This is a genomic window from Streptosporangium sp. NPDC051022 (assembly GCF_040683035.1).
Taxonomy (GTDB): domain Bacteria; phylum Actinomycetota; class Actinomycetes; order Streptosporangiales; family Streptosporangiaceae; genus Streptosporangium.
Map to the genome: position 1 here is coordinate 280,922 of NZ_JBFBCF010000004.1, position 56,221 is coordinate 337,142.

A 56,221-nucleotide genomic window follows, 5' to 3' on the forward strand; every position below is an offset into this window, starting at 1 on the left:
CGCGGACCACGGCGGCGGGCATTCCGCCCGTCTCGAACCTGAGCACCTTGAGGTTGTCGTGCCGGACCGCCTGGAACTCCAGGGCGGTCCCGCCGCGCACCTCGAACCGCTCCAGCAGCGGGAAGGCGGCCAGCAGCGGTGTGACGTCGCTCTGCTGGATCCAGGAGATCTCGCTCTCCTCGCTCGGGATGGCGCCGAAGAACAGCGAGCGGAGGGCGGGGAGGCGGTCGGCGTGCTCTATCAGGAGCTCCACCACCGTGCGGGAGCTGCTCTCGTAGGAGTCGCCCCAGTTGCCGATGATGAGCGCGGTGACCTTCGTGGTGTCGACCGTGCCGAAGAAGTTCCGGAAGATGGCCTCGAACCCCTCGTCGTCCCCCCAGTCGAGGCCGATCCGCCAGGCCGCCGCCTCCGGGGCGGGCAGATCCCGTGGGGAGTCCCCGTCGGGCTCGGGGGCGTGCACGATGGGCAGGCCGGCGTAGAGGCCGTCCCGGTGCGCGTCGACGGCTTCGTCGAACTCGGCGTAGTCCATTCCAGGGGCTCCTGTCAGGCGAAACATGGCAGACCATTTCCTACCAGAGATCGCCGACACTTCTCGGATCATCTTCCCAAAACCGGATAAAAACAAAGCGGCCGGTCATGATGGGAGTTATGGACAACGGCCTCCTCCGGCTCAGCTCGGCCCCCGGCCGCTGGGTCCTGCTCACCACCGTGCTCGGCTCCGGAATGGCCATGCTGGACGGCACGGTCGTCAACGTGGCACTGCCCGCGCTCGGCTCCGCACTCAAGGCCGACATGGCGGGCCTGCAGTGGACGGTCAACGCCTACACCCTCACCCTGGCGGGGCTGATCCTGCTGGGCGGCTCGCTCGGCGACCGCTACGGCAGGCGCAGGATCTTCCTGGTCGGCGTGGTGTGGTTCGCGGCCGCCTCGGCCCTGTGCGGGGCGGCGCCCAACGTGGAGACGCTCATCGCGGCCCGCGCCCTGCAGGGCGTCGGCGGGGCGCTGCTCACCCCGGGATCGCTGGCCATCATCCAGGCGTCCTTCGCCCGCGAGGACCGGCCCAAGGCGATCGGGGCCTGGTCCGGGCTGGGCGGGGTCACCGCGGCCATCGGGCCGCTGCTCGGCGGCTGGCTGGTCGAGACGGCCGGCTGGCGGTGGGTGTTCCTGATCAACCTGCCGATGGCCGCGCTCGTGGTCGCGGTGGCCGTACGGCACGTGCCGGAGAGCAGGGACACCGAGGCGACCGGCCGCTTCGACGTGCTCGGCGCGGCACTGGCCGCGCTGGCGCTGGCCGGGATCACCTACGGCCTGATCGGCCTGAACGCGGTGCCCCTGCTGGCCGGGGTGCTGCTGGGGGCGGCGTTCGTCTGGCTGGAGATCAAGCGCTCCCCCGGCGCGCTCGTCCCGGTCGGGATCTTCTCCTCGAAGGTGTTCACCGCGGTGAACGTCGTCACCTTCGTCATGTACGCCGCGATGGGCGTGGTGTTCTTCCTGCTGGTCGTCCAGTTGCAGGTCTCGGCGCGCTTCTCCCCGGTGCTGGCGGGCTCCGCGATGATCCCGGTGACGATCCTGATGCTGCTGCTGTCGGCCCCGGCGGGCGAGCTGGCCAAGCGGATCGGGCCCAGGATTCCGATGACGGCGGGCATCCTGGTGTGCTCGGGCGCGCTGCTGCTGATGTCGAGGATCGGCGCGGGCTCGGCCTACGTGACCGACGTGCTGCTGCCGTCCGCCCTGTTCGGCCTGGGCCTGTCCGGGGCGGTCGCGCCGCTCACCGCGACCGTGCTGGCCAGCGCGGACGAGCGCTACGCGGGGGTGGCCAGCGGCGTCAACAACGCCGTCGCCCGGACCGGCGGGCTGCTCGCGGTGGCCGCGATCCCGCCGCTGGCCGGCCTGACCGGCGACGCCTTCGGGTCCCCCTCGGTTTTCACCGCCGGATTCCACACCACGATGCTGGTCGCCGCGGCGATGATGGGCGTCGCGGCGTTGATCAGCTTCCTCACCCTCCGCGAGAACGTCCTGGCCGACTCCCACCCGCAGCCGAGCTGCCCGGTGGGCGCCCCGCAGCTCGGCAGGAGGTGACGGCGACTCCGAGGGGGGAACACGTCCCGCTTGAGCTGTGCTGGAGGGTTCGCGCTGCGGGGGGTGCGGGCCGTAGTGGCTCCCTTCCGGCCGCCCAGCGTGCCCTGGGCGGCTGAAGCGATCCGTTCAGGTCAGCGTGAAGTTGATCACCGTAGCTGAAGCTCCCGTGCGGGAAGGAGCGCAGGGCTGAGCTGGAAAGCTGCGCACACTAAAGAAGCCTCACCCACCCGTGGGGCACCAGCTTCGGTGGGCCACGCGATGCCCACCCACCGATCGTTGTCCAGGGCGCCCCGTCTCCCCCTTGGTCGGGACACTCCGCCCGAGCTGGGGCAGGCCGCGTCCGTCAACGGCCAGGTGGATCTTGAACGGCGTCTTTCGGATCGGTCATCTCCGCATGAAGGGGACCACATAGGAGGGTGGCCGGCCGTTCATCGCGGCCGCCAGGTCGTCCTCGGTCAGGCGGAGAGTGAAGGCGTTGCCTGTTTGGTACGGATCCCAGCCGCAGTGGAGAGCTCTGCGGATGGTCGCCGACACGAGTGCGGGTCGTACGGTCGTCGCTCGTTCTCCGAGCCACGCGTCCGGCCGGGAGCAGGGAAGTGACACCAGGAGAACACGTCCCGGCCCGTCGGCCGGCTCCACCGCGAAGGTCAGCGGTCCCCAACTGTTCGCCTGGCAGTACGTGAGCTTGCGGCGGACCCGCCAGCGGTAGGTGCCGCCGTCGACCGTGATGAGCCGTGAGCCCTTCCTGGGGATCGACATGGAGACGGCCTCCTGCTGTTGTTCCGTCGCCGTTCCGGGGGAGAGCCGAGACCAGTGGCAGATGACGCGAGATGTCCACAAGCGTAATTCCTGCTCAGCGTCATGACCGTGTGATTTCGGAGATCACCCAGATCTGCGGGGGCATCGACCGGATCCAGCGCCCGGTCATGGCCGCCAGCCCCTGAAGTGGACCTCTGAGCAGGGGAAAGCCTGTTTCCGGCGAGATCGTCCCGTATTCTCTCCGGAACAGGGACGTTCTTCTGAACGTCCCTGCCGGAGTGCGGGATCGCTTCGTCCCGGCAGGCCCGATGGCCGGCGTGCGGCATTACACCGTCTGGGGCGGCCAGAGCTGCATCCGGTAGAGGTCGACCTCGACGATGTCGGCCGGGAAGTCGGGCTCCTCGGTATTGGACAGGAATCTGGTCAGCACCCGAGCCGACCAGGTGCTGTCCCGCCTGCCCGTGTCGAACTCCAGGTACTCCTCTCCCTCCTCCTCCAGGTCCTCAACGATGCCGATCCGGCCGGTGCGCAGGTAGGGGCGGCTGAAGAAGATCCGCCGCCGCACCGGCGGTGACCGGTGTCCGCTCGGCGCACGGGATGCCGTTCGCCCCTGCGACGGACCGGCTCCCAGGCCATGGCACAAGGGATCGTCACGCAATGGGTGGGCATCGCGTGGCCCACCGAAGCTGGTGCCCCACGGGTGGGGAGGCCCTTCCCCAGTAGGTGTGGCTTTCCAGCTCAGCCCTGCGCTCCTTCCCGCACGGGAGCTTCAGCAACGGCGAGTTGCCCTGGACCAGCCCGCACGGATCGCTTCAGCCGCCCAGGGCACGCTGGGCGGCCGGAAGGGAGCCACTACGGCCCGCACCCCCTACGGCGGAGCCAGGCGTGCGCGGAGGGGGGTGGGTGTTCCGGCCGGCGTACAAAAGGACGGAAACCACCACGCCCGCCAGGCCGAAGGCCTGAACACACCAGACCGAAACCAACAACGGCCGGCCGGAACACCCACCCCCCGCAGCGCGAACCCACAGCAGCGGCCAGAGCCCAGCCCATCACAAGCCCAGCGTCACAAGCCCGGCGTCACAAGCCCAGCCCACCGAAACGCAAGCCCACCCACGAAGAACGTCAGAAGGTGAAAGCCTGGCTGCGGACGCTGTTGTCGAAGTTGGAGACCAGCAGCTCGGGCTCGCCGACCGAGCGGATCTCCGGCAGGCGGGTGAACAGCTCGCGGAACATGCTCCTGATCTCCTGGCGGGCCAGGTTGGCGCCCAGGCAGAAGTGCGGCCCCGGACCGCCGAAGCCCACGTGCCCCTTGGTGTCGCGGGTGATGTCGAAGCGGTCGGGGTCGGGGAAGACCTCCTCGTCGCGGTTGGCCGAGCCGTAGAAGAGCACGACCTTGTCGCCCGCCTTCAGCTGCAGGCCGCGCAGGTCGTAGTCCTGGGTGACGGTGCGGCGGAACTGCATGATGGGCGAGACGTAGCGGACCATCTCCTCGATCGCCCCTCCGATGTGGGCGTCGAAGTCCTCGGTCAGCAGGCGGCGCTGCTCGGGGTTGTCGGTGAGCAGCTTGATGCCGTGGGCCATGGTGTTGCGGGCCGTCTCGTTGCCCGCCACCAGCAGCAGCGCGAAGAACGACCCCAGCTCGCGGTCGGTCAGCCGCTCGCCGTCGACGTTGGCGGTGACCAGGGCGGAGACCAGGTCGCCCTGCGGCGCCGTGGCACGTTCCCTGCCCAGCTGGATCACCATGCGCTGCAGGGCGAGCAGCGCCAGCATGTTCTGCCCCGCCATCCTGACCGTCTGCGCCAGGCTGGGCCGTACACCGGTGTAGGCCGTCGAGACGTCGACGTGCTGGTGCACCTTGTCACGTATCCCGTCGGGGATGCCCATCATGTCGCAGATGACGTGGATGGGAAGCCGGGCGGCGACCTGGCCGACGAAGTCGCCCGGCCCGGCGGTCACCACGTCGTCGACGATCCTCGCGCACGCCTTGTCGATGTCGTCCTGCAGCCCGGCGAGCATCTTGGGACTGAAGGCGCGCGAGACGATGCGGCGCAGGCGGGCGTGCCGGGGGTCGTCCATGTTCACCATGGACTCGCCGAACACGTGCTTGACCCAGCCGGGCGGCTCGGGGTTGGTCACCGCGGGCTCGCTGGAGAACACCTTGGCGTTGCGGCTGGCCTCGACCACGTCCGCGTGCCGGACCAGCGCGTAGAACCCGCTGCCCGAGCGGAGCAGCGGCACCCGCCGTTCCTGGAAGAACACCGGCCGGTCCAGCTCCCGCAACCGTGCGAACGCCTCGTGGCGCTCCTTGAGCGGGCGGCGCCAGAATCCCAGATCGGCCAGATCGGCCAGATCGATTTCCATCCCTCAATCCTGGCATGTTCTTTACCCGCGCTGGTCACGTGAATTTCATGTCCCGGTGGGCCGGGTGTCCGAATCCATGGCGACCATTCCTCATATGAGAGCCTCGCTCCTCGCCTCCGCGGTCCTCGCCTCCCTCTCCACCTCCCTCGTGCTCGTCGGCACGGCGCTCCCGGCCGCCGCCTCCGTGCGGGCGTGCTCCGGCGTCCCCTCCGACTTCGACGGCGACGGGCGGGCCGATCTCGCGGTCGCCGCGCCCTACACCACCGTCGGCGGGCACACCCGCGCGGGATCCGTCACCGTCCTGTACGGCATGCGCACCGAGAAACGGCTCACCCAGGACAGCCCCGGCGTGCCGGGCGAGGCGGAGACCGGCGACTCCTTCGGTTCGGCGCTGGCGACCGGGGACTTCGACGGCGACGGCTGTGCCGACCTGGCCGTCGGCGTCTCCGAGGAGGACCGCTCCCGGCCGGGGGCCGACGGCGACGGCGTGGTGCAGTTGTTCCGCGGCTCGCCGGACGGCCTGCGCCCCGGCGAGACGATCGACGCCGGGGATCTGGGCCGCGGGCGGGGGCCCGACCGGTTCGGGGCGGCGCTCGCCGCCGGGGACCTGGACGGCGACGGGGACGACGAGCTGGTGATCGGTGTTCCCGGGCTGGACGGGGGCGGTGTCGGGGTGTACGGCCTCAAGGGGCGCAAGCCGTACGTGATCACGCAGCGGACCGGCTGGGTCGGGCAGGGCGTGAAGGAGACCGACCAGTTCGGCGCGGTGCTCGCGACCGGGGACTTCGACGGCGACGGCCGCGCCGAGATCGCGGCAGGGGCTCCGGCGGACACGATCACCAAGAACGGTCAGGGGTCGGTCACCGTACTCGACGTGAACCGCCGCAGGGCCCTTCTGCTCACCCAGAACAGCCCGGGGATCGCGGGCGTGGCCGAGGCGTGGGACTCCTTCGGCGCCGCGCTGGCCGTCGGCGACTTCGACGCCGACGGCCACGACGACCTGGCGATCGGCGTGCCGGGTGAGGGCCTGACCGACAACCAGCGGGCGATGGACTACGGCGACGGCACCGTGGACGTGGTCTACGGTTCGCGCGCCGGGTTGCGGACGGCGCGCACCGAGGCCTGGTCGCAGCGCGCGCTCAAGGGCGAGCCCCGTTACTTCGACCGGTTCGGCGCCGCGCTCGCCGCCGGGGACCTCAACGGCGACGGGGACGACGAGCTGGCCGTGGGGGTGCCCGGCGAGAACGCCGTCCAGGTGCTCGCGGGCACCCGCTCGGGCGGCCTGACGAAGAACAACAACGTCCTGCTGCCCGGGGGTGGCGGCGAGTTCGGCGCCGCCCTGGCCATCGTCCCGGAGCGGGGCCTGGTCGTCGCCGCGCCGGGCGAGGGCAGGCTCACCCTGCTGCGCGGAAGCGTGCGCAAGGGTTCCTACCCGGGCGTGCGCCCGGCGGGAGGCGGGGGGACGACCCTCGCCACCGCCACCGGGAACGCGCTTTTCGGCTACGCGCTCAGCGGATCCTCGACTTCGCGCTGAGGTGGTGGCGGATCGCCTTGACGAGCTTCTTCATCGGGACGCCGGGCTCGTCGGTGACGACCGCGCCGAACCTCGCCGTCGCGACGCCCCGGCGTGAGCCGACCCATCCCCGCAGCCGGAAGGCCGTCGTGTCGCCCTTGTCGAGGGAGGAGACCAGGCAGGCCACGGTCCGCCCCTTCACGGAGCACTTGACGCTGCGCGGCTTCTCGATCGCCTTGATCTTGCGGAAGTGCCGGGAGAACTCCCCGACGATCGCCACGTAGTGCTGACCCTTGACCTTGTTGTTGCGCACCTTGATGGTGTAGGTGAGGTATCCGCCCCGGTAGGTGTACTTGGGGAAGTAGACGTCGTAGCGGAAATCGGCGGCGGCCGTGGTGGCGCCGGACGCGCTGGTGGACACGCTGGTGGACACGGCGGCAGATGCGGTGGCAGACGCGGTGGCGGCTGCGGCGGGGGGTTGGACGAGGAGGGCGCCGCCCAGCGTGGCGGCGAGGGCTGCGGCGGCGAGCCTCCTGGCTAGATCACTCATATGCCGCATCATCTAACAACTCAGGCGAGATTCCCGGCGATTGATCAAGAAGGACCACCCCTCCGGAGAACCCGGCGCTAGGTCAGGGCCGAGCGCCCCGCCGGGACGGTGAAGCGGGCACCGGTCTTGGCCGGGGCGCCGCGGCGGCTGATGTACTCCAGCGTGCGGAAGTCCGCGTGCAGTTCCTCGGGGGTGACGCGGCAGACGATGTAACCACGCCGCTGGTCGATGTAGGAGATGTGCGGGTTCTCCGCGATCGCCTCGGTCATCCGGGCCTCGTCCCGGTAGCCGTCGCCGTCGCTGGCGATCGAGGAGGTGACGAGTTCGACCGCCACCCTGGGCGAGTCGGGGTCGTCGAAGTCGAGCCTGAGGTCGGCCGCGTGGTGCATGTGCATGTCGCCGGTCAGCACCACCGGGTTGGCGGCGCCCGAGTCGCGGAAGCCGGTCAGCAGGCGGGTGCGCTCGGCGGCGTAGCCGTCCCAGGAGTCCATGTTGACCTCGGTGCCCGGACCGACCTTGTAGTCGCGCTGGGCCATCAGGACCTGCTGGGCGACCAGGTTCCACCGGGCACCGGAGGCGGCCAGCCCGTCGAGGAGCCAGCGCCGCTGGTCCTCCCCCAGCAGGGTGCGCCGGGTGGCGAGCCGCTCGTCGCATCCGGACCTGAGCCCGTCCTCGCACGCCTGGTCGTCACGGAACTGCCGGGTGTCGAGCAGGTGGAAGCGGGCCAGCGGCCCCCAGTCGACCCGCCGGTGGATGCGCATCGAGGCCCCGTTCGGGACGCTCGCCCGGCGCAGCGGCATGTTCTCGTAGTAGGCCTGGAACGCGTTGGCCCTGCGCCGGGTGAATCCCGGCTCGTCGGTGCTGGAGACGTCCCCGGCCCAGTTGTTCTCGATCTCGTGGTCGTCGAAGGCGACCAGCCACGGCGCCACCGCGTGCGCGGCCTGCAGGTCGGCGTCGCTCTTGTACTGCGCGTGCCGCGCCCGGTAGTCGGCCAGCGTGGCGCACTTGCCCTCGGTGTGCCTGCGGACGCTGCCGCCGAGCGCGGTGTAGCCCTTCGGCGCGTACTCGTACATGTAGTCGCCCAGGTGGACGACCAGATCCGGGTCCTGTTCCGTCAGTCTCCGGTAGGCCGTGTAGTAGCCGTGCTCGTAGTGGGCGCAGGCGGCCACGGCCAGGGTCAGCGGGGAGCCCGCGGAGGGCAGCGTGACCGGGGCGGTGCGGGTACGGCCCGCCGGGGACAGATGGCCCTCGGCGCGGAAGCGGTAGAAGTACTCCCGCCCCGGCTCCAGCCCGTCCAGCTCGACGTGGACGCTGTGCGCCCGCTCCCACCGCGCGGTCTCGGTGCCGGTGCGCACCACCTTCGAGAAGCGCTCGTCGGTCGCGAGCTGCCATTCGACGTCCACGTCCCGGTCCGGCATGCCGCCCCGCCCCTGCGAGCCGAGCGGATCGGGGGCCAGCCTGGTCCACAGCACGAACCCGTCCCGGGACGGATCCCCCGAGGCGATCCCCAGAGCGAACGGATCGCGGCGCAGGGCCCTGGCGGGCGCGAGACCGGCCCCGGTGAGCAACAGGCCGCCCGCACCCGCGGCGGCGACGGAAAGGAACACTCTGCGTGACGGCTTCTGCTCCACACCGTCAGTGCACTCCTCACAGCTTTCCCCGCTGTGGCCTGCGCATCAAGACGGGGTGAACAGCCGTTGCACAGGCGAGCGCCTTACCCACCGTCATTGAACGCCGTCCGACCGGCAGGCGACGGCCCGGCGAAGAACTCCCCTCACGGGCCGTCCGCGGGGCACCGGGCCATCTTCAGGACATCCAATCCTTCTCTGGACATCAGGCCGTTCTCCGGACACCGGGTCACCCTCGGGCGCCGGACCGTCCCGGGGAGCGGCGCCCCGTCCTCCGCGGGCGGCTCAGCCCAGATACGGCTGCAGGTGCGGGGCGAGCGCGCCGCATCCCAGGTACTTCTCCACGGTGTGGAAGTCGAGCCAGTCCAGGTTCACCGGAGCGTCCTGGTCGACACCGCTGAAGCAGCCCCGCAGATCCGCGGGGATGGCGGCGATGTCGTCCTTGTCGGCGATGTTGACCCAGCGCCCGACGCCCGGGGGCCTCTTGCCCTTGCCGTTGGCCGGGGCGGGCAGCAGCCGTTCGAAGACCACGTTACGCATGCCGAGCGGGCTGCCGAGGGTGATCAGCAGATCCACCTTCAGGTCGGGGTTGGCCCAGAGCGTCTCGTAGGTCACCACGCTGCCGAGCGAGTGCGCAATGACCACCTTCGGCTGGTTGCGCCTGATCGTCTCCGCCACGGCGCCCCGCACCTTCGCCCGCGTCCCCCCGTTCCCCGTCATGTAGGCGGCGACCTCGGGACAGAAGAACTTGGCGAAGTCGGCGGCGTTGGACTGCATGCGGTCCAGCAGCCAGCCGGTCATCAGGTGCAGCGCGCCGGTCAGCCCCTCCCCCAGCGCGGGCAGCTGCCTGGCCCAGGCGACGAAGACCTCCTGGGCCGAGGTGTCCATGCTCTGCACGGCGCGCGGGGAGTCGTCCTTGTGCTCGCCCAGCAGGTGCGCGTAGTAGGCGATGTCGACGATGTAGCGCTCCTGGGCGTACGGCTTGCCGCAGGTCAGCCCCTTGTGCAGGTAACGGTCCCATTTGTCGCGCACCGCCGCGGCCGCGCCGGAAACCGAGTTACCGGCGTCGCGGTAGTAGTGGTACTTGCCTATCCCGTGCACGCCGACGATCTTGTCCACGCGCCCCCGCCTCTCAACGTACGGATCTCCACGACGGCCCCCTGAGCCACTGTGACGGAAGGCGCCCGGCCCCACAAGGCCGTATCCGGCGCTCCCCCGACGCCATACGGGGATAAATCGCTTGATCGAGGCGTTTACTCTCTGGATATTCTGGAATCACACCCTGTACGGCCCCCCATGACCCGTACGGCCCCACCCCCACGACAAGGAGTCGATCCGCCATGCCCGGCCCGCTTCAGATCAGCGGTTCGGTCTCCGTTCCCGAGGCCGAACTTCAATGGCGGTTCTCCCGTTCCTCGGGTCCCGGCGGACAGGGGGTCAACACCACCGACAGCCGGGTCGAGCTCAGCTTCGACCTGGCCGCGACCGAGGCGCTCGGCCCGCCGCTCAAGTCCCGCGCACTGGAGCGTCTCGGCCCCCGCCTGGTGAACGGCGTCATCACCATCGCCGCCTCCGAGTTCCGCTCCCAGTTGCGCAACCGCGAGGCCGCCGGGATGCGCCTGGCCCAGCTGCTGCGGGAGGCCATCGCCCCGCCCCCCAAGAAGCGCCGCCCGACCAAGCCCAGCAGGGGCGCCGTCGAACGGCGGATCGCCGCCAAGAGACACCGCTCCGACCTCAAGCGCCTGCGCCGGGGCGACCACTAGGCCGCGTGCCCGGTCGCCTCGCTCCCGCCTCCCCGGCTCGGACACCGGCGTACCCAGGCCGCAGGCGGTCCGATCACCGGGTTCCCTGCCGGTTCCGGCTCACGGGGAACGGTCGGCGATCCGGGAAACACACCTGCCCCCTCCCCGGGACGCCCCCTTCGGGGTAACGGGAACCTTACGTCGACGACATGGTGACTTTCGGTGAGCGACTTGGAACACTCTGTCACTGCGAGCCGGCCCCCGGCCGCGCACAAGGATCGCCCGCCCCAGCCTCACCATCCAGACAGGAGCACCCCTCATGTTCACCATTGGCAGGATCTCCGCGCTCGCCGCCGTCTCGGCGGGTCTGCTCTCCCTCGCCGTGGTCGCCGGAGCGAGCCCGGCGTCGGCCGCCTCCCCCCAGGGCGAGGTCTTCATCCTCAACGAGGGCAACGACCAGGTCCTCGACGTGGCCGAGGGGCACGTCAGGCCCAACGCCGCCGTGATCACCTACGCCCGTCACGGGGGTGAGAACCAGAAGTGGTTCGTGGAGCGGCAGGAGGACGGCACCTTCCACATCGTCAGCTCCGAGAACCCCTCCCTCTGCGTCGGCGCGGACTCCCCGCACGTCGGCGCGGGACAGGTCAGGCTGCACGGCTGCGACCAGCAGGACGCCCAGAGGTGGCGCTTCTCGCCCGCGGGCGGCGGCGCCGGCGTCTTCGAGAGCGCCGAATACCCGGGGCTGTCGCTGGCCGCCGTCGACGAGGACTCCGGCACCGTCCTCGACCGGACCGACTTCAACGACGCCTCCCAGCGCTGGTCCTTCCCCAGCGCGTCCTGACCCGCCGGGCCCCCTCCCCCTTCGCCTCGTGACCGCACCGTGGACGGGCCACACCGTACGACGCGGTGAACCCTCACCGCCCCGGAACCGCCCGTCGTCCCTCCCACGGTGACCGACGACGCGTCCACCGCCCCGGCCCGGCGAAATCCGGGCGCCGGGGCCTGGTGACACAATGGGCAGATGCCTCTGATCCCCAGCGTCCGAGCGGTTCTCCTCGACGAGGATCAGCTTGTCCTGTTCCGGCGCACGGTCCCCGGCGAGGAGCTCTACTGGTCGGTTCCGGGCGGCCACGTCGAGCCGGAGGACGTCTCCCTCGAGCACACCCTCCACCGCGAGGTCCTGGAGGAGCTGGGCGCCGTCGTCTCCGGCGTCACGCCGCTGACCACCCTGGAGTGCGTCCGCGACGAGGGCGTCAAGACCCAGCACGTCTACGGCTGCCGCCTGGTCTCCATGGATCCCGCCCTGCGCTGCGGCCCGGAGTTCTCCGATCCCGCCCGGGGTGTCTACGAGGTGGTACGGCTGCCGCTCGACCCCGCCGAGATCACCGCCATCAACCTGGTCCCCCCGGAGCTCGGCGTCTACCTGGCCGACAACATCAGCAGGCTGCCCGAGCTGATCTCCTGACCCGGCCCCGGCGACGGAGGGGCTGGACGGATGGTCGCCGTCCAGCCCCTCACACGTGCTCCGCCGCCGGCCGTCAGCAGCCGTTCATGCAGGCGGTGAAGTCGGTGGAGCAGTCGGCGTAGACCCAGTAGCGCTTGTACCAGTTCTTGTCGCACAGGACGCAGTAGGTCTGCGGGATGCAGAACGCCCCCGCGGTGACCTCGGGCAGCAGCCGGGTCAGGAGACGCTCTCCGGCCCTCTGGGCAATCTTGATCACTGTCGTTCTTCCTTTCTTCACCGGCCGGCGGGTTGCCGGCTCGGAGACCTGGGCAGGTGGCGGACGACCACGCCGAGCAGTTGCCGGGCGTGCACGTAGCCGAACCCGCGTGAGTCGAGGCTGAGGGGAAGGTTGTCGCCGACGACGACGAGGCGGCCGTCGGGCACCAGGCGGTCGCGGGTGCGGGCCAGGGCCGGGATCTCGTCGTGCGGGACCGGATCTCCGGGGACGGCGACCACCCGTTTGACCATCCAGTCCCGGCCCATGCCGGCGGGCGCGGCCATCACCGCGAGCTCGCCCGCGCGCACGGCGGCGATGCCCGCCCTGCGCACCAGGACCCGGTCGCCGTGGCGCAGCGTGGGCTCCATACTCCGGCCGCTGACGGTGACCGCCACGAAGCGCCGCCGCAGCACCGCGAGAGCGGACAGGAGAGCGAGCGCGACGGCCCCGCAGGCGACCGGCACGAGCGCGCTCACGGGGTGCCCGCCGCGGTGTATCCCCGGGCCTGCGTCTCGAACAGCTCCGCGTAACGGCCGCCCTCGCGCACCAGCTCGCCGTGGCCGCCGAGCTCCGTGATCCGCCCTCCGTCGAGCACGGCGATGGCGTCCGCGTCGCGGACGGCGCTCAGCCGGTGCGAGATCAGCAACGTGGTACGGCCCGCCCGGTGCCCGCGCAGGACGGTGTGCACCTCGTGTTCGGCCCGCGGGTCGAGACCGGAGCCGGGCTCGTCGAGGATCACCAGGTCGCACCGGTCCCGCAGGAGGCCGCGGGCCAGGGCCACCCGCTGCCACTGCCCGCCCGACAGCGTCACGCCGACCTGGTCCTCGTCGTCGGCCGTCCCCCGGAAGAACACCTTGGTCAGCAGCGTGTCGTAGCCGCGCGGCAGCCCGCGGATCATCTCGTCCGCGCCCGCGCGCCGGGCCGCCGCCTCGACGCGCCCGCGGTCGCCGAGCGCGGACAGGTCGCCGACGGCGATGTTCTCCTCGGCGCTCAGGTCGTAGGCGCCGAAGTCCTGGAAGACCGCGCCGATGCGCTCGCGCAGCGCCGCCGGTTCGAACTCCCGCAGATCGGTCCCGTCCCAGCGGACGGATCCCCGTTCCGGGTCGTGGAAGCGGCACAGCAGCTTGACCAGGGTGCTCTTGCCCGCGCCGTTGAGGCCGACGATCGCGAGCGACCGCCCGAACGGGATGAACAGGTCGACTCCCCGCAGGATCCACGGCTGTTCCGGGCCGTAGCGGAACCAGACGTCCCGCAGTTCGATGCCCCGGCTGAGCGGGGGCACCGCCACCGGGCGGGACGGCGGCGGCAGGTCGGGTTCCGCCGCGCGCACCGCCTGGTAGTGGTCGAACAGCAGCAGGGCCTGGTGTCCCGTGGCGAAACGCTGCACCGCACCGGCCAGGGCCGCCTGGGTTCCGGCGACGGCCGCGACGAACATCGACAGGTCGCCCACCGTGGCCCTGCCCGCCACCGCCTCCCCGATGATCCAGACCAGTCCTGCGCCCGCGATCGCCGCCGCCATCAGGGCGAGCGCGCCCTGACCGCGCAGCCGGCGCAGCCCGGCCCGGTGCTGTTCGGCGTTGACCGCGCGCAGCTCGTCCAGCATGCGGTCGCGGAAGAAGTCGCCGAGGCCGAACAGGCGTACCTCCTTGGCCATGTGCGGCATGCTCAGCAGGCGGGCGTAGAACAGCTCGCGGCGCTGGCCGTGCCCGGTGTTCCAGAGCACCGCGGCCTGCTCGCGGCTGAGCCGCAGGTGCACGCGGACGAGCGGCACCACCGCCAGCAGGACCGCTCCGGCCGCGACGGGGCTCACGCTCGTCAGGGTGAGCAGGAAACCGCCGATCACGATGGCCGCCTGCGCCAGGCCGAGGGCGCTCGTCACCAGCAGGCCGGGGCCCGAGCGGCTCGCCTGCTCCGCGAGGTGCAGCCGGTCCTGGAAGGCCGGGTCCTCCAGGCGGGCCAGCCCCGGCAGCCGGTTCACGGCCGTGTAGAGCCGGTCCCTGGCCAGCAGCCCCACCCCGCGCTCCAGCTCCGCCTCGGCGTACGCCGACAGGTGCGGGAGGGTCCCGGCCAGCGCCCCCAGCACCAGCAGGCCCATCGCGTACGGCAGCAGCGCGGGCACGGTGGCTCCCGGCCCCGTCAGCCGGTCCAGGACGACCTTGGTGAGCCAGGCCGTCAGCACGGGCACCAGGCCCGCGGCGCAGGCGAGCACGGCCTGCGCCAGCAGGTGCCCGGGGCCGCCGCGCCAGGCCAGCTCCGCCGCCGCGCGGGCGTGTCCGAGACGGGCGCGCGCGTCCGGGCTCCCGTTCATCACGCCGCCGCGACGACCGGGAAGCCGGTCAGGTCGGTGCCGGAGGCGCGGACCACGCCCCGGCCGTCCAGCAGGTACATCGCCGGCAGTCCCCGTACCGCGAACGCCCGGTAGACCGGCCCGTCGGCCTCCTCGACGACGACGCGCGCCACCGGGCGGAGCTCGGCCACGAGCCCGGCGACCTCGTCCCGTTCGCCGATCAGCACCGCCAGCACGTCCTCGCGGCGCATCCCGCCGCGTTCGGCGTACTCCAGGAACCCCGGCATCCGTTCGTGGCACAGCGAGCAGTGGGGTGTGAAGAAGCCGACCAGGCGGACGTCCCGCGCGCCGACGGGCTCGCCGTCGAGGCCGGTCGCCGTGAACTCCTCCGGCGCCGCTCCGGGCGGCAGCACGGGCAGGGGCACCTCGTGCCCGCCCCCGCCCTGGGGCCGCGCGGCGGTGAGCCCGCGTAAGCGGGCGACGACCCCCAGCAGCACGACGAGGTTCAGCACCGTCAGCGTCAGGCTGAGCACGGTTGCGGCGACGAGGTAGGTCATCGGGGCACGCTCCTGTCGGAAGAGTCGACCGGCTGGAAGAGGTACGCGAGGTCGTCGAAGCGGATGATCGTCAGCGCCCCGGCCGCCCCGGCGAGGACGGCGACCAGGAGGCCCTCCGCGCGGACCGGGGGCGGGGCCGGGCCGGCGGTCACGGCGGCGAGACCGAGTCCGCAGACGGCCGTCAGGATCGCGTTGCGGACCACGTGGGCCCACCCCAGCCGGCTCGGCCGCGCGCCGAAGCACAGGCACGAGGCGCCCGTCCGCCGCAGCACGGTCAGCGCGACCGCGCCGGTGAGGAGCGCGCACAGCGCGGTGGCGACCGCGAAGCCGAGCGCCGCCGCGCCGGGTACGGCGAGCAGCAGCACCGCCGCCGTCTCCGCGACGACCATGCCGATGGCGGCGCCCGTACGCCACCGGCGGTTCACCAGACGCGTCTCGGCCAGGGAGCGCGCGAACGCGCGGAAGGCCTCGGCACCGCGTGCCTTGCCCGCCACGGCGACGGCGAACACGGCGGCCTGCGTGACCCCGCACCCGATCGCGACGTACTCCACGGTTTCTCCCGTCTTCGCGGGCCGGTGTTTTCGGTCACGAAGTTAAAGAGGGGCACCGTGTGCTTTACTGAAAAGCTTCTTAACAGATCGACGGCCCGGTGGAGCCGCCGCCCGGCGCCCCGGGCAGGCCGGACGCCGCCGCCAGGCCGCCGGGACGCACGGGCGGGCGGCAGAACCGGCAGAAATTCCGGCAGCAGTACACGTGATCGGCAGATGTGCGACGGGAGATGCGTGGAGTCATGCGGGAGCGGTCGGCACAGGTTTCGGCGGGTGAGGCACTTCGGCGCGGGCGGATGGCCGCCGGATGGAGCCAGCACGAGCTCGCCACCCGGGCGGGCCTGAGCGTCCGCGCGATCCGCGACATCGAGCAGGGGAGGGTGAACCGCCCGCACCGGGCCTCACTGGAACGGCTGCTGTCGGCCCTGCCGATCCAGGAGGCCGAACGGCTCGAACTGCTGGCGGCCTTCGAGCCGTCGCCGGGCCGTACGGCCGGCACGGAACCGCCGGGCGCCGGCCCGGCCGGGGCGGGCCTGTGGATCGGCGTGCTGGGCGCACTGTCGGTACGGCGCGGCGGCGCCGCCCTGGAGATCGGCCCCGCCATGCCCCGGACCCTGCTCGGGCTGCTGACGCTGCGGCTGCGGTGCCCCGTCCCGATCGAGGAGATCGTCGACGTGCTCTGGGAGCACAACCCGCCGCGGACGTGCGTCAACCTGGTCCAGGTCTACGTCGGCAGGCTGCGCGCCCGCCTGGAGCCCGCGCGGGAGGCCGGGGAGGGGCCGCTGACGATCCGCCGCACCCCGCAGGGATACGTTCTCGACCTGGCCGACGAGCAGGTCGACCTCGGCCGCTTCGACGCGCTGTGCGCCCGCGCCGAACGGGCGAGAGCGGCGGGAGACCCGGACGGGGCCCGGGAGTCGCTGGCCGAGGCGCTGCGCTGCTGGCGGGGCCCGGTGCTGGCCGGGGCACCGGGGACCCTGCGCGGTCACCCGGCCGCGGTCGCGGCCTCCCGCCGCCGCGTGGAGGCGGCACTCGGCTACGCCGACGCGGACGGCACCGCTCATCGCCACGTCGCCGAGGCGCTGTGGCCGCTGGTGAACGACGACCCCCTGCACGAGGGGCTGACCGCCCGGCTCATGACGGCGCTCGCCGGCTGCGGCGAGCAGGCGGTGGCGCTGCGCCTGTTCACCGGCATCCAGGCCAGGCTGGCCGACGAACTGGGCGTCGAACCGGACGCCGAGCTGCGGGCGGCGCACCTGCGTATCCTCCGCGGACGGCCGGAGGAGGGCGGGCCGGAACGGGAAGGACGGCAGACCCGGGAGGCACGGGAGACACGGCGGGGACGGGACCCCGGCGCGGCGGCCTCTCCCCAGGCCTCTCCCCGTTCACCTGGCCAGGCCTCTCCCCCGCCGCCGGCCGAGCCCCTCGCCCGGATCCCCGCCCAGCTGCCCGCCGGGGTGGCCGCGTTCACCGGGCGCACGGCGGCGCTGCGGTACCTGGACAGGCTGTCGGCCGAGCACGAGCGGGCTCTGACGATCGCGGTGATCACGGGAACCGCGGGGGTCGGCAAGACCGCTCTCGCGGTGCACTGGGCGCACCGGGTGCGCGACCGGTTCCCCGACGGGCAGCTGCACGTGAACCTCAGGGGGTACGCCGCCGACGGCCCGCTGCGCCCGATCGACGCGCTGTCGCGGTTCCTGCACGCGATGGGTGTGCCGCCCGAGCAGGTGCCCTCCGACCAGGAGGAGGCGGCCGCGCTGTACCGGACGCTGCTGGCGGGCAGGCGCGTGCTCGTCCTGCTGGACAACGCCGCCGACCCCGGCCAGGTCCGGCCGCTGCTGCCGGGAGGCGCCGGATCGGCCGCCGTGATCACCAGCCGCGACGCGCTGGCCGGGCTCGTCGCCCGCGACGGGGCGCGCAGGGTGGAGCTGGCGGTGCTGACCGCCCGGGAGTCGTGCACCCTGCTGAGCCGCCTGCTCGGCTCGGCGCGGACACGGGCCGACCCCGCCGCCACGCTCGACCTCGCCACGCTCTGCGGCCATCTGCCGCTCGCGCTGCGCATCGCCGCCGCCAACCTCCTCGGCAGCCGGCACCGGACACCGGCGGAGTACACCCGCGAACTGCGCGCGGGCAACCGGCTCAGCGCGCTCGAGGTGCCCGGGGACCCGGAATCCGCCGTCAGGGCTGCCTTCCGGCTCTCCTACACCGCGCTGTCCCTCCCCGCCCGGCGGCTCTTCCGGCTGCTCGGGCTCGTCACCGGGCCGGACGTCACCGTCGCCGCGGCCGCGGCGCTCATGGACGTCACGCACGCGGAGGCCGCCGAGCTGACGGTCGTCCTGACGTCGGCGCACCTGGTCGACGAACCGGCCCCGGGGCGGTTCGCCCAGCACGACCTGCTGCGCCTGTGCGCGGCGGAGTACGCGCTGGCCGAGGAGACCGAGCCGGAACGCCTGGCCGCGCTCACCCGCCTGCACCGGCACTACCTGTACACGGCGGACGCCGCCGCCCGCCTGCTGTACCCGCAGTTCCTGCGCCTTGAGCCGCCCCCGGCCGGCCCCTCACCCGCGTCCCTCACCTTCGACGGCCACGAGGCGGCCTCCGCCTGGCTCGACGCCGAGGCGCCGAACCTGGTGGCCGCCGTGACGTCCAGCGCGACGACCACTGCCGCGGACGGGTCGCGCGAGTCGGCCTGGCTCATCGCGGACACGCTGCGGGGATACTTCTTCATGCGCCACAGCGCCGTCGACTGGGCGACGGTGGCCGAGGCGGGGCTCGCCGCGGCGCGGGCCGAGGGGAACAGCGCGGCGCAGGCCGTGCTCCAGCTCAGCCTGGCGGGCCTGCACGGTTTCCAGGGGCGGCCGGGTCAGGCCATCGGGCACTACACCCTCGCCCTGGAGCTGGCCGAGCGCACCGGCTGGCGCGAGGCCCAGAGCGCCATCCTCAGCAACCTGGGCGTCACCCACGCCGATCTCGGCATGCTGACGGAGGCGAGCGAGCATCTCCGGCGGGCCCTCGACCTCAACCGCGAGCTCGGCAGCCGGGAGCGGCAGGCCGTCAACCTCGGCAACCTGGGCTGCGTCTACCTCGAGATGGGGCGCCTGCGCCAGTCCGCCGGCTGCCTGGAGGAGGCACTGGCCGTGTGCCGCCACCTCGGGAACCGCGGCGGGGAGGCCAACAACCTCGCCGTGCTGGGCGAGGTGAAGCACTTCCTGGGCCTGCTGGACGCCGCGCACGACGACCTCGCCGCGGCGCTCGCGCTGCACCGGCAGGTCGGCAACCGCGGCAACGAGGCCGACACCATGCGCAACCTCGCCGCGGTGCACCGCGACGCCGGACGGCTCGGGGAGGCGTTCGACCTGGCCCAGGCGGCGCTGGAGGTGTCGTGGCAGACCGGGCACCGGCGCCTGGTCGCCGACGCGCTCAACACCCTCGGCACCGTCTACCGGCACCTCGGCGACCTTCCCGCCGCCAGGGAGCACCAGCGGGAGGCGCTGCGGACGGCCCGTGAGGCGGGCACCCGCTATCCCGAGATGAAGGCGCTGCTGGAGCTGGCGGCGTGCTCGAACGTGTCCGGCGAGTACGGCCCGGCCGGTGAGCACGCCGATCTGGCCCTGGCCATCGCCCGCGGCGCCGGGTACCGGACGCACGAGGGACAGGCCCTGACCGCGCGGTCCCGGGCCCGCTACGGACGGCGGGACCTGGAAGGGGCCGGGCGCGACGCCGAGCTGGCACTGGCGGCGCACCGGGAGACCGGTCACGCGCCGGGCGAGGCCCGCACCCGTGAGCTGCTGGCGCGCATCACGGCGAGCGCCGCCGACCTTCCCGCCTCCCGGGAACCGCGGTCGCCGTGACCTCCGCGAAGGCCCGGCACCGGGCCCGGCACCGGGCCGGGCTCCGGGCCGGGCGGAGGTCAGGTGCGGCGGTCAGGTGCGGCGGTCCTCCATCTCCCACAGGTGGTCGATCACGTGCCAGGCGATACGGCGGGCCGCGTAACGGGCGGGCCAGCCGCCCGCGACCACGGGGGCACCGCCGGAGGGCCGGGCCAGCACTCCGGCGATCTCCTCGCGCATGGCCGCCAGCCCCGCGGCGTCGCCGAACGGCCGGTGCCGGACGCCGATCTTGCGGGCGTAGGCGCGCTCCGCCTCGATCACGTGGGCGGTCATCTTGTCGCGGTCCCTGCCGCCGCCGCGCGGGCCCTTGCGCAGTTCCTCCGGTGAGCCCGCCACGGTCTCGTCGAACAGCCGCCACGCCGCCCCGATCAGCGCGACGGCCCGCTCCGCCTCCGCCGCCGGTACGGGCTCCCCGTCCAGTTCGGGGATCGCCTCGATCGCCCCGAAGTCGGTGGTCGTGCCCCCCTTGGCGCGCTCCACAACCACCGGGTCGCCGGGCTCGAACAGCAGCCCGGCCCGCTCGGCGACCACCCGGTAGCGCGGCGCGTAGCCGACGAGCGCGTCCAGCGCCTCCTCCTCCGACCTGCCGATACGGCACCAGCCCGGCCACTCCGCGGAGCAGGCGAAGACCTTCTTGGGGCCGATCTCCAGATAAACGCGTGTCATGCCCTGCACTCTCGCAGCGGCGGGTGACAGCCCCTGTCAGGTACCGTCGTCGATCAGATCGATCAGGTCGGCGACCGAGTCGGCCACCTGGGACGGGCGGAAGGGGTAGCGGTCGACCTGCTCCTTGGTCGTGACGCCGCTGAGCACCAGGATCGTGTGCAGCCCCGCCTCCATGCCGGAGACGATGTCGGTGTCCATCCGGTCGCCGATCATGGCGGTGGTCTCGCTGTGGCCCTCGATGGCCCGCAGCGCGCTGCGCATCATCATCGGGTTGGGCTTGCCGACGAAGTAGGGCTCCACACCGGTCGCCTTGGTGATCATCGCCGCGACCGCGCCGCAGGCGGGCAGCGAGCCCTCACCGGAGGGGCCGACCGGGTCGGGGTTGGTCGCGATGAAGCGGGCGCCCGCCTCGATCAGCCGGATGGCCCGGGTGATCTGGGTGAAGCTGTAGGTGCGCGTCTCGCCGAGCACCACGTAGTCGGGGTCGATGTCGGTCAGGACGTAACCGGCCTCGTGCAGTGCGGTGGTCAGCCCCGCCTCGCCGACCACGTACGCCGAGCCGCCGGGGCGCTGGCCGTCCAGGAACTTCGCCGTGGCCAGGGCCGAGGTCCAGATCGCCTCGGCGGGGATCTCGAGGCCGGCGGCGCGCAGCCGTACGGACAGGTCGCGCGGGGTGTAGATGGAGTTGTTGGTCAGGACGAGGAACCGTTTACCGGACTCGCGCAGGCGGCGGACGAACTCATCGGCACCGGGAACGGGATGTCCCTCGTGGACGAGGACCCCGTCCATGTCCGACAGCCAGCACTCGATCGGCTTGCGCTCTTTCACCGTTCCCCCGTGTTCCGGTCCGGCATATACGACAGACACGACAACAAGGATGACAGGTTCGGCAGCGGCCACATGCCGTCAGGCCCGCCCGGAGGCCTGGCCTGGCCCCGCCCGCCTGCGGGACCGGGGGACGCGCGCACGGTGAAGGCGGGCGGTCAGCGCGCCCGGTGCCCGGCCTGCCAGGCCCGCTCCTCGACGAGTTCTTCGCTGCGCCAGCCGTACGGCGTGCGGACCATGCGGTGGTGGTGCCACCCGCCGTACTGGACGAACCCGGCCGCACCGGCGGGAAGCGCGTCCCTGGACGGCGCGAGCGTGGCGGTGAACGAGGCCGTGACCACGGCCTCGTCCCCCACGAACCTGACGACCGTCGCGCCGATCAGGTGCTGCCGCCCCGGCCAGTGCGGCAGCGTCTCGGCCAGCCAGCGCCGCACCTCGTCGCGGGTGCCCCTGACGCCGCCCCCCGCGGTGTAGTCGATCATCGCGTCCGGGGTGAACACGAGGTCGAGTCGTGCCCAGTCTCCGGTGTCGACGGCGTAGGCGTACTTGGCGAGCAGGTCACCGATCTCCAACCGGTCCGCGATCTCTCGTTCCCTCATACCCCTATCCAACTAAACGCTTGGTCAAGGCGCGAGGGTGAACTCCAGGTCAAGGTGCGAGAGCCTCAAGCGCGGCCTCCGCCCTGCGCATCGACTCCCCGGGGTCGGCGTCCGGCGAACCGATCTGCGGATCGAAGTTGAGGTCGTGGAAGACGTCGGTGACGCCCTTGGCCTCCAGCCCGGCCACGTCCTGCCGGATCTCCTCGAACGAGCCGGTCAGCGGGACGCGCCCGGCCGCCCCCGCCGGGCGGATCTGGGTGACCCCGCGGGTGACGAAGCGCAGCGCCTCGGGATCGCGGCCCGCGGCCCGGGCCGCCTCCTTTACAATGTAGATTCTTTCGTCGACGCGGTCGAGGTCCTCTCGGCTGGAGCTGATCCAGCCGTCGGCCAGCCGCCCGGCGCGCCGCAGCGCCACCTCGGCGCTCCCGCCGAGCAGGATGGGCGGCTGCGTCGGCGGCTTGGGATCCTGGTGCACGGGCGGCAGCTCGTAGAACTCGCCCTTGTGCTCGACCGTCTCCTCCGACCAGAGCCGCCGCAGCACGTGGATGAACTCCTCGCCGCGCCGCCCCCGCCGTTCGAAGGACACCCCGGAGGCGGCGAACTCCTCCGGCATCCAGCCCAGCCCGAGCCCGACGTCGAGGCGGCCGCCGGAGACCGCCTGCAGGCTGGTCAGCTGCTTGGCCAGCATCGCCGGCGAGGCGAAGGGCATGTTGAGCACCGCGACGCCGAGCCGGACGCGGTCGGTCACCCCGGCCAGATAGGCGAGCGTCACCACCGGATCGTGCACGCTGCGGTAGACCGGCCCCATCGAGTGCCCCTGCGGGTACAGCAGGCGCTGGAACGTCCACACCTCGTGATAGCCGAGCTCCTCGGCCCTGCGGGCCACCCGCACCATGTTGCCCGGGGTCGCCCAGGAGCCTGAGACGGGCACCGCGAATCCGATCCTCATGACATGCACTTTATGTGCCCGCGCGACAGGGCCGCGATCAGTGGTTCACTTGCCGGATGAGCGACAGCGACGACCTGATCGACGAGCTCCGCCGCATCGCCGCCGGCTACGGCGCGGCCCCGGCGGAGGTGGTGCCCACCCGCCCCGACGTGGTCATCGTGCGGGCCGGGGAGGTCGTGGTCAAGGCACACGCCCCCGGCTCGGAGAAGGCGCCGCTGGCCGGGCGGATGCGGGCCGTCGGGCATCCGGCGCTGCGCGGGATCATGCTCGAACCCGTGACCGAGGAGGTCCGGGTCGTCGGCGACCGGCTGGTCACCGTGTGGCCCGCGGGGACCCCGGTGGACCACACCGCCCCGGACGCGGCTCCCTGGGAGGCCGCGGCGCGGTTGCTGGCCGGGCTGCACGCCGTGCCGGCGCGGACGCTGCCGCCGCTGCCCGAGGCCGGCGGGCCCGCGCGGGTGACGGCGATGGTCGCCCGCCTGAGGAGCGGCTCCGCCGCCGAGCGCGTCGTGCGCCGGGCCCTGGCCTGCCTGCCCATGCCCGTCCCGGGGGCGGGGGCGGGGGCGGACACCGGCCGCGGCTCCACGACCCACGGCGACTGGCACATGGGCCAGCTGGTCAGGATCCGGGGCGAGTGGATCCTCATCGACGTCGACGACCTGGGGATCGGCGATCCCGCCTGGGACCTGGCCAGGCCCGCCGCCTGGTTCGCGGCCGGGCTGCTGGCCCCCGACGTCTGGCACCGTTTCCTGGGGGCCTACCGCGCCGCGGGCGGATTCGCCGCCGGCGCGAACGGCGACCCGTGGGAGCGGCTGGACCTCCCCGCCCAGGCGATGACCGTGCAGCTCACCGCGGCGGCGGTGGCGAACGCCGAGCGGGAGGAACGGCCGCTGGATGACGTCGAACAGGTGCTTGTCGACACCTGTCAAAGGATTGTCCAGTTCCGAAGCGCCTGCCATAGTGTGCCCACGCAGTAGGTTGTGGTTACCTCAAACGCAACCCAGGACAAGGAGATCGGCCAGATGCAGTGCCCGAAGTGTCGGGGCAACATGCGCACCTATGAGCGCAACGGTGTCCACATCGACCAGTGCGACGGCTGTCGCGGCATCTTCCTGGACTACGGCGAGCTGGAGACGCTGACCCGGATGGAGAGCCAGTGGTCCCAGCAGCACCACGCCGCTCCCCCGCCGCCGCCTCCGCCGCCGCCGCCGATGCACCACGGGGCTCCCGCCTGGGGCGCGCCGCACCACGGCCACTACGGCCACCACCGCCGCAGCTGGGTCGGCATGCTGTTCTCCAGCTGATCCCTCTCGCCCGGCCCGATCGGGCCGGGGGACACCGGGACCGCGATCTCGCGACGGGGTCGCGGTCTTCGCGTTCCCGGCCTCCCCGGCGGGACCCGCCCGCGCTCCGCCCCCGGAGGGGGGCTCAGCGGGGGAAGTCGTTCGGCTTGAGGTGCTTGGGCCGTACGGTGCCGCCCGCGACCGCGTTGAGGGTGAGGGTCCAGTCGTTCCAGCGGATCTGCCTCGCGGTGTGGATCGTCTTGAACCGGATGGACTTGCCGAACTGCTCGAAGGAGCACGAGCGGGTGAAGCTGCGGTTCCTGGAGTCCCAGTCGACGCCGAGGGTGTAGAAGATCTCGTACTTCCCGTCCCGCACCCCGTGGATCTTGAACTTGGACTTCTTGCGGACGTAGACGGTGATCGCCTTCTTCTTGCCGCGCACCAGCACGACGACCGCGTCCCGGTTGTTGCCGTTCCTCAGTTCCAGGTAGGCCCGCCCCGGACGGCCCTCCGACTTGATGAAGGCGCCGTTGCGCAGGCGGCGGGACTTCTCCCCGCCGACCTTGACGGGGACGACGTCGGTCGGATAGTCGCCCTGCTCGGCCAGTGCGCCCGCGCTGTCACGCAGGGGGGTGATCTTCCCGATCTCCTCGACCCCCGTCAGGACGGCGGGGCCGGTGCACAGGTCCTGCACCCGCACGTCCTCCCGGGCGTCGGCCAGCGCGTCGGTGAGCCCCCTCAGGGTGCCGACGTAGTTTCCGTGCTGGGCCTTGACCGCGGTCGGCGGAACCAGGATCTCCAGCCCGGACAGCGCGTTCCTCATCGTGGCGACCGTCTGTTCGAGCCGTTCGTCGAGTCCCTTGCCGCCGGTCGCGTCCAGCTTCTTGAGCGCGTCCCGGATGGGGCCGCGCGCCCTGTCGAGCTCGGCCCGGTATGCCTCGGCCGTGAGCTCCATCGCGGTCGGGACACCGTTCGGGGTCGTGGCTCCGGGCGGCGCGCCCGTTCCCGTGCCGGCCCCCACCACGCCGCCCGCGGTGGGGCCGCCGACCACGGGGTCGCCGGAGCCGATGGAGGTGCAGGCGCTCAAGGCCATCATGGTGACCACGGCGCATGAGATCAGTCGGGGGGCAGTCACCTGCCCCACTATCGCCGCGTGATCACAGCCCGTCAAACATGAAAAAACCGATCAGTCCTCCCGTGGCGGGGTTCCGCCCTGTTCGAGACCAGGCCACAGCCGCCGGGTCAGCAGCCCGGTCGCCACGCCGATCCCGGCTCCCGCGAGCACGTCGCCCGGATAGTGAACACCGGTGTAGACGCGGGAGAAGCAGACCCCCGCCGCGAGCAGCCCGACGGGGAGGGTGACGACGAGGGGCGCCTCCATCGCCACCGCGGTGGCGAAGGCGGCCGCCGAGGCCGAGTGCCCGGACGGGAACGAGGTGGACGCGGGCGTCTTGATCAGCCTGACCAGCGGCAACCCCTCCGGAGACGGTCTCGACCGGCCGAAGATCTGCTTGCCGACCAGGTTCACCAGCGGGCTGACCAGGCCGATCGCCAGCAGCCCGCGGGTGGCCGCGCGGCGCAGCGGCCCGCGCCCGCTGACCGCGCACCCTCCGGCGATGCCGGCCCACAGCAGCGAGTTGTCCGCCACGCGCGACAGGGCGGGCAGGAACCGCTCAAGGCCCGGCAATCTCGCGTCCGCGACCGCCGCGAACACCCGCCGGTCCAGCGCGCTCAGCCAGGACCTCAGCCGCATGCGCCCCCCTCAAATGACGAACACGTGAACATGATCTTAATTTTGCCGTCTACTCCGACATCCGGCGCGCGTCCGTTTCACACCCTCCCAATAATTCCAACAAGAGGGGCTATCCATAGAAATGGGGTGGAATGAAACGGTCGATCGGCATCGTTCTCGCGCTGCTGCTCGGCGCCGCAGTCGTGGTGGCGGTCGTCCTGGGCAACCGGGGCGACGGCGGCGGAGGCGGCGGAGGCGGCGGAGGCGCACTGACCACGGTACGGGGCGTGATCGGCTCGGAGAAGAAACCCTTCTTCGACGATCCCCGGGTGCGCGCGGTGTTCGCGAAGCACGGACTGCGGGTCGAGGTGGACACCGCCGGATCCCGGCAGATCGCGACCGAGGTGAAACTCGACGACTACGCGTTCGCCTTTCCCTCCAGCCTTCCCGCCGCCGAAAAAATCAAGAAAGATCGGAAGGTCGCCACGACCTTCTCCCCCTTCTACTCCCCCATGGCGATCGCGACCTTCCAGCCGATCGCCGATCTGCTGACCAAGGCGGGCCTGGTGCGCGACTCGGGCCAGGGTCACCAGGTGTTCGACGTCGCCAAGTACCTGGACCTGGTCGCCAAGGGCACCCGCTGGGACAAGCTTCCCGGCAACACCGCCTATCCGGCGCGCAAGCGGGTGCTGCTGACCACCACCGACGTCAGGACCTCCAACTCCGCGGCCATGTACCTGGCGATCACCAGCTACGTCGCCAACGGCGACGACGTGGTCAAGACCTCGGCCCAGGTCTCCAAGGCCGCCGGGGCGGTGGCGCCGATCTTCCTCGACCAGGGTTACTCGCAGTCGTCCTCCGAGGCCCCCTTCGACGACTACCTGGTCATGGGGTCGGGCAAGACGCCGATGGTCATGATCTACGAGGCCCAGTACCTGTCCCACGTCTTCGCGGGCGACGGCTCGATCCGGCCCGAGATGCGACTGCTCTACCCCTCGCCGACCGTGCTGAGCAGCCACACCCTGGTGCCCTTCACGCCGAAGGCCGCCGAGGTCGGGCGCCTGCTGACCGAGGACCCCGAGCTCAGGGGCCTCGCCGCGCGGTACGGCTTCCGCACCGCCGATCCCAAGGCCTTCGCCGACCTGGTCGCCCGGTACAAGGCCCCGGCGGCGCGCGACCTGGTGGACGTGGTCGAGCCCCCGACGTACGAGCACCTGGAGGGGCTCATCACGAACATCGATCGGCTGTACGCGAGCGGCGCCGTGCCGCAGACCGAAGGAGGGCCCTGACGTGGCCGAGAGCGAACTGACCCTCACCCCGCCCGCACCGGTGGCGGCCGTGCCGGCCGAGAAGGCGGCCACCATGCTGCCGCTGCCGGACGGGCGCGAGAGCGAACTCTCCGCCAAGGCCCAGCAGTTCGCCGCCGAACTGGCCACGCTGGACCACCGGGCGCCGGACTTCACGCGCAAGGTGCACGACATCTCCTCGATGGGCGACACCGAGATCCGCTCCGCCTCCCAGGTGGCCAACCGGATGCTCAAGCGCCCGGTGGCCGCCCTCGCCGCGGCCAAGGGCGAGGGGGCCGACGCCCAGGTGCGGGTGGCCGGCCAACTGGTCGCGCTGCGCCGTACGGTGGTCGACCTCGACCCCAAGCAGGCGGCGAGCGGCACGCGCAAACTGCTCGGGCTCATCCCGTTCGGAGACCGGCTCCGCGACTACTTCGCCAAGTACCAGTCCGCCCAGAAGCACCTCGACGACATCATCAAGGCGCTGAAGTCGGGCCAGGACGAGCTGATGAAGGACAACGCCGCGATCGAGGGCGAGAAGGCCAACCTGTGGGAGGCGATGCTCCGCCTGCAGGAGTACGCCGTGATGGCCGCGGCGCTCGACGCCGCGATCGAGGACCGCATCCTCGCCCTCGACGCCGCCGATCCCGACAGGGCCACCGCGCTGCGCTCCGACGCCCTGTTCGCCGTACGGCAGAAGCACCAGGACATCCTCACCCAGCTCGCGGTCTCCGTGCAGGGCTACCTGGCCCTCGACCTGGTCCGCAAGAACAACCAGGAGCTGATCAAGGGCGTGGACCGCGCCACGACCACGACGATCGCCGCGCTGCGCACCGCGGTGACGGTGGCCCAGGCGCTGGCCAACCAGAAGCTGGTGCTCGACCAGATCACCGCGCTCAACGCGACGACCAGCGACCTGATCCTGGCCACCAGCGAGATGCTGCGCACCCAGGCCGGGGCGATCCAGAACCAGGCGGCCTCGACCACCGTCGACATGGACGTACTGCGCAAGGCCTTCGACAACGTCTACTCCACCATGGACATGATCGACAGCTTCAGGTCGCAGGCCGTGGAGAGCATGGCCGTCACCGTGGAGAGCCTGAGCACGGAGCTGACGCACGCCAAGACCTACCTGGAGCGCGCGGAGGCCGGTTCGTGAGCGGATCCCGGCCCTTCTCCCTCCTCTCCCGCCTCCTGCCGCCGTCGCCGCGCCGGGCGGGCGGCCCGGCCGTACGGCGGACGGCGGTGGCGCTGGCACTGCTCGCGCTGCCCGCCCTGACCGCGCTGACGGCCTGTTCCTCCGACGACGTCCCTGCCGACGGCCCCGACGTGCTGCGGGTGCTGGCCGGAAGCGAGGTCAAGGACATGGAGCCGATGCTCCGGGAGTCCGGGGTGAAGGTGAAGATCTCCTACACCGGCACCCTGGACGGCGCCGAGCAGGTGGCCTCCGGCCGCGCGGCCGCCTCCTACGACGCGATCTGGTTCTCCTCCAACCGCTACCTGGCGCTGATCGACGGCGCGACGGCCCGGCTGTCCACCGAGACCAAGATCATGTCTTCCCCCGTACTGCTCGGCCTCAAGACCGCCAAGGCGAGAGAGCTCGGCTGGGAGGGCCGGCCGGTCACCTGGGAGCAGATCGCGACCGCCGCCCGCGAGGGCCGTTTCACCTTCGGCATGACCAACCCCGCCTCCTCGAACTCGGGCTTCTCCGCGCTGGTCGGGGTGGCCGCCGCGCTGTCGGACGCCGACGGGGCGCTGAGCGCCCAGCAGGTCACCGCGGTCACGCCCAAGCTGAAGGAGTTCTTCTCCGCCCAGCGGCTGACCTCGGGCTCCTCGGGCTGGCTGGCCGACGCCTACACCCGGGAGGGGAAGGTGGACGGCATCGTGAACTACGAGTCGGTGCTGCTCGGCCTGAAGGGGATGTCCCTGATCTATCCCGGCGACGGCGTGGTCACCGCCGACTACCCGCTGACCCTGCTCGCCTCGGCCACGCCGGAGAAGAAGGAGCTGTACGCCAAGCTGACCGCCTGGCTGCGGACCCCCGAGAGACAGCGCGAGATCATGTCCGTCACCCACCGGCGGCCGATCGTCCCCGGGGTGAGGCCGGGTCCGGAGTTCGGCACGGCCCCGCTGCTGGAGCTGCCCTTCCCCAACCGCAGGAGCGTCGCCGACGGGCTGATCACCGCCTACCTCGACGAGGTGCGCGTCCCCTCGCAGGCGCTGTTCGTGCTGGACACCTCGGGATCGATGGGCGGCGACAGGATCGAGTCGCTGCGCCAGGCGCTGACCGCCCTCACCGGCGCCGACACCTCCGCCTCCGGCACGTTCTCCCGGTTCCGCAACAGGGAGAACGTGGTCATGATCCCGTTCAACGACACGGCCGGCTCGCCCCGCTCGTTCACGCTTCCCGAGCGGGATCCGCAGCCGGTCCTGACGGAGATCAAGTCCTACGCGGACGGCCTCCAGGCGAGCGGCGGAACGGCGATCTTCGACGGGCTGCGCACCGCCTACGAGCAGGCCGCGACGTCCGGGCAGGGCCACTACACCTCGGTCGTGCTGATGACCGACGGCGAGAACACCAACGGCAGCTCCTACTCCGACTTCGAGACGTTCTACGGGGCGCTGCCCGAGGCGCAGCGGCAGATCAGGACGTTCGTCGTGCTGTTCGGCGACAGCGACGTCGACGAGATGAAGAGGATAGCCACGCTGACCGGGGGCGCCGTCTTCGACGCCCGCAGCGGGTCGCTGGCCTCGGCGTTCAAGGAGATCCGTGGCTACCAGTGAGCACCGCGCGTCCCGTCCCGCGCGCCCCGCGCGCGCCGGGACGCGGCCCGGCGGCGGACACCGCGGCGAGCACTGCGGCGGACACCGCGGCGGACACTGCGGCGGACACCGCGACGAGCACTGCGGCTTGTTCGGCGACGGGCGCGGTCATGTCGGCTGAGCGGGTGCTGAGATATCTCGGCTCCACCAGGAACATCGTCGGCTGCGTCCTGGCCCTGGCCGGCTTCGGGGCGCACTTCCTCGGCCTGGCGGGCATGTTCTGGCCGGTGGTCGTCGTCGGCCTGTACGGCGTCGGCGCGCTGCTGACCCCGCCCGACCGGGTCCGGCTGGCCGTCTCCCACGCCGAGGTCGAGACCGCCCGGCTGCGGACGGACCTCGAGGCGCTGCTGCGGAAGGTGGACGGCTCGCAGCGCTTCCCCGAGGACGTGCGGGCCAAGGTGGGCGGCCTGGCCGACGTCCTCGACGGTGTCCTGGACCGGGCGGAGGTGCTGACCACCTCCCCCGACCACCTGTACATCGTCTCCCAGACGATCCGCGACTACCTTCCCTCCAGCCTGGAGGCCTACGCCAACCTGCCCCGCTCCTACGCCCTCAACCGCCGTTCCGAGCGCGAACGCAGCGCCCACGACGAGTTGCTGGCCCAGCTCGACCTGCTGGACGCCAAGCTGCGCGAGGTGGCCGAGGCCGTGCACAGGGGCGACGAACAGGCCCTGCGCGACCAGGGCCGCTTCCTCAGGGACCGCTTCGGCGGCTCCGGCCTGGACCTGTGAACCCGGCCCCCCGGCCTCCCGGCCCGGTGAACGCGCTCAGTGGGAGGCCAGGGCCGGGTCGGGCCCGAGGCCGCTCAGGTCGTGTCCCTGGGCGAGCAGCCCCGCCTCCACCGCGGCGCACACCGTCTCCACGACCGTGACGCGGGCGGAGCGCTTGTCGTCTCCCGCGACGATGTGCCAGGGCGCGCCCGGCCGGTCGGTGCGGGCGAGCATCTCCTCGACGGCGGCCTCGTACTGCGGGCGCTTGTCGCGGTTGCGCCAGTCCTCGTCGGTGAGCTTCCAGCCCCGCAGCGGGTCACCCGCCCGGTCCTCGAAGCGCCGCAGCTGCTCCCCCTCGGAGACGTGCATCCAGAACTTGACCATGATCATGCCCTCGGCGACCAGGGTCCGTTCGAACTCCACGATCTCCTCGTAGGCCCGGGACCACTGCTCCTCGGTGGCGAACCCCTCGACGCGCTCGACCAGCACCCGTCCGTACCAGGAACGGTCGAGGACGGTCATCCCGCCCCAGCCCGGCAGTACCGGCCAGAAGCGCCACAGGAAGTGGTGCCGTTTCTCGTCGTAGGTCGGCGCGGCGAACTGGGCGACCCGCACGTGCCTGGGGTCGAGCGGGCGCACCAGCCTCTTGATGGCCCCTCCCTTTCCGGAGGCGTCCCATCCCTCGAACACCACGCACAGCGGCGGCCCTATGCGCCGCTCACCGATCTGCCCGCCCAGCAGGAGCCGCAGGCGCAGCAGACGCTCCAGCGCGGCGTCGAGCCGCCCGGTGGCCTCCTGCTTGGACAACTTCTGCGACAGATCGACCTCAGACAAGCGATTCATGCCCCCCAGCCTCGCATCCCCGCGGACGGAGCGGCCACCCGCCGGAACCCGCGGCCGCGAGGATTCGCCTGTCCGAGGCCGAACCGGACCGGGCCGAACCGGGCCGGGGTGAGCCGGAGTGGGCCGGAGCGGGGTGGATCGATCCGAGCGGACCGCGCCGGCCGACGCGGGTCAGGAGACGGTGATCTGGAAGATCGCATCCCCCGAACCGGGCGCGCCCGTCTCACCCGACGGGGCCTTCCCGTCCTGGCAGCGTCTGCAGTCGGAGAGGGTGACGGTGGCCGTGCCGGGATATTTGGCGTTGAAGACGAAGTACCGCGTCCCGCTCGCGCCCTCGCCCTCCTGGTGCTCCTCGCTGATGAACGAGGCCACCTTGACGTCCGGCAGGGCCGCCAGCCGCCACTCGTCCCCCGCCGAGGCGTTGTCCTCCACGGCGAGCGAGAAGCGCTTGCCCGGGGAGAGGCGCACGTCGACGGTCTTGCCGACGCCTCCGTGCACGACCACGCCGAAGTCGTAGACGGCTCTTCCGGCACCACATCCCGTGACCAGCGCGACCAGCAGCAGCGCGACACCCCACGTTCGGTACATCACGCAGGCCAGAGTAGCGAGCACGCCCCGCGGTTCCTCGGGGGGCCACGCCAGGCGGCACACGGCCGTGCCTGTACCCGTGCCCGTCCCGTCCGCCTCCGGCGGGCCTGCTCAGCGGGGCGAGCCGTCCCCGGCGGGCGCCTTCGCGCCCAGGCGCATCCTCATCGCGTGCTCGACCAGCGCGATCAGCACCTTCTTGCCCGACTCCCGCTGCCGGGCGTCGCACAGCACGATCGGGACCTCGGGGTGGAGGGTCAGGCCGAGCCGTACCTCGTCGAGGCCGTAGAGGCGGGCTCCGTCGAAGCAGTTGACCGCGACGACGAAGGGCGTCTGGCGCCGCTCGAAGTAGTCCAGGGACGGAAAGCAGTCGGCGAGCCTGCGGGTGTCGGCGATGACGACCGCGCCCAGGGCGCCCAGGGCCAGCTCGTCCCACAGGAACCAGAAGCGCTCCTGTCCCGGTGTCCCGAAGAGGTAGAGGCGGTAGGCCTCGCCGATGGTGATGCGGCCGAAGTCCATCGCGACCGTGGTGGTCTGCTTGGCCTCGACCCCGGACAGGTCGTCGACCCCGACGCCCCTGTCGGTGAGGGTCTCCTCGGTGCTCAGCGGCTGGATCTCGGAGACCGCGCCGACCAGCGTCGTCTTGCCGGCGCCGAAGCCGCCCGCCACCAGGATCTTGATCGCCTTGGGCAGCCTGACGCGTCCGGCGTCGCGGCTAGAGCGCACGGAGTCCATCGAGCACCGCCCTGTACAGCCTCTCGTCGTGCATGTCAGTCTCCGTCTGAGGCTCTTGCAGGGCGATGAACCCCTGGTCGAGCAGGTCGCTGAGCAGGACACGGACGGTGCCTGCCGGAAGGTTGGTGTACGCGGCGATCTCCGCGACCGACTGCGGCTGCTGGCAGAGCCTCACGATGGACAGGCACTCGGGATCGAGCCCGGACTCCCTCCCCGGGGTGGAACGGACGCTCACCGCCAGCGTGATGAGGTCGAATCTGCCACGCGTCGGCTCGGTCCTGCCGCGCGTCAGGACGTAGGGCCGTACGATCGGCCCGGCCTCCTCACCCACCCACTGCGTGTCGGATCGCTCGTCGAAGGGGGTCATCGCGGGACTTCGTCCTTGGCGGACTCCGTGTTCCTGGCGGGCGAGATGAGGTACTGGCCGACCCGGGTGACGAGCATGGCCATCTCGTAGGCCACGAGACCGACGTCGGCCTCGTTCGTGCAGAGCACCGCCAGGCAGGCGCCCTGCCCGGCCGCGGTCACGATCAGATAGGCCGAGCGCATCTCGATGATGGTCTGGCGCACCGCGCCGCCGTTGACGCGCTCGCTGACCCCCTTGCCGAGGCTCTGGATCGCCGATCCGACGGCCGCCAGGTGCTCGGCGTCGGAGCGGTCGAACTCCGCCGAGGTCGCCAGCAGCAGACCGTCGGTGGAGAAGACGATCCCGTGCTCGGCCTCCCCCACGCGGGCCACCAGGTCGTCCAGCAGCCACGCCAGGTCGGTGAAAGATCCTGTTCCCTGCACCACTCGTTGTCCCTCTTTCTGCCGCGGGGTGTTCGGTCCTGGGCTTCTGGCGGCTCGTCCGCGCCGGGGCCGGAGCGCGCGAATCGAGATCGTCACCGGCGTCACACGTGGGATCTGCCCTCGTCGGCGCGCTCACCCTCCTCGTCCAGCAACTGGGCGGCGTCGGAGCGGCCGCGGCGCGTGCCCTCCTGGAAGGAGGCCATGGCCGCGCGGATCGTCTCCGGGGAGCGTTCGTCCACGTCGTCGGGGTCGGGCTCGCGCGAGACCGGCGCGTCCTCCTGCAGCGGCGCCGCGAGGTGCGTCTGCGGCACCCGGCGCGGCAGGCCGCCGGGCGTGTGGCTGCTGTCGGGCGCGGGCATGATCGGGGGCAGCGCGGCGAGGGGGTCGTCGTGGTCGCCGGAGGCACCGTGACCACCAGGACCACCGGGACCACCGGGACCACCGGGCATCCGGGGGCCGGTGACCGGCCGTGTCACCTCCCGTGTCACCTCCCGCCGCGCGGGGGGCGGCGTACCGGCGGACTCGTCGATGGCCCTCTCCCTCCTGTCCGCCGGCCTGCCTCCGGCGACTCCCAGCGGATCCGCGCCCCGGTCACGGGCTCCGGCGGAGGCTCCCGCCGCCAGCGCGCCGGCGCTCACCGCGCGCGGCTGCGGCACGGCCACGCCGGGGACGGCCTCCGGCTCCACCTGCTCCTCGACCAGTTCCTGCGGGATCAGCACGACGACGGTCGTGCCCCCGTACGGCGAGGCCTTGAACGTCACCCGGATCTCGTGCCGCTCGGCCAGGCGGCTGACCACGTACAGCCCGAGACGGGCGTTGCCCGACAGCTTGAGCTCGGGCGGGTTCGCGATCCGCTCGTTGGCCGCCGCGATGTCCTCCGGGCTCATGCCCAGGCCCCGGTCCTCGATCTCGATCGCGTGCCCGTGGGCCACGGCGTAGCCGCTGACCTGCACCGTGGTGTAGGGCGGGGAGAAGGAGGCGGCGTTCTCGACCAGCTCGGCGATCAGGTGGATGACGTCGCCGACGGCGCGGCCGTCCAGCGCGACCTCTCCCAGCGGCAGCACGTCCACCCGGGTGTAGTCCTCGATCTCGGCCAGCGCGCCGCGGACCACGTCGATCATCGGCACCGCGTCGCGCCAGGCGCGTCCCGGCGAGGCTCCCGAGAGCACGAGGAGGTTCTCGGCGTAGCGCCGCATGCGGGTCGCCAGGTGGTCGAGCCTGAACAGGTCGCGGAGCTCCTGCGGGTCGTTCTCCCTGCGTTCCATGACGTCCAGCACGCTCAGCTGGCGGTGGACGAGCGACTGGGTGCGGCGGGCGAGGTTGCGCAGGATGTCGGCGATGTCGCGCCGCAGCTGCGCCTGCTCGACCGCGACCTTGACGGCGGTGCGCTGCACGGCGTTGAACGCCTGGCCGACGTGGCCGATCTGGTCGTTGCCGAACTCCAGCGGGGGCGCCTCCGCCGCGACGTCCACCTCCTGCCCGTGACCGATCCGCTCGACCACGGAGGGCAGCCGCTCGTTGGCCAGCTCCCAGGCCGCGACCCGGAGCTTGTCGAGCTGCCGGACGAGGGCCCGCGCGGTGGTGATGGACAGGACGATGGAGGCGATGACGGCCAGGAGTCCGAGGCCACCGGCCAGCGAGAGCCGTACGATCACTCCGACCGCGACCGGCCGCGCCCGCTCCACGACCCCGTTTCCGGCGTTCAGCACCGTTTCCTGGAGCTTGGCCAGCACGGGCTGGGAGGCCGCGGCCCACTGCCTGGCGTCGACGGGCTCGGCGAGGCCGCCCCGGATGAGCCGGTCCTCCACGGCGCGCAACCGGGTGAAGGGCTCACTGGCGGCCAGCCGCTCGGTGACCTCGCGGTCGGCGGCGGGCAGCTCGGCGAGGGTCTCCTGGAACAGGAAGCGCCTGGTTCCGACGGTCTGGGCGAACAGGGCGCGCTCGCTCTCGGTCAGGCGGCCCGCGGCCAGGCCGCCGGTCGCCAGGGCGTCCTCCTCAGAGAAGACCTCCCTGGCCCGGCTCAGCTGGATGATCGTCCGGGTGTCCTTGGCGATGCCGGCGTCGTCGAGCGTCGCCATCGAGTCGTAGATGCGGTACAGGGAGTCGATGACGTCGGTGAAGGTGTCCGCCGCGCGGATCCGGTCGACCGTTCCCGTGTCGATGCCCTTGCGGCCCGCCCGCAGGCCGTCCAGTTTCCGGAACATCTCGTCGACGCGCCGCTGGAGGGCGGCGGTTCCCAGCAGCCGCACGTCGGAGCCGCCGGCGAGGGTCCGGAAATTCTCGTCGGCCTCCTCTGTGCGCCTGCGCTGGGCGCCCAGTGCCTCACGTTGCTGACGGGCCGGTCCCGGGGTGCCGAGATAGGCCAGGCTGAGCCTGCGCTCGTTCTGCAACTCGACCAGGAGGCGCTCGCTCGGCTCGGCGATGCCCGTGTCGAGCCTGGCGACGCCCAGCATGTTCAGACCTTCACGTACGGTGACCCACGCAGTGAAGATCCACAGGGCGATAAGTGACACCAGCAGTGCCGTAACCTTGGTCCGCAAACGCGCATTGCGCAACCGCATAGCACCCATCCTGGCAAAAGTGAAAGAAAGTCACATTATGTTTCACGATGATTAATGTGTGTGAATAAATCGACGCCACATTGCACCGGTTGACGGCGTCCAGCATGGCACCCGGAGAACCTTAGCAATGTCGCCAATTACACTCAAGACAACATTGACCGGATGTGGCCACCATCCCTTTTCGCAGATGAAAATTCTGTAGTCAATTACGGTTACCGTCCGTTATCGGATATGCGCCGCCCGGCCATGGAGGAGGAGGCCGAGGAGGGCGAAGTAGACACAGAAGAGGACACCGGGGACATCGCGGCGGGCGCCGTGGAGGACGGCTGCGTGACCGGCGGGGAGAGGGGCGCCGTCGCCGATGTGGCGGACGGCACACGGAACGGGGTGCGGTACATCCCACGGGATGGGATGCGGGACAGAGCATGGGGGGCGGGCTGGGACAATGCCCGCCGCGCCAGGTGCAGTGCGCCCAGGATCGCGGCCCTGACGATCGCCGCCGGGAAGTACAGGTCCTTGTCGTGCCAGAGCGCCGGAGCCTCGACCGGCTCGCCGTGCCCGGTGACGGAGGCCAGCAGGCTGCGGTACCCGCGTGCCACGGCCGTCTCGCGCCGCCGGTCGCCCGCGGCGTCCGCGCGTCCGGACGCACCGGCGGCCGGACGCACCGGCTCCGGCCGTCCCGCCGGGGCCGTCAGGAGCAGGGTCTGCAGGGCGTACGCCGTCTCCTCCGCCGTTCCCGCCCGGTGTCCCCAGGAGCCGTCCTCCCGCTGGGTGTCCAGCAGCCACCGGACGGCCGCGCGCACCGCGTCCGCCGACTCCTCGCCGCCGTAGTCCTCCAGGGCGAGCGCGCAGCAGGCCGTCGCGTAGTACGGCGAGGCGTGCCAGCGGTCGGACCAGCTTCCGTCGGCTCGCTGGCGGCCGCGCAGCCAGGCGGACAGCTTGCCCACGGCCGCGGTGTAGCGCGACACCGCTCCGGACGGCGCAGCCTCCGAGGTCACGGCCCCGGACCGGACCGCCGGGGAGGGTTCCGCCCCCGACGGCACGCCCCTGGATCGGACCACCCCTGAGGCCCCCGCGGCCAGGCGCGCGTACTCGCCGAAGGCGTCGAGCACGTGCGCGTTGACCGTCGGCGAGGCCCCCTCCTCCCCCTGCCAGGTGCAGAAGTGGGTCTCGGTCTCGTACTCCCACAGGCTGTCCGGTTCGCGCGGGACCCGCAGCAGCGCCAACGCGTACAGGGCGACGGAGGTGGTGTCGGCGTCCGGCGGCAGCCCCGGCCCCGCCGCCGAGCCGCCGGGACCGATCGCGGCGTCCAGGCCGGTCACCAGTTCCTCCGGCACGGCGACGGGGACGCCCGCGCGCCGCAGCCAGCTCAGCGCCCAGCCCCGTTCGAAGGCCGCGACGGGGGTGGCGCAGGGCACGGGGCCGCCGTACCTGCCGGCGACCGCCTCCAGATATCGCCGCACGGGGGAACCCGTGTCACCGGCTCCCCCGGCGCCGAGCCAGGCGGCACCGGCGGCGGGCGAGGCGCCGACCGCGCCGGCCGTCTCCCCCGCGCCGGTCTCCGCCAGGTCCGGGATCGGGGTCGGCACGACCCCCGGGGCTCCGGCGGCGGCCTCCCCGACCGTCTCCAGCGCGTGCAGCACCTTCTGCGGGACCGCCGCGCCCGAGGTCAGCCGGGCCCGGATCGCCGACAGCTTCGCGCCGTCCATGCCCGCCGGGAGCGTCAGCGGCTCCCACTCGCCCATCGCTTCCAGATGCCCGTTGATCATGGCGGTCAGCGCGGGCACGATGAGCTCGATCGCCGGCATGTCGGGCAGGTCGCGCGGGCCGGACGCCGAGAGACCGGGGAAACCGGGGATGCCGGATCCGTCCGGCCGCCCGCGCAGGGCGTCGAGTCCCCGCCGCGCGGCCCCGGCCACCTCGTGGCGGCCGGGACGGGGGCCGTGGCGGCGCAGTTCCGCGATCAGCGCCTCGGTCGCGCCGAGGGTGGGGACCAGCGCGTATCCGCCCGGCCCGCCCCAGGTGCCATCCGGCCGCTGGGCGGCCAGCAGGAACTCGACGCGCTCGGCGTGCCCGGTCAGCCACGGGGCCAGGCTCACCAGCCGGCCGGTCTCGTACGCCGACGGGGAGACCTGGCCCCAGGGGTCGGCCAGGAGCCCGGCGACCAGCTCGCGCGCCTCCCCGGCCACGTCGATCGCCGCGGGACCCGCCTTTCGCGCCGTGTCCGCGAGCACCGCGCCCGCGGCCCGTTCCCTGAACCGCCGCCCCAGGTCGGGAGGCTGCTGGGCGGTACCGGGCATGAGGAGGTCGTCGACGCTCACAGCGTTCCCCAGTAGTCGGTGACCTGGTAGAAACCGGCGCAGAAGTCCATCTGCCGCTCGAGGTAGTCCGCCTGCTCGGGGTCGTCGGCCCGCAGCGGGGCGATCAGCTCCCGGCTCCGGGCCGCGAGCTCGGCGACGTGCCGCTCGACCTCGGGGCGGGTGAGGCCGAGCAGCAGCACGTTGAGGTCGCCCCAGGTCACGTCGCGCTCGTAGGTGCCCAGGTCGTTGAGGAGGCGGATCACCCGCTGCACCGCCCGGTAGGCCTCGGTGACCCGGCCGAGGTCGCCGGTGACGTCGCCGGTGACGTCGCCGCCGGCGGTGTAGAGCCAGTGGGAGGCGAAGGCGAAGGAGAATCCGAGGTTGTCGGCGTTGCCGAGATACTCCTCGAACGTCGGGGTGACCTTCCCCGCCTTCCAGTGCCACTCCACCAGCATCGCCTCCAGCATCCGGCGCAGCTCCTCGCGCCAGAGCGGCCCAAGCACGGGGAAGGCGGGCGCGGCGGCGAGTTCGTCGCGGATGGCGGCGAGCATCAGGGTGAGGTCGTCGCCCTCGGAGGGGGAGGCGCCGTCGGCGACCTCCAGGCAGCGCCGCACGATGTCGTCCACCTCCCGCGCGGAGGTGGCGACGTAGTCGATGAGCCAGTCCAGCCCGAACGCCCACAGGCAGACCTTGTTGGCCATCTGCAGCCGCTCGGCGGTGAACCGGGGCCCGCTGAAGGCCATGGCCAGCGACAGGGTGCTGTAGAGGGCGTCGTCGAACGGCCTGGCCGAGAACAGGCCGGGGTAGGCGGCCGCCCAGCTGCGCATGCCGCGCTGGGACTGCCCGGCGACGGCGCAGATCGCCCCGCACTCCGTGGCCGGGGGCGGCGTGGGACCGGTGGCGCCCGTCACGCCGCCACGCCCGGGGCGCTCCGGAGGGGGACGAGGTTCAGCATGACCTTCTCGCGAGGCCTCAGCGAGGCGGCGGGGAACGGCGTCATCGGCCCGGCGGTGACGACCTCGGGACGGAACCGGCTCATGATCGCGGCGACCATGAGGGGCGCCTCGACGTCGAACAGATGCCTGCCCAGGCACTGGTGCGGACCGCCGCCGAAGGGGAAGTAGGAGTACCTGTGCCTGCGCTCCTGCGCGTCGGGGGCGAACCGCTCGGGGTCGAACTCCAGCGGGCGGTCCCAGAACGCGTCCAGCCGGTGCGTGGCGTAGGGGCTGATCAGCACCTGCGCGCCCGCCTTGACGCGCACGCCGCCGACCTCGGCGGACTTCGTCGCCATCCGGGGGAAGATCCAGCCCGCCGGGTAGAGACGCAGAAGCTCCTGCAGCACCATGCGCGTGTAGCGCAGTTCGGGAAGATGCCCGGGTACGGCGGGCCCGGCGCCGACCACGCGGTCGACCTCCTCGCGGAGCCTGGCCGCGACCTCCGGGTGGTCCTGCAGGATCGGCCACAGCCAGGTCAGGGTCATGGCCGTCGACTCCGAGGCCGCGCCGTAGACGCTGACGAGGTTGTCGCGGATCTGGCGGTCGTCGATCCCCGTCCCGTCCTCCTCCCCGACCCGGCAGAGCGCGGAGATGACGTCGAGGCCGTCGCCGTGGTCGGCCCGCGCCCTGCGGATCACCGGGAACACCACGTCGTCCACCGTCCTGACGGCCTTCATGAAGGCCCGGTCCCCGGGCACCCGGACCGAGTAGGGCATGAACGGCATGAGCAGCCGGAAGTTGATCGAGGTGGCGGCCGTGTCGTAGGCGGGGGCGAGGCGCTCGCCCTCCTCGCGGGTGATCCTGTCGCCGAACAGCACCCTGAGGACGGCCCGGTTCACGATCCTGGACATCTCCTCCATGACGTCGATGGGCTGTCCGGCCTGGGCGTACTCGTCCAGCTCCGCGACGCGCGCGTTGATCACCCCGGCCATCTCCCCGGCGATCGAGTCGATGTACCGCCTGGTGAAGAGGGGTTGCAGGATCTTCCTGCTGGACTCCCACGGCTCGTCCTCGCCGAGGACGCTGGCGCCGATCATGCGGCGCAGGGGACGCCAGAACATGCCTTCGCGGCGGTAGTTCGTCCAGTCGGACCTCAGCACCTGCTGGACGTGGTCGGGGTGGGTCACCAGGTAGGGACGCAGGGGGCCCAGTCTCAGGCGGACGATCTCTCCGCCGGCCCTCCTGCCCATCTCGGCCAGCGCGTTCACCGGATCTCTCAGCAGCCCGGACAGTGTGCGGTGAACCGGGACCGTTCCGTTCCGCCGGAGCACTCCGGCGGTCGCGTCGATCGACATCGCTACGTTCTCCCACCTCGCGTGACGCGAACCTACGCAGCGTGACCACCGCCCTCGGCGACGCCGGGACGGCGGGGGTGCAATCAGGGATCGAGCCACGCCGTTGTGGCCTGCCCCACACGGGAAACGGTCAGGGCCGGTCGACCGGCAGCCCCTCCGGGATCTTCCCGCGCCTCGCCATGCGCCCTCTCACAGTTGCGTATCTAAAGGTGCTTTATTACGACTTTCGTAACCCTTTGGGCGAAGTATCACATGATCGATAGGGGGCGATCAAGCGCGTGGCCGGATAATAGTTTTACGATAACTATGATGAATCAGTTTATTAATCAAGTATTCATGTAATGTAGTCAGAATTCGCAAACCAGTTCCCACGGATGGTCACGCAGCGCGACGGGTGCCGCACGACACGGCAGGGAATACGGTCCCGTCCGGCACGGAATACGGCACGCGGAGGCGGGACCCGGCCGGGCCGGAGACTCGGCCCGGCCGGGCGGGGCTCAGCGCCCGAGCCCGGCCGGGCGGGGCTTCAGCGCCCGAAGGCGTCCAGGAGACGGTCGGCGGCGAGAGAGGGCGTCAGGCCGCCCTCCTGGACCTCCCGCTCGACCTCGGCGGCGATCTCGGCGACCCGCGGGTGCTCGCGGAGCCCGGCCAGCAGCCGCTCGGTCACCAGCGCCCAGGTCCACCCGACCTGCTGGTGGCGGCGGCGGGCGTCGAGCTCGCCGGAGACCGCCATGGCGTCCTGGTGCCGGACGACCTGTTCCCAGAGCTCGTCCAGGCCGGTCCCCTCAAGGCCGCTGCAGGTGAGCACCGGCACCGTGCGCTCCGAGCGCAGCAGCCGCATCGCCCCGGCCAGCTCCCTGGCCGCCTTCCTGGCCTCCAGTTCGTGCGGGCCGTCGGCCTTGTTGACCGCGATCACGTCGGCGAGCTCCAGCACACCCTTCTTGATGCCCTGCAGCTGGTCGCCGGTCCTGGCCAGGGCGAGCAGCAGGAAGGTGTCCACCATGTCGGCGACCGCGGTCTCCGACTGGCCGACGCCGACGGTCTCGACGAGCACCACGTCGTATCCCGCCGCCTCGACCACCACCATCGCCTCGCGGGTCGCCTTGGCGACCCCGCCGAGCGTGCCCGAGGTCGGCGAGGGGCGGATGAAGGCGCCGGGCTCCGCGGCCAGGCGGGACATCCTGGTCTTGTCCCCCAGGACGCTGCCGCCGGTCCTGGTGGAGGACGGGTCGACGGCGAGCACGGCGACGCGGTGCCCCCGCCCGGTCAGGCGCACGCCGAGCGCGTCGATGAACGTGGACTTGCCGGCCCCCGGCACGCCGGTGACGCCGACCCTGCGCGCCCGGCCCGCGAGCGGGGTCAGCTCGGCCAGCACCCGCTGGGCGAGCTCGCGGTGGTCGGCCCGGGAGGACTCGACCAGCGTGATCGCACGGGCGATCCACACCCGCGAGCCCTCCTTGACCCCCTGGACGTAGTCCTCAAGCGTCCGCGGCATGGCCCAGCCGGGTGAGCAGATCGGCGACCAGGCCCCTGGCGGCGTCGGCGATCACGGTGCCGGGCGGGAAGATCGCCGACGCCCCGGCCGCGCGCAGCTCGTCGAAGTCGCCCGGCGGGATGACGCCGCCGACCACGATCATGACGTCGTCCGCGCCCAGCTCGGCGAGCGCCTCGCGGAGGGCGGGGACCAGCGTCAGGTGACCGGCGGCCAGCGAGGAGACCCCGACCACGTGCACGTCGGCCTCGACCGCCTGGCGGGCGACCTCCTCCGGCGTCTGGAACAGCGGGCCGACGTCCACGTCGAAGCCGAGGTCGGCGAAGGCGGTCGAGATCACCTTCTGTCCCCGGTCGTGGCCGTCCTGCCCCATCTTGGCCACCAGGATCCGGGGGCGGCGGCCCTCAAGGCGCTCGAACTCGGCGCAGGCCGTACGGACCTCGTCCACGCCGGATCCCACCTCCTCGCGGTAGACACCGGAGATCGTGCGGATCTGGCCGGCGTGGCGGCCGAACACCCGTTCCAGGGCGTCGGAGATCTCCCCGACCGTGGCCTTGGCCCGCGCCGCCTCGACGGCCAGCGCGAGCAGGTTGCCGTCGCCCGCCGCGCCCTTGGTGAGCGCCTCCAGCGCCTGGTTCACCGCCCCGGCGTCCCGCTCCTCGCGCAGGCGGCGGAGCTTGTCGAGCTGCTGGGCGCGGACCGCGCTGTTGTCGACCTTGAGCACCTCGATGGGCTCGTCGGCGTCGGGACGGTACTTGTTGACGCCGATGACCGGCTGGCGCCCGGAGTCGATGCGGGCCTGGGTGCGGGCGGCGGCCTCCTCGATGCGGAGCTTGGGCAGGCCCTGGTCGATCGCCCTGGCCATGCCTCCCGCGGCCTCGACCTCCTCGATGTGCGCCCACGCCCTGGTGGCCAGCTCGTGGGTGAGCCGCTCGACGTAGTAGGAGCCGCCCCAGGGGTCGATCACCCGGCAGGTGCCGGACTCCTGCTGCAGCAGCAGCTGGGTGTTGCGGGCGATCCTGGCGGAGAAGTCGGTCGGCAGGGCGAGGGCCTCGTCGAGGGCGTTGGTGTGCAGCGACTGGGTGTGTCCCTGGGTCGCGGCCATCGCCTCGACGCAGGTGCGCACGACGTTGTTGAAGACGTCCTGGGCGGTGAGCGACCAGCCCGAGGTCTGCGAGTGGGTGCGCAGCGACAGCGACTTGGGGTTCTTCGCCCCGAACCCGGACACCAGGCGCGCCCACAGCAGCCGGGCGGCGCGCAGCTTGGCGACCTCCATGAAGAAGTTCATGCCGATGCACCAGAAGAACGACAGCCGCGGCGCGAACCTGTCGATGTCCAGTCCCGCCTCGACACCGGCCCTGAGGTACTCCACGCCGTCGGCGAGGGTGTAGGCCAGCTCCAGGTCGCACGTGGCCCCGGCCTCCTGGATGTGGTACCCGGAGATCGAGATCGAGTTGAACTTGGGCATCCGCTCGCTGGTGTAGGAGAAGATGTCGGAGATGATCCGCATCGACGGGCCCGGCGGGTAGATGTAGGTGTTGCGGACCATGAACTCCTTGAGGATGTCGTTCTGGATGGTCCCCGCCAGCTGCTCGGGCGCCACCCCCTGCTCCTCGGCGGCCACGATGTAGAGCGCGAGCACCGGGAGCACCGCGCCGTTCATGGTCATCGACACGCTCATCCGGTCGAGGGGGATCCCGTCGAAGAGCTGCCGCATGTCGTAGATGGAGTCGATGGCGACGCCCGCCATGCCCACGTCACCGGCCACGCGCGGGTGGTCGGAGTCGTAGCCGCGGTGGGTCGCCAGGTCGAAGGCGACCGACAGGCCCTTCTGCCCCGCGGCGAGGTTGCGCCGGTAGAAGGCGTTGGACTCCTCGGCGGTCGAGAACCCGGCGTACTGCCTGATGGTCCACGGCTGGTTGACGTACATGGTCGGGTACGGCCCGCGCAGGTACGGCGCCGCCCCCGGATAGGTCCGCGGGAAGTCGAGCCCGGCCAGGTCGTCGGCCGTGTAGAGCGGCTTGACGCCGATCCCCTCCGGCGTCTCCCACACCAGCTCCTCGGGGGTCTTCCCGGTGGCCCGCCGTACGGCCCGCGCCCAGTCCTCCGGGTCCGGCGCCGGGCGCTCGGACGCCAGCCCGATTCCGGAGAAGTCGGGAATCATCGAGCCACCTCCAGGTCCTCGAACGTGGTACGGAGCACACCGAGGGCGTCGCACCCGGCGTAGAGGGTGGCGTCCACCCCCGCGTACTCTCCCTTCCCCGCCAGCCACACCTTCCTCGCACCGGCCTCGCGCAGCGCGGCGGCCACGGCCTCGGCGTGCTCGCCGTACAGCCGGTCGCTGGAGCACAGGCAGGCGATCCTCGCGCCGCTGGCGGCGAACGCCTCGGCGATCAGGGCGGGGTCGGCGGTGGTCCCGGCGGTCCCGGCGGTCCCGGCGGCCCCGGCGGCCCCGGCGGGGTCGGCGGCCTGCCGTGCCGGGGCGGTGACCGTGGCGATCCCCCCGGCCTGGAACAGGTTGGCCGCGAACGACGCCCTGGCGGTGTGGGCGGCGACCGGGCCGATGGTGGCCAGGAACACGCTGGGCCTGACCTCCTGGGCGTCGGCCAGGTCACGCAGCGCCTCGAACTCCTGGGCGTAGCGGACGCCCCCGGCGCCGCCCGGCCTGGGCTCGCGGACCGGGATCCGTTCGGCGAGGTCGGGGAACTCGCTCACACCGGTGATCGGGTCACGGCGGTGGGCGATGTTGTCCGAGCGCTCGCGCCAGGTGGCGGCGAGCCGGTCGGCGACGAGCCCGGACTCCAGTGCGGCGGCCATGCCGCCGGCGCGCTCTATCTCCTGGAACCACTCCCAGGCCTTGCCCGCCAGGTCCTCGGTGAGCCGCTCGACGTACCAGGAGCCGCCCGCCGGGTCGATCACCCGGGCCACCCCCGCCTCCTCGACGAGCAGCGACTGGGTGTTGCGCGCGATGCGGCGGGCGAAGGCGTCCGGCAGCCCCAGGCGGGCGTCGAACGGCTGCACGGTGACCGCGTCGGCCCCGCCGACGCCCGCGGCGAAGCAGGCCAGCGTGGTGCGCAGCATGTTCACCCACGGGTCGCGGGCGGTCATCATGGCCGAGCCGGTCACGGCGTGCTGCCGCTGTCCCGCGCCCGTCCCGGCCCCGCACACCTCGGCGACCCGGGCCCAGAGCCCGCGCGCGGCGCGGAGCTTGGCGACGGTGAGGAACTGGTCCGCGGTCGCGGCGTAGCGGAACTCCAGCTGCCCGAACGCCTCCTCGACGGTCAGGCCCGCCTCGGTCAGCGTCCGCAGGGCGGCGACCCCGGCGGCGATCGAACAGCCGAGCTCCTGGGCGTCGCCACCGCCCGCGTCGTGGTACGGCGTGCCGTCGACCACGATCGCCCGCAGTGCCGGGAAGTCCGCCACGCAGCGCCGGGCCAGCTCGGCGGCGGTCCCGGCGTCGCGGAGCGGGTCGGCGCCCAGGTTGCCCGAGAGCTCCGAGGGCGCGATCCCCTTCCGCCCGGCCAGCGCGATCAGCGTCTCGGCCGCCTCGCGGGAGCGCTCTCCCGCGTCCAGCGTGACCGAGATCAGCTCCAGGTAGACCCGGTCGAGCACGCGGGGCAGGTCCTCGGGTTCCAGGGCGAGCCAGAGTGAGGTGACCCCGTTCTCCAGGTCGGCGAGGACCGCCTCGGGGTCGGCCACCTCGTGCCGCTGCCTGACGTCCCAGCCGCCCTCGGGACGCGAGCCCCGGATGTAGGGGGCCGAACCGGGCAGGCCGGGATCACCGGAAACATCCGATTCGTCGTAGAGCGGCGCGATGGTCACACCGTCGTAGGTCGTGGAGGACAGGGCCTCCTCGGGAGAGCCGGTCTCGATCCCGGACTTGCGCAGAACACCGAGCGCCAGCTCGCGCCACCGCTCCCGCGTGATCGGCGGGAAGGGGGCGGCCGTTCGGAGTTCCTCAGGCGGCACCGTCATGAACCGGATAGTAAGCCCACCGCCCGAGAACGTTCCTCCGGGGTCCCGGCCACCGGACGATCCCGTCCGGTGACCGTGACTCCCCCATGGCCTTCCCGCGACTCTCCCGTGGTCTCCCGCGCCCGTCTCCCGGGGACTCTGCGGGTCTCCTCCCCGCGCCGGCCCCGGCCCGTCTCAGGTGACCGGCGCCTTCCAGGAGGCGTCCCAGGTGACACGGTCGACGGCACCGGTGACCTGCAGACTCTTCTCCTTCTGGAAGCCGCGGCAGACCTCGCGGGAGCGCTCGCCGTACAGGCCGTCGGCGTCGAGGCTCCAGCCCCGGGTGCGCATCTGCCGCTGCCAGGTGCGGACGTCCTCCCCGCTCATGAGCGGCGGGTACTTCAGGACACGCCCGGGGAAGGGCGGGTACGACGGCTCGCCCGGCTCCTTGGGGCCCTCGCCCCCGCCGGGGCGTGGGGCGCCCTTCTTCACCCAGGCGTACAGCGGCCCGCCGGGGCAGTCGGTCGAGTAGCCGTCGCGGTGTCCCTTGATCTCCCTGCCCGCGCCGCCCTTGTCACGGAGGTACTCGACGGCGTCGAGGATGCCGTTCAGGAGGGCGTCGTTCGGCTGGGTCAGCCCCGCGTTGCCGATCATGCCGAGCACGGCGTAGTGGTCGCTGTTGAGCCCGGCGCCGTTCGCGGCGGGCAGGTGGTTGGGCCCGCGGCCCTCGAAGACCTTGCGGTGCGGGCAGACCAGCATCGAGTAGCCGACGTCCATCCAGCCGTTGCCGTCCATGTGGAAGTTCTGGATGGCCCTCACCATGGCCACGCACTTGGCGTGGTCGTTGACGATGTCCGGGCTGACCTGGCCGCCGGTGTAGTGAACCTTGACACCTCTGGTCGAGCTGAGCCGCCCGTAGGAACCACGCGGCGCCCGGGCGCCCCACTCGCGACGGGTAACAAGATCGATGGCCACGAGATTTCTCCACGGTCGGGTTACAGGGGTTTACCGGAGCGTAATAGCAGACGCGTCGCCTCAGTGCATGGTTTACCAACTGATCTACTGATGAAACAGGCGAAACGGGGCTCCAGGTCGGGGGTGAACGGTGGAACGGAGGTTCCCTTACCGGCCACCGGGCGGCTAAACCCCGCCCGCCGCCCGCGCGGTCAGAGACGCTCACCCAGGCCGGGGCGGATCACCCGCCGCTCGGTGACGATGGCCGTGACGAGGTCGTGCGGGGTGACGTCGAAGGCCGGGTTCAGGGCGTCCGCCCCCTCCGGCGCCAGCCGTACCCCGCGCGCGCAGAGCACCTCCGCCGGGTCGCGCTCCTCGATCTCGATCGCGCTCCCGGTCGGGGTCGACAGGTCGACGGTGGTCTCGGGGGCCACGACGAGGAACGGCACGCCCGCGCGGCGGGCGCCGAGGGCCAGGGCGTACGAACCGATCTTGTTGGCCGTGTCGCCGTCGGCCGCGATCCGGTCGGCGCCGATCAGCACGGCGTCGGCGTGCCCCCTGGCGAGCAGGAACGGCCCCGCGGAGTCGGCGATCAGCCGGTACGGCGCGTCCATCCGGCCCAGCTCCCACGCCGTCAGCCGGGCGCCCTGGAGCAGGGGCCGGGTCTCCAGCGCCAGCGCCTCGACCAGCTGCCCCCGCTCGTGCAGGGTCTGTATGACGCCCAGGGCGGTGCCGCGCTCCACCGTGGCCAGGCCGCCGGTGTTGCAGATGGTCATGATCCGGACCTTGTCCCGCCCGGTGAGCTCGCGCACCAGGTCCGCGCCCCGCTCCCCCATCGCGCGGCAGGCCGCGACGTCGTCGGCCATGATCTGCAGCGCGCGGGCCAGCACCGCCTCGAACCCGTCGTCCAGCAGCTTGAGCGCCTCGTCGACGCCCCGGGCGAGGTTGACGGCGGTCGGCCTGGCCGCCCGCAGCCGGGCCGCGGCGGCCGCCGGATCAGGTTCGCCGCGCACCGCGAGCGCGACGCCGAGCGCCCCCGCGATCCCCAGGGCCGGAGCCCCCCGTACGGCCAGCCGCCGCACCGCCTCGACGAGCCCGTCGACCGTGTCGACCCTGATGAGGCGATACTCGTCGGGCAGCGCTGTCTGGTCCACGAGCTCGATGGCTCCGTCAACCCAGTCAATCGTCCGCATGCTTCAAATATCCACATACCGGGCGGTCATCGCTAGCCTTGCCCGCATGGCCGTGACCCCCCTCACCCCCGACGATCCCCCCGCGCTCGGAACGTTCCGGCTGGCCGGACGGCTCGGCGAGGGAGGGCAGGGCGTCGTCTATCTGGCGCACACGCCCGGCGGCGAGCCGGTCGCGGTCAAGCTGCTGTTCGGCCGCGACCCCGAGACACGGGCACGGCTGGCCAGGGAGCTGTCGGCGCTGGAGAGCGTCGCCCCCTTCTGCACGGCGCGCGTGCTGGCCGCCTCGGTCGACGGGCCCCGCCCCTACGTGGTGAGCGAGTTCGTCGACGGGCCCTCGCTGCAGCAGCGGATCCACGAGCGGGGACCGCTGCGGGACGGCGAGCTGGAACGCCTGGTGGTCGGCACGGCCACCGCGCTGGCCGCGATCCACTCGGCCGGGATCGTGCACCGGGACTTCAAGCCGGCCAACGTGCTGCTCGGCCCCGACGGCCCCCGGGTCGTCGACTTCGGCATCGCCAGGGCGGACGGCGCCGCGACGATGACCTCCGGGATCGTCGGCACCCCCTCCTACATGGCTCCCGAGCAGATCGGCGGCGCTCCCGCCTCCCCCGCCTCCGACGTGTTCGCCTGGGCGGCCACGATGGTCTGCGCGGCCAGTGGCCGCTCCCCGTTCGGGGCCGACACGCTGCCCGCCGTGCTGCACCGGATCCTGACCCACCAGCCGGACCTGTCGGTCCTGCCTCCCCGGTTCGCCGGGCTGATCGGCTCCTGCCTCGACAAGGACCCCTCCCGCAGGCCCTCGGCCCGTTCCCTGATGGTCAGCCTCGTCGCCCCGGACGCCCCGCCCTCGTCGCCCCCGCCGTCCACCGGGGACCTGGCCAGGATCGGCACCCTGATCGCCACGCCCCCCGGGGACGGAGAGGGCACGGGGCACGATCGCGGGGACGCCCGTACGGACCCCGTCGGCACGGACCACTCGGGCCCCGGCACCCGGGTGCCCTCGCGGCGGTCGCGGGGCGTCGCCGCGGGCGTGGCCCTCGTCGCGGCGTCCGTCGCGATCGCGGGGGGCGTCGCCGCCTGGTTCGCGCTGGGCGGCGGAGGAACCGGCGTCGCCCCGACCACCCCGACCACCCCGACCACCCAGGCCACCTCGGTCACCCCCACCGGAACCGGCCGGCCCCCGTCCGTCGCCCCCGACCGCAGCACGGCCCCACCTACCGGCCGTGGCGACGGCACGGACCCCTCCGCCACACCCGACGGCGGCACGGACCCCACCGCCGACCCCGGCGACGACGTAGACCTCCCGGGGGACACCCCGTCCGGGGACGACGACGCGGGGATCCCCGGCGACACCACCGACACCGCCGAGCCGACCCCGGAGACATCGAAGATGGCGGCGGCCCGGCGGCCCGGCGGCGGCCCGGGGATCCCCGCCGCGTTCGCCGGCACCTGGGCCGGGCACATCACGCCCAACCTCCCGATCGGCCTCAGCGAGCACGACGTGCGGATCGGCCTCACCGCGGGCAAGAGCTCGGGCTCGTGGACCGAACCGACCTCGGGCTGCTCCGGCACCCTCGAACTCACCGGGGGCGGCGCGACGGCCCTCGCCTTCAACCTGAAGGTGGACGACCCCGCCGCCTGCGTCGCGGGCACGCTGACCCTCACCCGCAAGGGAGACCGCCTCGACTACCACTGGGCCGACGGCCTCGGCCTCGGCACCGTCTACGAAGGGCGGCTGTCCAGGAGCTGACACGGAGCCCCGCCCCCGCCCCCGCCCCGGTCGCAGTCGCAGTCGCGGTCGCGGTCGCCCCGGCACGGCCGAGGCGCCGCGGGTCCCGCTCACCGGGGATCCGGAGACCCCGGAGGTCTCCCTGAGATTCCGGAAACCGAAATCCTCTCGACCTTCATGACGCCAAAGAGGATCATTACCGGTATGTCCGTACTGAGGGAGGTCAACTTCACCCCCGAATCCCACCCCGCGGAACTGCCGATCAACATCTGGCTCGACGACGGCGACTCGGCGATGGACGTGATCGACGCGCTCGCGCTGTCGCCGTTCGCGACCGGCGCGCAGCCGTGGTCGCGCACCACGGAACTGGAGCGGGTACGCGCCGACGCCCCGCTCGCGCCCGCCGCCGGGACCCTGGTCAGAGCGGCGCGGGAGGACGACGGCCGGGAGGCGCGGCTGATCCGCGGGGAGGGCTGGACACTTCGTGTGGTCCGTTACCGCAACCGCTCCGCGCTGGTCAGCGTGACCGCGGTGGACGACGGGCTGGCGCGCTCGGTGATCGAGGAGACCGTCAAGGACGCGGCCGAGCCCGCCCCGGAGAGCGACCACGTCGAGATGGGCTTCTGGTGGCAGGGCCCGCACGGTGCCCGCCGTTCCGGCAAGCCGATCACCGCCTCCCCCTGGGCACAGGTCAGCGGCAACTACGCCCGCTCCCTGGACGGCCCGCTGTCACGCCTGATGTCGGTCACCCCGGCCGACGTGCACGGTCGCCTGATCCTGCTGCACGGCCCGCCCGGCACCGGCAAGACCACGCTGCTGCGCACGCTCGCCCGCGAGTGGCGCTCCTGGTGCCAGGTGGACTGCGTGCTCGACCCGGAGCGCCTGTTCAACTCCCCCGGCTATCTGATGGAGGTCGCGGTCGGGTCCGACTCCGACGAGGAGGCGGGCAAGTGGCGGCTCCTCGTGCTGGAGGACTGCGACGAGCTGATCAGGTCCGGGGCCAAGGAGGCCACCGGGCAGGGCCTGTCCCGCCTGCTCAACCTGACCGACGGCCTGCTCGGCCACGGCCGCGACGTGCTGGTCGCCGTCACCACCAACGAGGACCTGGCGCGCCTGCACCCCGCCGTGGTCCGGCCGGGACGCTGCCTCGCCCAGATCGAGGTGGGAGCCCTGCCCCACGACGAGGCGTCCCGCTGGCTCGGCACCGGCGAGGGCGTCCCGCCGTCCGGCGCCACGCTGGCCGAGCTGTTCGCCCTGCGCGAGGGCTTCGGCAACACCTCGCCCGCCCCGGAGACCATCGGTCTCTACCTCTGACCCCTCCGAGCGCCCGCCCGCCTCGGCGCCGGGGCGGGAGCGGGGCGGTGCCGGGACGCCCGCGCCGTACTCCGTCACTCGGCGGACACCCGGGGCCGCCGGGGACCGCCGGTGAACCCGGAACGGACCCTCGCGGCCACGGCTCCGGCGGACGTGCGGGCGGCGCACTTACCCCGAAGGCACCGGGCGCCCTATCGTCCGGTGGGTGCGAACTCTCCGTCCTCAACGTTCCTCGCGGCGCGACCGGCAGCCGCGGCGCCACAGCCCGCTGAAGGCCCTCCTCCTGTCGGCCGGGATGGGATTCGTCCTCGTCGCGGGGATCGGCGTCATCGGCGACAGGATCAGCAGGGCGCACAACACCGTCAAGGCGAGCACTCCCGCGCCCGGTGACACCGCACCCGCCAGGTTCACGGGCGTCCCGTCGCCGACCGGGACGGAGGCCGTCCCGTTCCCGGACCGGCGCCGGACCCGCGCGCTCCTGGCCGCCCTCCGGGAGATCGACCCGGCGCTGGCCCACCGGCGGTCGGTCGGCCGGGCGCTGAGCTCGTGCCAGGACCTGGGGAGCGGGATGGATCGCTCCAGGGTGACGGAGCGGGTCCGCCTCCGCTTCGACGGCACGGCGAGGGTCGGCCCCCGGCGGGCGGAGCGGATCCTGACGGCGATCGAGAAGACGCTCTGCCCGTCCTGACGCCCGTCCTGAGAGGGCCCCGCCACGCGGGCGGCGCGTTCACGGGCGGACGATTCGATACGATCTTCCCCATCGGGAACGGCCGCGCGCGGGCCGTCGAGAACGCCGGACACGGGAGGCGACGGCGCGGGCGGCCGCCGCGGGAGCCGATCCGGCGGCGGTCCGGACCGCCGGACCCTGCCGTGTCCCTCTCGGCCACCCGCCGGAGCCCGCCGCGCGTGCGTGCGTCAGGGCCCCCGGTCCCCTCCCCGGCAGGCGAGAAGAAAGGACCATCACCATGCGCCGGCACAAGCGTGTGTCCGCCGCCGGACTGGCCGCCGCCCTCGCGTTGACGACCGCCGGATGCTCGGGCGGGACGATCCGCGGCGCACAGGACGCCCCACCGCCTGGCAAGTCCCCGGCGACACCGGCGGAGACGACGGGAGCGACGAAGGACGCGACCTTCGTCTACCTTCCGGACCGGAACGTGGTCACCGACTGGGATCCGGCGTCCGCGCACTCCGGCGAGATCGTCGTCATGCAGAACGTCTACGAGTCGCTGACCGTCTACGACCCGCGGACCGGCAAGCCGGAGCCGCGCCTGGCGACCGGCTGGACAAGCTCTCCCGACCGCCTGACCTGGACGTTCCGCCTGCGCGATGGCGTCACGTTCCACACCGGCAGGCCGGTCGACGCCGCCGCGGTCAAGGCCTCCATCGAGCGCACGAGGAAGACCGGCGCGGAGGCGGCCCGCATCTGGGACGCGGTCGACGGCATCGAGGCCAGGGACGCCGGGACGCTGGTCTTCACGCTGAGCCGTCCGGCTCCCCTCGACCTCGTCGCCTCCGCGGGCTACGGCGCCTACGTCTACGACACCGCCGCCGCCGGGTCCGGGGACCTGAAGAAGTGGTTCGCACAGGGCAGGGACGCGGGCAGCGGGCCGTACACCGTCGGCTCGTGGCGCGCGGGCGGGAAGGGCGAGCTGACCCTGAAGTCCTTCGACGGCTACTGGGGCGGCTGGAAGGGCGCCCACTACACCGAGGTCGCCTACCGCGTCACCCCCTCCCCCACCCCGCTGCTGCTCCAGCGTCAGGAGGCCTCGTTCATCCCGCGGCCCACCCCCGAGCTGCTCACCCAGGCGGAGAACCAGGGCGCGCGCGTGTCGCGGACCCCGTCGTTCGAGAACCTGCTCGCCCTCCTCAACACCCGGAGCGGACCGCTGCGGGAGGTCAAGGTACGGCAGGCGGTGCAGAAGGTGATCGACTACGACGCCCTGCTCACCGCGGTCGGCGACTCGATCGCCCCGGTCGGCGGCCTGATCCCCGAGGGGCTGCCGGGCTTCGCCCAGGGCGATCCGCCCAAACAGGACCTGGCCGGTGCCCAGGAGCTGCTCACGCGGGCGGGCTACGGCCCGGACATGAACGAGCTCACGCTCACGCTGACCTACGCCCGGGACGACGACGGCCAGCGGCGGCTCGTGACACTGCTCGCCGCGGCGCTGAAGCGGCTCAACGTCACGCTGAAGGCCACGCCGCTGTCGCGGAGCGCGCAGTGGGAGCGGGCCAGGGCCGCCGACCCGGCCGAGCGGCAGGACATCCTCCTCACGTACTGGCACCCGGACTACGCCGACGCCTCCTCCTGGTTCGCCGACCTGTTCCGCAGCGCGGAGCCGGTCTCGTTCAACGTCTCCTACCTGAACGACCCGGCCGTCGACGGCGCCGTCGACGCGCTGCCGAAGCTGCCGCCGGCCGACGTGACCGCCGCCGAACAGGCCTACGCCGACCTCCAGCGCAGGATCGTGACCGAGGAGGCCGCCGTGGCCGTGCCGTACGCGCGGCTCCACCGGCACGCCTACAGCGGGTCCATCCAGGGCTACGTGGACAATCCCGCCTATCCCGACGTGGTCTTCGTCCACGGGCTCACCCCCGGCGACTGACGGGCACATGACGGGCACATGACGGGCAGGGCCGTACGCGGCCCCTCCGGCTACTCTGATCCCCTGTGAAGAGCGCCCTCCGATCGGCCGTGGCCGACGTCCTCGCCCGTGTCGGCCCGGCGGGTGTCATGGGTGTGATCACGGCACTCGCCGCGGCGCTCTACTCGGCCGCCGGCCTGGCGGGCCTGCGCGCGTTCCGGCTCGGCACCTACGACCTCGTCATCTTCGATCAGGCCGTCCGCTCCTACTCCCGGCTCGGGCTCCCGGTGTCGATCGCCAAGGGAGTCCACAACGACCTGGGCTGGACCTTCGCGGTCCTGGGAGACCACTGGTCGCCGATCCTGGCGCTGCTGGCGCCGTTCTACTGGCTGCACGACGGCCCCGAGACCCTGCTCGTCCTGCAGGGGGTGCTGCTGGCCGCGGCCGTCCCCCCGCTGTGGCTGTTCGCCCGGCGGCGCCTGGGCACGACGGCCGCCCATCTGGTCGCGGCCGCCTACGCGCTGTCGTGGCCGATCGCCGAGGCGGCCTCCTTCGACTTCCATGAGGTGGCCTTCGCCCCCGTGCTCACCGCGTGGATGATCGAACGTCACGACGCGGGCCGGGTACGGCAGGCGGTCCTGGCCGGCGCGCTGCTGCTGTGCGTCAAGGAGGACACCGGCCTGCTCGTCGCGGGATACGGCCTGTTCCTGCTGGCGACCCGGCGGTGGCGGGCGGGGGCCGCGCTGGTGGCGGCCGGTCTCGCCGCGGTGCTGCTCACCACCCGGGTGCTCATTCCCGCCTTCGGCGGGCGGGCCGACTACTACTGGGCCTACGGGGCGCTCGGCCCCGACCTGCCCTCGGCGGCGGCGCGGGCGCTGACCCGGCCGCTGGAGGCCCTGGCCCTGCTGGGCACCCCGCCGGACAAACTGCTCACGATGCTGCTGCTCGGCGTGATGGTCCTGTTCCTGTGCCTGCTGTCGCCGATGACGCTGATCATGGTGCCGCCGCTCGCCGCCCGCATGATGGCGAGTTCCTTCCCCAACTGGTGGGGCACCGCCTACCACTACAACGCCTTCCTCGCCGTGGTGATCTTCTGCGCCGCGGTCGACGGCATCGGCCGCCTGCGGCGCACCGGGCCGAGAGTGCCGCTGGCCGCGGCCCTGGTGGCGGTCGCCGTCGTCCTGCTGCCGTTCTTCGCCTACGACAGGCTCCTGTCCACCGACCGGCGAAGCGGGGCGGCGGCTCAGGCGGCGGCGGCCGTACCGGACGGGGTGCTGGTCGAGGCCGCCAACTACCTCGGGCCCGCGCTCACCTCCCGCACCCGGGTCCTGCTGTGGGACCGCGAGCCCCGCTGGGCGCCGTGGGTGGTCGCCGAAACCGGCAGGAAGACGTTTCCCTTCACGACCCTCGACGAGCAGCTGGCCAGGGTGGAGACGCTCAGGAACAACGGCTACCGGGTCGTCTTCGAACGTGACGGCTACCTCGTCCTGCGCCGCGGGTGACGGCGCGGTCCATGGCCGGGAGCACGCGGAACCCGATGGCCACCGGCCCGGCACCGGCTGGCCCGAGCGGGGAAAGGAATCGCGGTTCCCGCCGGGTCGCGCCCCCGCGACGGTCCGGCGGAAACCGCGAAAACGTCACGCCCCCGCGGGAGCGCGGATGTTCGGGTCCCCTTTTCCCCGCGGCCGAGAAGGCCCGGGGGCGGGTCTGGAAGAAACGGCGGGTCGGCGGGTCGGCGGGTCTAGGAGAAGCGCAGGCCCTCGTCGCGGCGGTAGGCCCAGACGGCGAGCGCGCCGAACACCACGACCCACACGGCCAGCATCGCCAGGGAGAGCACGTTCGGGGTGAAACCGGCGCTCGCCGCCCAGACCAGCTCGACCGCGCCCCTGGTCGGCAGGTAGGGGGCGATGACCTGGATGAACGCGGGGGCGTACTCCGGGGGCCCGGTGAGCAGCCCGCCGCCGACGGCCATCGGCAGGAAGATCACCTGGGCGACGACGATGGCCGCCTTTGACGGCAGCGCGTATCCGATGAACAGGCCCATCAGGGTGAACGGGATCGAGGCGGTGAGCAGGGCGACCAGCCCGAGCAGCAGCTGAACCGGGGTCGCCGTCGCCTCGGTGAGGAAGGCGGCGATGAGCAGCACGGGGATGACCGAGATCGCCATGATCCCCATGACGGTGAGGATCCGGCCGGTGAACCTGGGCAGCGGCCCTGCGGGCAGCGTGCGCAGGTAGGGGTCCCACGGCTGGGCACGGTCCTCGGCCACGCCGATGCCGTAGGTGAACAGGCAGGACGACATGACGGCGAAGACCAGCATCGACCCGGTGGCGTAGGTCGCCGCGACCCGGTCGTCTCCGGCGAACGGCACCACGAAGACCAGCATCGACAG

At 72.4% G+C, this 56,221-nt stretch carries 50 protein-coding genes (2 of these 50 cut by a window edge); 17 read left to right on the forward strand and 33 right to left on the reverse strand.

The features are described 5' to 3' along the window. Nucleotides 1-529, reverse strand: partial view of an STM4015 family protein gene (locus tag AB0N02_RS10495; protein WP_363944671.1) — the 5' portion only. 437 nt of this gene lie to the left of the window's left edge; only the first 529 of its 966 coding nucleotides appear in the window; its start codon is at nt 527-529; the stop codon falls past the left edge of the window. Between the two features lie 119 nt (nt 530-648). Here AB0N02_RS10495 and AB0N02_RS10500 point away from each other — a divergent pair, with 119 nt between their 5' ends. Continuing rightward, entirely contained in the window at nt 649-2,079 is a 1,431-nt protein-coding gene (locus AB0N02_RS10500) for an MFS transporter (protein ID WP_363944672.1), read from the forward strand. A 384-nt stretch (nt 2,080-2,463) separates the two neighbouring features. Here AB0N02_RS10500 and AB0N02_RS10505 read toward each other — a convergent pair whose 3' ends face one another. From AB0N02_RS10505 to AB0N02_RS10515, 3 genes are all read right to left on the reverse strand, one after another. Beyond that, nucleotides 2,464-2,838, reverse strand: coding sequence for a hypothetical protein (locus AB0N02_RS10505; protein ID WP_363944673.1), 375 nt, complete (start codon nt 2,836-2,838; stop codon nt 2,464-2,466). Between the two features lie 325 nt (nt 2,839-3,163). Continuing rightward, on the reverse strand, nt 3,164-3,403 hold the full coding sequence (locus AB0N02_RS10510) for a hypothetical protein (RefSeq protein ID WP_363944674.1): 240 nt from the start codon (nt 3,401-3,403) through the stop codon (nt 3,164-3,166). A 557-nt stretch (nt 3,404-3,960) separates the two neighbouring features. Beyond that, a complete protein-coding gene (locus AB0N02_RS10515; RefSeq protein ID WP_363944676.1) occupies nt 3,961-5,199 on the reverse strand; it encodes a cytochrome P450 in 1,239 nt (412 codons plus the stop codon). Nucleotides 5,200-5,293: 94 nt separating this feature from the next. Between AB0N02_RS10515 and AB0N02_RS10520 the strand changes: the two genes are divergently transcribed. Further along, a complete protein-coding gene (locus AB0N02_RS10520) occupies nt 5,294-6,733 on the forward strand; it encodes an FG-GAP repeat protein (protein WP_363944678.1) in 1,440 nt (479 codons plus the stop codon). Here the strand turns inward: AB0N02_RS10520 and AB0N02_RS10525 are convergent. From AB0N02_RS10525 to AB0N02_RS10535, 3 genes are all read right to left on the reverse strand, one after another. Then, nucleotides 6,708-7,262, reverse strand: coding sequence for a hypothetical protein (locus AB0N02_RS10525; protein ID WP_363944680.1), 555 nt, complete (start codon nt 7,260-7,262; stop codon nt 6,708-6,710). The genes AB0N02_RS10520 and AB0N02_RS10525 overlap by 26 nt on opposite strands. 77 nt (nt 7,263-7,339) lie before the next feature. Then, nucleotides 7,340-8,893, reverse strand: a complete 1,554-nt coding sequence (locus AB0N02_RS10530; RefSeq protein WP_363944682.1) for an alkaline phosphatase D family protein — start codon at nt 8,891-8,893, stop codon at nt 7,340-7,342. Nucleotides 8,894-9,175: 282 nt separating this feature from the next. Continuing rightward, nucleotides 9,176-10,009, reverse strand: coding sequence for a hypothetical protein (locus tag AB0N02_RS10535; RefSeq protein WP_363944684.1), 834 nt, complete (start codon nt 10,007-10,009; stop codon nt 9,176-9,178). A gap of 221 nt (nt 10,010-10,230) precedes the next feature. Here AB0N02_RS10535 and arfB point away from each other — a divergent pair, with 221 nt between their 5' ends. From arfB to AB0N02_RS10550, 3 genes are all read left to right on the forward strand, one after another. Next, on the forward strand, nt 10,231-10,653 hold the full coding sequence (gene arfB, locus AB0N02_RS10540) for an alternative ribosome rescue aminoacyl-tRNA hydrolase ArfB (RefSeq protein WP_363944686.1): 423 nt from the start codon (nt 10,231-10,233) through the stop codon (nt 10,651-10,653). A 298-nt stretch (nt 10,654-10,951) separates the two neighbouring features. Further along, a complete protein-coding gene (locus tag AB0N02_RS10545; protein ID WP_363944688.1) occupies nt 10,952-11,473 on the forward strand; it encodes an RICIN domain-containing protein in 522 nt (173 codons plus the stop codon). A gap of 180 nt (nt 11,474-11,653) precedes the next feature. Continuing rightward, the gene (locus AB0N02_RS10550) at nt 11,654-12,097 is read left to right on the forward strand and encodes an NUDIX hydrolase (protein ID WP_363944690.1); all 444 of its coding nucleotides are present in this window, start codon (nt 11,654-11,656) and stop codon (nt 12,095-12,097) included. Nucleotides 12,098-12,170: 73 nt separating this feature from the next. Here the strand turns inward: AB0N02_RS10550 and AB0N02_RS10555 are convergent, their stop codons facing one another. The 5 genes from AB0N02_RS10555 to AB0N02_RS10575 are packed head-to-tail and all read right to left on the reverse strand — an operon-like array spanning nt 12,171 to nt 15,748. Then, nucleotides 12,171-12,353: a hypothetical protein gene (locus AB0N02_RS10555; protein ID WP_363944692.1), complete on the reverse strand. Its 183-nt coding sequence runs from the start codon at nt 12,351-12,353 to the stop codon at nt 12,171-12,173. Nucleotides 12,354-12,370: 17 nt separating this feature from the next. Then, the gene (gene lepB, locus AB0N02_RS10560) at nt 12,371-12,829 is read right to left on the reverse strand and encodes a signal peptidase I (RefSeq protein WP_363944694.1); all 459 of its coding nucleotides are present in this window, start codon (nt 12,827-12,829) and stop codon (nt 12,371-12,373) included. Beyond that, on the reverse strand, nt 12,826-14,661 hold the full coding sequence (locus AB0N02_RS10565) for an ABC transporter ATP-binding protein (protein ID WP_363944696.1): 1,836 nt from the start codon (nt 14,659-14,661) through the stop codon (nt 12,826-12,828). Before AB0N02_RS10565 ends, lepB begins: the two co-directional genes overlap by 4 nt. Continuing rightward, nucleotides 14,661-15,197, reverse strand: coding sequence for a TlpA disulfide reductase family protein (locus AB0N02_RS10570; RefSeq protein WP_363944698.1), 537 nt, complete (start codon nt 15,195-15,197; stop codon nt 14,661-14,663). Before AB0N02_RS10570 ends, AB0N02_RS10565 begins: the two co-directional genes overlap by 1 nt. Next, nucleotides 15,194-15,748 (reverse strand): MauE/DoxX family redox-associated membrane protein, encoded by a 555-nt coding sequence (locus tag AB0N02_RS10575; RefSeq protein ID WP_363944700.1) that lies wholly within the window; start codon nt 15,746-15,748, stop codon nt 15,194-15,196. Before AB0N02_RS10575 ends, AB0N02_RS10570 begins: the two co-directional genes overlap by 4 nt. Nucleotides 15,749-15,987: 239 nt before the next feature. On the opposite strand from AB0N02_RS10575, the gene AB0N02_RS10580 reads away from it, so the two are divergent. Continuing rightward, nucleotides 15,988-19,596, forward strand: a complete 3,609-nt coding sequence (locus AB0N02_RS10580; RefSeq protein ID WP_363944702.1) for a BTAD domain-containing putative transcriptional regulator — start codon at nt 15,988-15,990, stop codon at nt 19,594-19,596. 72 nt (nt 19,597-19,668) lie between these two features. Here the strand turns inward: AB0N02_RS10580 and AB0N02_RS10585 are convergent, their stop codons facing one another. The 4 genes from AB0N02_RS10585 to AB0N02_RS10600 all read right to left on the reverse strand — a co-directional run bounded on the left by AB0N02_RS10585 (nt 19,669) and on the right by AB0N02_RS10600 (nt 22,674). Continuing rightward, a complete protein-coding gene (locus AB0N02_RS10585) occupies nt 19,669-20,301 on the reverse strand; it encodes a hypothetical protein (protein ID WP_363944704.1) in 633 nt (210 codons plus the stop codon). A gap of 36 nt (nt 20,302-20,337) precedes the next feature. Beyond that, nucleotides 20,338-21,090, reverse strand: coding sequence for an HAD-IIA family hydrolase (locus AB0N02_RS10590; RefSeq protein WP_363944896.1), 753 nt, complete (start codon nt 21,088-21,090; stop codon nt 20,338-20,340). 194 nt (nt 21,091-21,284) lie between these two features. Then, nucleotides 21,285-21,725 (reverse strand): nuclear transport factor 2 family protein, encoded by a 441-nt coding sequence (locus AB0N02_RS10595; protein WP_363944706.1) that lies wholly within the window; start codon nt 21,723-21,725, stop codon nt 21,285-21,287. A gap of 49 nt (nt 21,726-21,774) precedes the next feature. Next, a complete protein-coding gene (locus AB0N02_RS10600; RefSeq protein ID WP_363944708.1) occupies nt 21,775-22,674 on the reverse strand; it encodes a TIGR03619 family F420-dependent LLM class oxidoreductase in 900 nt (299 codons plus the stop codon). Between the two features lie 56 nt (nt 22,675-22,730). Here AB0N02_RS10600 and AB0N02_RS10605 point away from each other — a divergent pair, with 56 nt between their 5' ends. Next, entirely contained in the window at nt 22,731-23,651 is a 921-nt protein-coding gene (locus tag AB0N02_RS10605) for a phosphotransferase (protein WP_363944709.1), read from the forward strand. 45 nt (nt 23,652-23,696) lie between these two features. Continuing rightward, nucleotides 23,697-23,978 (forward strand): zf-TFIIB domain-containing protein, encoded by a 282-nt coding sequence (locus AB0N02_RS10610; protein WP_363944710.1) that lies wholly within the window; start codon nt 23,697-23,699, stop codon nt 23,976-23,978. Between the two features lie 124 nt (nt 23,979-24,102). On the opposite strand, the gene AB0N02_RS10615 is transcribed toward AB0N02_RS10610, so the two are convergent. Next, nucleotides 24,103-25,092: a hypothetical protein gene (locus AB0N02_RS10615; protein ID WP_363944711.1), complete on the reverse strand. Its 990-nt coding sequence runs from the start codon at nt 25,090-25,092 to the stop codon at nt 24,103-24,105. Nucleotides 25,093-25,143: 51 nt separating this feature from the next. Beyond that, entirely contained in the window at nt 25,144-25,710 is a 567-nt protein-coding gene (locus AB0N02_RS10620; RefSeq protein WP_363944712.1) for a phosphatase PAP2 family protein, read from the reverse strand. Between the two features lie 131 nt (nt 25,711-25,841). Here AB0N02_RS10620 and AB0N02_RS10625 point away from each other — a divergent pair, with 131 nt between their 5' ends. Genes AB0N02_RS10625 through AB0N02_RS10640 form a run of 4 tightly spaced genes read left to right on the forward strand, consistent with a single transcriptional unit; the run spans nt 25,842 to nt 30,529 of the window. Next, nucleotides 25,842-26,978: a hypothetical protein gene (locus tag AB0N02_RS10625; RefSeq protein WP_363944714.1), complete on the forward strand. Its 1,137-nt coding sequence runs from the start codon at nt 25,842-25,844 to the stop codon at nt 26,976-26,978. A gap of 1 nt (nt 26,979) precedes the next feature. Further along, complete coding sequence (locus AB0N02_RS10630; protein WP_363944716.1) at nt 26,980-28,134, forward strand: toxic anion resistance protein; 1,155 nt, start codon at nt 26,980-26,982, stop codon at nt 28,132-28,134. After that, nucleotides 28,131-29,759, forward strand: coding sequence for a VWA domain-containing protein (locus AB0N02_RS10635; protein WP_363944718.1), 1,629 nt, complete (start codon nt 28,131-28,133; stop codon nt 29,757-29,759). The genes AB0N02_RS10630 and AB0N02_RS10635 overlap by 4 nt, the downstream gene beginning before the upstream one ends. Next, on the forward strand, nt 29,756-30,529 hold the full coding sequence (locus AB0N02_RS10640) for a hypothetical protein (RefSeq protein WP_363944720.1): 774 nt from the start codon (nt 29,756-29,758) through the stop codon (nt 30,527-30,529). Before AB0N02_RS10635 ends, AB0N02_RS10640 begins: the two co-directional genes overlap by 4 nt. Before the next feature lie 36 nt (nt 30,530-30,565). Here the strand turns inward: AB0N02_RS10640 and AB0N02_RS10645 are convergent, their stop codons facing one another. The 14 genes from AB0N02_RS10645 to mtnA form a co-directional block, all read right to left on the reverse strand. After that, a complete protein-coding gene (locus AB0N02_RS10645; RefSeq protein WP_363944721.1) occupies nt 30,566-31,351 on the reverse strand; it encodes a UDP-galactose-lipid carrier transferase in 786 nt (261 codons plus the stop codon). 171 nt (nt 31,352-31,522) lie between these two features. Next, entirely contained in the window at nt 31,523-31,939 is a 417-nt protein-coding gene (locus AB0N02_RS10650; protein WP_363944897.1) for a protease inhibitor I42 family protein, read from the reverse strand. Nucleotides 31,940-32,050: 111 nt separating this feature from the next. Beyond that, entirely contained in the window at nt 32,051-32,671 is a 621-nt protein-coding gene (locus AB0N02_RS10655) for an ATP/GTP-binding protein (RefSeq protein WP_363944723.1), read from the reverse strand. Continuing rightward, nucleotides 32,652-33,038 carry a DUF742 domain-containing protein gene (locus AB0N02_RS10660; protein WP_363944725.1) on the reverse strand — a complete coding sequence of 129 codons (387 nt, stop codon included), beginning with the start codon at nt 33,036-33,038 and terminating at the stop codon, nt 32,652-32,654. Before AB0N02_RS10660 ends, AB0N02_RS10655 begins: the two co-directional genes overlap by 20 nt. Further along, a complete protein-coding gene (locus tag AB0N02_RS10665) occupies nt 33,035-33,463 on the reverse strand; it encodes a roadblock/LC7 domain-containing protein (RefSeq protein ID WP_363944727.1) in 429 nt (142 codons plus the stop codon). The genes AB0N02_RS10660 and AB0N02_RS10665 overlap by 4 nt, the downstream gene beginning before the upstream one ends. Nucleotides 33,464-33,561: 98 nt before the next feature. Then, complete coding sequence (locus AB0N02_RS10670) at nt 33,562-36,000, reverse strand: nitrate- and nitrite sensing domain-containing protein (RefSeq protein WP_363944729.1); 2,439 nt, start codon at nt 35,998-36,000, stop codon at nt 33,562-33,564. Between the two features lie 233 nt (nt 36,001-36,233). Beyond that, entirely contained in the window at nt 36,234-38,342 is a 2,109-nt protein-coding gene (locus AB0N02_RS10675; RefSeq protein ID WP_363944731.1) for a prenyltransferase/squalene oxidase repeat-containing protein, read from the reverse strand. Further along, nucleotides 38,339-39,232: a terpene synthase family protein gene (locus AB0N02_RS10680; RefSeq protein ID WP_363944733.1), complete on the reverse strand. Its 894-nt coding sequence runs from the start codon at nt 39,230-39,232 to the stop codon at nt 38,339-38,341. Before AB0N02_RS10680 ends, AB0N02_RS10675 begins: the two co-directional genes overlap by 4 nt. Beyond that, entirely contained in the window at nt 39,229-40,611 is a 1,383-nt protein-coding gene (locus AB0N02_RS10685) for a cytochrome P450 (RefSeq protein WP_363944734.1), read from the reverse strand. Before AB0N02_RS10685 ends, AB0N02_RS10680 begins: the two co-directional genes overlap by 4 nt. A gap of 526 nt (nt 40,612-41,137) precedes the next feature. After that, a complete protein-coding gene (meaB, locus tag AB0N02_RS10690) occupies nt 41,138-42,106 on the reverse strand; it encodes a methylmalonyl Co-A mutase-associated GTPase MeaB (protein WP_363944736.1) in 969 nt (322 codons plus the stop codon). After that, on the reverse strand, nt 42,090-44,267 hold the full coding sequence (gene scpA / locus AB0N02_RS10695; RefSeq protein ID WP_363944738.1) for a methylmalonyl-CoA mutase: 2,178 nt from the start codon (nt 44,265-44,267) through the stop codon (nt 42,090-42,092). Before scpA ends, meaB begins: the two co-directional genes overlap by 17 nt. Further along, nucleotides 44,264-46,078: a methylmalonyl-CoA mutase family protein gene (locus AB0N02_RS10700; RefSeq protein ID WP_363944740.1), complete on the reverse strand. Its 1,815-nt coding sequence runs from the start codon at nt 46,076-46,078 to the stop codon at nt 44,264-44,266. The genes scpA and AB0N02_RS10700 overlap by 4 nt, the downstream gene beginning before the upstream one ends. Nucleotides 46,079-46,252: 174 nt before the next feature. Then, a complete protein-coding gene (locus AB0N02_RS10705) occupies nt 46,253-47,032 on the reverse strand; it encodes an N-acetylmuramoyl-L-alanine amidase (protein WP_363944741.1) in 780 nt (259 codons plus the stop codon). A gap of 191 nt (nt 47,033-47,223) precedes the next feature. Continuing rightward, the gene (gene mtnA / locus AB0N02_RS10710; RefSeq protein WP_363944742.1) at nt 47,224-48,204 is read right to left on the reverse strand and encodes an S-methyl-5-thioribose-1-phosphate isomerase; all 981 of its coding nucleotides are present in this window, start codon (nt 48,202-48,204) and stop codon (nt 47,224-47,226) included. 46 nt (nt 48,205-48,250) lie between these two features. On the opposite strand from mtnA, the gene AB0N02_RS10715 reads away from it, so the two are divergent. The 5 genes from AB0N02_RS10715 to AB0N02_RS10735 all read left to right on the forward strand — a co-directional run bounded on the left by AB0N02_RS10715 (nt 48,251) and on the right by AB0N02_RS10735 (nt 55,331). Next, the gene (locus AB0N02_RS10715; protein WP_363944744.1) at nt 48,251-49,954 is read left to right on the forward strand and encodes a protein kinase; all 1,704 of its coding nucleotides are present in this window, start codon (nt 48,251-48,253) and stop codon (nt 49,952-49,954) included. Nucleotides 49,955-50,137: 183 nt separating this feature from the next. Continuing rightward, the gene (locus tag AB0N02_RS10720) at nt 50,138-51,247 is read left to right on the forward strand and encodes a DUF5925 domain-containing protein (RefSeq protein WP_363944746.1); all 1,110 of its coding nucleotides are present in this window, start codon (nt 50,138-50,140) and stop codon (nt 51,245-51,247) included. Between the two features lie 205 nt (nt 51,248-51,452). Next, the gene (locus tag AB0N02_RS10725; protein WP_363944747.1) at nt 51,453-51,935 is read left to right on the forward strand and encodes a hypothetical protein; all 483 of its coding nucleotides are present in this window, start codon (nt 51,453-51,455) and stop codon (nt 51,933-51,935) included. Between the two features lie 277 nt (nt 51,936-52,212). Next, nucleotides 52,213-53,850, forward strand: a complete 1,638-nt coding sequence (locus tag AB0N02_RS10730) for an ABC transporter substrate-binding protein (RefSeq protein ID WP_363944749.1) — start codon at nt 52,213-52,215, stop codon at nt 53,848-53,850. 65 nt (nt 53,851-53,915) lie between these two features. Then, complete coding sequence (locus AB0N02_RS10735; RefSeq protein ID WP_363944751.1) at nt 53,916-55,331, forward strand: DUF2079 domain-containing protein; 1,416 nt, start codon at nt 53,916-53,918, stop codon at nt 55,329-55,331. A gap of 239 nt (nt 55,332-55,570) precedes the next feature. On the opposite strand, the gene AB0N02_RS10740 is transcribed toward AB0N02_RS10735, so the two are convergent. After that, nucleotides 55,571-56,221: the 3' portion of an ABC transporter permease gene (locus AB0N02_RS10740; protein ID WP_363944753.1), read on the reverse strand. Its footprint extends 90 nt past the window's final position; 651 of the gene's 741 nt are visible here — the last part of the coding sequence; its start codon lies beyond the right edge, outside the window — the gene reads right to left on this strand; its stop codon occupies nt 55,571-55,573.

What these genes read in the sequence shown, in the direction of transcription:
- AB0N02_RS10505 (WP_363944673.1), bottom strand. Translation starts at nt 2,838, where the DNA reads ATGTCGATCCCCAGGAAGGGCTCACGGCTCATCACGGTCGACGGCGGC.
- AB0N02_RS10645 (WP_363944721.1), bottom strand. Translation starts at nt 31,351, where the DNA reads ATGAATCGCTTGTCTGAGGTCGATCTGTCGCAGAAGTTGTCCAAGCAG.
- AB0N02_RS10550 (WP_363944690.1), top strand. Translation starts at nt 11,654, where the DNA reads ATGCCTCTGATCCCCAGCGTCCGAGCGGTTCTCCTCGACGAGGATCAG.
- AB0N02_RS10520 (WP_363944678.1), top strand. Translation starts at nt 5,294, where the DNA reads ATGAGAGCCTCGCTCCTCGCCTCCGCGGTCCTCGCCTCCCTCTCCACC.
- AB0N02_RS10605 (WP_363944709.1), top strand. Translation starts at nt 22,731, where the DNA reads ATGAGCGACAGCGACGACCTGATCGACGAGCTCCGCCGCATCGCCGCC.
- AB0N02_RS10545 (WP_363944688.1), top strand. Translation starts at nt 10,952, where the DNA reads ATGTTCACCATTGGCAGGATCTCCGCGCTCGCCGCCGTCTCGGCGGGT.
- AB0N02_RS10515 (WP_363944676.1), bottom strand. Translation starts at nt 5,199, where the DNA reads ATGGAAATCGATCTGGCCGATCTGGCCGATCTGGGATTCTGGCGCCGC.
- AB0N02_RS10580 (WP_363944702.1), top strand. Translation starts at nt 15,988, where the DNA reads ATGCGGGAGCGGTCGGCACAGGTTTCGGCGGGTGAGGCACTTCGGCGC.
- scpA (WP_363944738.1), bottom strand. Translation starts at nt 44,267, where the DNA reads ATGATTCCCGACTTCTCCGGAATCGGGCTGGCGTCCGAGCGCCCGGCG.
- AB0N02_RS10570 (WP_363944698.1), bottom strand. Translation starts at nt 15,197, where the DNA reads ATGACCTACCTCGTCGCCGCAACCGTGCTCAGCCTGACGCTGACGGTG.
- AB0N02_RS10585 (WP_363944704.1), bottom strand. Translation starts at nt 20,301, where the DNA reads ATGACACGCGTTTATCTGGAGATCGGCCCCAAGAAGGTCTTCGCCTGC.
- AB0N02_RS10525 (WP_363944680.1), bottom strand. Translation starts at nt 7,262, where the DNA reads ATGAGTGATCTAGCCAGGAGGCTCGCCGCCGCAGCCCTCGCCGCCACG.
- AB0N02_RS10590 (WP_363944896.1), bottom strand. Translation starts at nt 21,090, where the DNA reads ATGGACGGGGTCCTCGTCCACGAGGGACATCCCGTTCCCGGTGCCGAT.
- AB0N02_RS10720 (WP_363944746.1), top strand. Translation starts at nt 50,138, where the DNA reads ATGTCCGTACTGAGGGAGGTCAACTTCACCCCCGAATCCCACCCCGCG.
- AB0N02_RS10655 (WP_363944723.1), bottom strand. Translation starts at nt 32,671, where the DNA reads ATGGACTCCGTGCGCTCTAGCCGCGACGCCGGACGCGTCAGGCTGCCC.
- AB0N02_RS10595 (WP_363944706.1), bottom strand. Translation starts at nt 21,725, where the DNA reads ATGAGGGAACGAGAGATCGCGGACCGGTTGGAGATCGGTGACCTGCTC.
- AB0N02_RS10715 (WP_363944744.1), top strand. Translation starts at nt 48,251, where the DNA reads ATGGCCGTGACCCCCCTCACCCCCGACGATCCCCCCGCGCTCGGAACG.
- AB0N02_RS10660 (WP_363944725.1), bottom strand. Translation starts at nt 33,038, where the DNA reads ATGACCCCCTTCGACGAGCGATCCGACACGCAGTGGGTGGGTGAGGAG.
- meaB (WP_363944736.1), bottom strand. Translation starts at nt 42,106, where the DNA reads ATGCCGCGGACGCTTGAGGACTACGTCCAGGGGGTCAAGGAGGGCTCG.
- AB0N02_RS10500 (WP_363944672.1), top strand. Translation starts at nt 649, where the DNA reads ATGGACAACGGCCTCCTCCGGCTCAGCTCGGCCCCCGGCCGCTGGGTC.
- AB0N02_RS10685 (WP_363944734.1), bottom strand. Translation starts at nt 40,611, where the DNA reads ATGTCGATCGACGCGACCGCCGGAGTGCTCCGGCGGAACGGAACGGTC.
- AB0N02_RS10600 (WP_363944708.1), bottom strand. Translation starts at nt 22,674, where the DNA reads ATGAGGATCGGATTCGCGGTGCCCGTCTCAGGCTCCTGGGCGACCCCG.
- AB0N02_RS10625 (WP_363944714.1), top strand. Translation starts at nt 25,842, where the DNA reads ATGAAACGGTCGATCGGCATCGTTCTCGCGCTGCTGCTCGGCGCCGCA.
- AB0N02_RS10730 (WP_363944749.1), top strand. Translation starts at nt 52,213, where the DNA reads ATGCGCCGGCACAAGCGTGTGTCCGCCGCCGGACTGGCCGCCGCCCTC.
- AB0N02_RS10700 (WP_363944740.1), bottom strand. Translation starts at nt 46,078, where the DNA reads ATGACGGTGCCGCCTGAGGAACTCCGAACGGCCGCCCCCTTCCCGCCG.
- AB0N02_RS10650 (WP_363944897.1), bottom strand. Translation starts at nt 31,939, where the DNA reads ATGTACCGAACGTGGGGTGTCGCGCTGCTGCTGGTCGCGCTGGTCACG.
- AB0N02_RS10565 (WP_363944696.1), bottom strand. Translation starts at nt 14,661, where the DNA reads ATGAACGGGAGCCCGGACGCGCGCGCCCGTCTCGGACACGCCCGCGCG.
- AB0N02_RS10610 (WP_363944710.1), top strand. Translation starts at nt 23,697, where the DNA reads ATGCAGTGCCCGAAGTGTCGGGGCAACATGCGCACCTATGAGCGCAAC.
- arfB (WP_363944686.1), top strand. Translation starts at nt 10,231, where the DNA reads ATGCCCGGCCCGCTTCAGATCAGCGGTTCGGTCTCCGTTCCCGAGGCC.
- AB0N02_RS10620 (WP_363944712.1), bottom strand. Translation starts at nt 25,710, where the DNA reads ATGCGGCTGAGGTCCTGGCTGAGCGCGCTGGACCGGCGGGTGTTCGCG.
- mtnA (WP_363944742.1), bottom strand. Translation starts at nt 48,204, where the DNA reads ATGCGGACGATTGACTGGGTTGACGGAGCCATCGAGCTCGTGGACCAG.